Source organism: Burkholderia sp. Ac-20392, assembly GCF_017104585.1.
Lineage (GTDB): Bacteria > Pseudomonadota > Gammaproteobacteria > Burkholderiales > Burkholderiaceae > Burkholderia > Burkholderia lata.
The window spans coordinates 1-57,671 of record NZ_JAAGPB010000001.1 but is presented as its reverse complement, the minus strand read 5'-3'; the positions used below and the strand labels follow the sequence as shown (position 1 = coordinate 57,671).

44 protein-coding genes (1 of these 44 running past the window's edge) are annotated in these 57,671 nt (G+C 64.3%); 11 read left to right on the top strand and 33 right to left on the bottom strand.

Annotated elements, in window-relative coordinates:
- The 4 genes in view from G3N99_RS00220 to G3N99_RS00205 are tightly spaced (at most 52 nt apart) and all read left to right on the top strand, a layout consistent with a single transcriptional unit that may run on beyond the window.
- Window positions 1-1,287: the 3' portion of a DUF1329 domain-containing protein gene (locus G3N99_RS00220; RefSeq protein ID WP_241011332.1), read on the top strand. It extends 33 nt beyond the left edge of the window; the window shows 1,287 of its 1,320 coding nt (coding positions 34-1,320); its start codon lies beyond the left edge, outside the window; its stop codon occupies window positions 1,285-1,287.
- A gap of 52 nt (window positions 1,288-1,339) precedes the next feature.
- A complete protein-coding gene (locus tag G3N99_RS00215; RefSeq protein WP_254601428.1) occupies window positions 1,340-3,010 on the top strand; it encodes a DUF1302 family protein in 1,671 nt (556 codons plus the stop codon).
- A gap of 7 nt (window positions 3,011-3,017) precedes the next feature.
- Entirely contained in the window at window positions 3,018-5,417 is a 2,400-nt protein-coding gene (locus G3N99_RS00210) for an MMPL family transporter (protein ID WP_206121306.1), read from the top strand.
- A gap of 22 nt (window positions 5,418-5,439) precedes the next feature.
- On the top strand, window positions 5,440-6,408 hold the full coding sequence (locus tag G3N99_RS00205; RefSeq protein WP_241011330.1) for a YCF48-related protein: 969 nt from the start codon (window positions 5,440-5,442) through the stop codon (window positions 6,406-6,408).
- Between the two features lie 348 nt (window positions 6,409-6,756).
- Here the strand turns inward: G3N99_RS00205 and G3N99_RS00200 are convergent, their stop codons facing one another.
- The 24 genes from G3N99_RS00200 to G3N99_RS00085 form a co-directional block, all read right to left on the bottom strand.
- Entirely contained in the window at window positions 6,757-7,446 is a 690-nt protein-coding gene (locus G3N99_RS00200) for a response regulator transcription factor (RefSeq protein ID WP_174938095.1), read from the bottom strand.
- 591 nt (window positions 7,447-8,037) lie between these two features.
- Entirely contained in the window at window positions 8,038-9,657 is a 1,620-nt protein-coding gene (locus G3N99_RS00195) for a choline dehydrogenase (RefSeq protein WP_174932343.1), read from the bottom strand.
- Between the two features lie 221 nt (window positions 9,658-9,878).
- Window positions 9,879-10,829 carry an alpha/beta hydrolase gene (locus G3N99_RS00190; protein WP_206121279.1) on the bottom strand — a complete coding sequence of 317 codons (951 nt, stop codon included), beginning with the start codon at window positions 10,827-10,829 and terminating at the stop codon, window positions 9,879-9,881.
- Window positions 10,830-10,862: 33 nt separating this feature from the next.
- The gene (locus G3N99_RS00185) at window positions 10,863-12,353 is read right to left on the bottom strand and encodes an NAD(P)/FAD-dependent oxidoreductase (RefSeq protein ID WP_206121278.1); all 1,491 of its coding nucleotides are present in this window, start codon (window positions 12,351-12,353) and stop codon (window positions 10,863-10,865) included.
- A 296-nt stretch (window positions 12,354-12,649) separates the two neighbouring features.
- A complete protein-coding gene (locus G3N99_RS00180; RefSeq protein ID WP_206121277.1) occupies window positions 12,650-13,633 on the bottom strand; it encodes an alpha/beta hydrolase in 984 nt (327 codons plus the stop codon).
- A gap of 12 nt (window positions 13,634-13,645) precedes the next feature.
- Window positions 13,646-15,109, bottom strand: coding sequence for an NAD(P)/FAD-dependent oxidoreductase (locus G3N99_RS00175; protein WP_206121276.1), 1,464 nt, complete (start codon window positions 15,107-15,109; stop codon window positions 13,646-13,648).
- Between the two features lie 52 nt (window positions 15,110-15,161).
- A complete protein-coding gene (locus G3N99_RS00170) occupies window positions 15,162-16,328 on the bottom strand; it encodes an iron-containing alcohol dehydrogenase (protein ID WP_206121275.1) in 1,167 nt (388 codons plus the stop codon).
- 29 nt (window positions 16,329-16,357) lie between these two features.
- Window positions 16,358-17,851 carry an NAD-dependent succinate-semialdehyde dehydrogenase gene (locus G3N99_RS00165; RefSeq protein WP_241011339.1) on the bottom strand — a complete coding sequence of 498 codons (1,494 nt, stop codon included), beginning with the start codon at window positions 17,849-17,851 and terminating at the stop codon, window positions 16,358-16,360.
- Window positions 17,852-18,769: 918 nt separating this feature from the next.
- Window positions 18,770-19,525 (bottom strand): histidine utilization repressor, encoded by a 756-nt coding sequence (hutC, locus tag G3N99_RS00160; RefSeq protein ID WP_206121274.1) that lies wholly within the window; start codon window positions 19,523-19,525, stop codon window positions 18,770-18,772.
- Between the two features lie 56 nt (window positions 19,526-19,581).
- Complete coding sequence (gene hutH, locus G3N99_RS00155; RefSeq protein WP_206121273.1) at window positions 19,582-21,075, bottom strand: histidine ammonia-lyase; 1,494 nt, start codon at window positions 21,073-21,075, stop codon at window positions 19,582-19,584.
- A gap of 7 nt (window positions 21,076-21,082) precedes the next feature.
- Window positions 21,083-21,874: an ATP-binding cassette domain-containing protein gene (locus G3N99_RS00150; RefSeq protein ID WP_174932328.1), complete on the bottom strand. Its 792-nt coding sequence runs from the start codon at window positions 21,872-21,874 to the stop codon at window positions 21,083-21,085.
- Between the two features lie 27 nt (window positions 21,875-21,901).
- Window positions 21,902-22,645, bottom strand: coding sequence for an ABC transporter permease subunit (locus G3N99_RS00145; protein WP_174938076.1), 744 nt, complete (start codon window positions 22,643-22,645; stop codon window positions 21,902-21,904).
- A gap of 12 nt (window positions 22,646-22,657) precedes the next feature.
- Window positions 22,658-23,380: an ABC transporter permease subunit gene (locus tag G3N99_RS00140; RefSeq protein ID WP_206121272.1), complete on the bottom strand. Its 723-nt coding sequence runs from the start codon at window positions 23,378-23,380 to the stop codon at window positions 22,658-22,660.
- A gap of 92 nt (window positions 23,381-23,472) precedes the next feature.
- The gene (locus G3N99_RS00135; RefSeq protein WP_174932322.1) at window positions 23,473-24,333 is read right to left on the bottom strand and encodes a transporter substrate-binding domain-containing protein; all 861 of its coding nucleotides are present in this window, start codon (window positions 24,331-24,333) and stop codon (window positions 23,473-23,475) included.
- Between the two features lie 363 nt (window positions 24,334-24,696).
- Window positions 24,697-26,001 (bottom strand): replication-associated recombination protein A, encoded by a 1,305-nt coding sequence (locus tag G3N99_RS00130; protein WP_206121271.1) that lies wholly within the window; start codon window positions 25,999-26,001, stop codon window positions 24,697-24,699.
- Window positions 26,002-26,211: 210 nt separating this feature from the next.
- Window positions 26,212-27,528, bottom strand: coding sequence for a porin (locus G3N99_RS00125; RefSeq protein ID WP_241011328.1), 1,317 nt, complete (start codon window positions 27,526-27,528; stop codon window positions 26,212-26,214).
- A gap of 62 nt (window positions 27,529-27,590) precedes the next feature.
- A complete protein-coding gene (locus tag G3N99_RS00120; protein WP_174938070.1) occupies window positions 27,591-28,421 on the bottom strand; it encodes an aspartate/glutamate racemase family protein in 831 nt (276 codons plus the stop codon).
- A 51-nt stretch (window positions 28,422-28,472) separates the two neighbouring features.
- Window positions 28,473-29,444, bottom strand: a complete 972-nt coding sequence (locus G3N99_RS00115; protein WP_206121270.1) for a PDR/VanB family oxidoreductase — start codon at window positions 29,442-29,444, stop codon at window positions 28,473-28,475.
- A 231-nt stretch (window positions 29,445-29,675) separates the two neighbouring features.
- The gene (locus G3N99_RS00110) at window positions 29,676-30,920 is read right to left on the bottom strand and encodes an aromatic ring-hydroxylating dioxygenase subunit alpha (RefSeq protein WP_206121269.1); all 1,245 of its coding nucleotides are present in this window, start codon (window positions 30,918-30,920) and stop codon (window positions 29,676-29,678) included.
- A gap of 53 nt (window positions 30,921-30,973) precedes the next feature.
- Window positions 30,974-31,336, bottom strand: coding sequence for a hypothetical protein (locus G3N99_RS00105; RefSeq protein WP_174932312.1), 363 nt, complete (start codon window positions 31,334-31,336; stop codon window positions 30,974-30,976).
- Between the two features lie 160 nt (window positions 31,337-31,496).
- Window positions 31,497-31,952, bottom strand: coding sequence for a nuclear transport factor 2 family protein (locus tag G3N99_RS00100; protein ID WP_206121268.1), 456 nt, complete (start codon window positions 31,950-31,952; stop codon window positions 31,497-31,499).
- Window positions 31,953-32,320: 368 nt separating this feature from the next.
- Entirely contained in the window at window positions 32,321-33,232 is a 912-nt protein-coding gene (locus G3N99_RS00095) for an AraC family transcriptional regulator (RefSeq protein ID WP_174932308.1), read from the bottom strand.
- Window positions 33,233-33,282: 50 nt separating this feature from the next.
- A complete protein-coding gene (locus G3N99_RS00090; RefSeq protein WP_241011327.1) occupies window positions 33,283-33,861 on the bottom strand; it encodes a DUF2889 domain-containing protein in 579 nt (192 codons plus the stop codon).
- Complete coding sequence (locus G3N99_RS00085) at window positions 33,858-35,306, bottom strand: MmgE/PrpD family protein (RefSeq protein WP_206121265.1); 1,449 nt, start codon at window positions 35,304-35,306, stop codon at window positions 33,858-33,860. Before G3N99_RS00085 ends, G3N99_RS00090 begins: the two co-directional genes overlap by 4 nt.
- A gap of 593 nt (window positions 35,307-35,899) precedes the next feature.
- Between G3N99_RS00085 and G3N99_RS00080 the strand changes: the two genes are divergently transcribed.
- Entirely contained in the window at window positions 35,900-36,694 is a 795-nt protein-coding gene (locus G3N99_RS00080; protein WP_206121264.1) for an SDR family oxidoreductase, read from the top strand.
- A gap of 173 nt (window positions 36,695-36,867) precedes the next feature.
- Window positions 36,868-38,379, top strand: coding sequence for an aldehyde dehydrogenase (locus G3N99_RS00075; RefSeq protein ID WP_206121263.1), 1,512 nt, complete (start codon window positions 36,868-36,870; stop codon window positions 38,377-38,379).
- 230 nt (window positions 38,380-38,609) lie between these two features.
- On the opposite strand, the gene G3N99_RS00070 is transcribed toward G3N99_RS00075, so the two are convergent.
- Window positions 38,610-39,743: a TIGR03364 family FAD-dependent oxidoreductase gene (locus G3N99_RS00070; RefSeq protein ID WP_346778446.1), complete on the bottom strand. Its 1,134-nt coding sequence runs from the start codon at window positions 39,741-39,743 to the stop codon at window positions 38,610-38,612.
- 658 nt (window positions 39,744-40,401) lie between these two features.
- On the opposite strand from G3N99_RS00070, the gene G3N99_RS00065 reads away from it, so the two are divergent.
- Entirely contained in the window at window positions 40,402-41,571 is a 1,170-nt protein-coding gene (locus G3N99_RS00065; RefSeq protein ID WP_206121262.1) for a porin, read from the top strand.
- A gap of 162 nt (window positions 41,572-41,733) precedes the next feature.
- On the opposite strand, the gene G3N99_RS00060 is transcribed toward G3N99_RS00065, so the two are convergent.
- From G3N99_RS00060 to G3N99_RS00050, 3 genes are all read right to left on the bottom strand, one after another.
- Window positions 41,734-42,306 carry a hypothetical protein gene (locus G3N99_RS00060; protein WP_206121261.1) on the bottom strand — a complete coding sequence of 191 codons (573 nt, stop codon included), beginning with the start codon at window positions 42,304-42,306 and terminating at the stop codon, window positions 41,734-41,736.
- A gap of 554 nt (window positions 42,307-42,860) precedes the next feature.
- Window positions 42,861-43,742 carry an endo alpha-1,4 polygalactosaminidase gene (locus G3N99_RS00055; RefSeq protein WP_206121260.1) on the bottom strand — a complete coding sequence of 294 codons (882 nt, stop codon included), beginning with the start codon at window positions 43,740-43,742 and terminating at the stop codon, window positions 42,861-42,863.
- A 537-nt stretch (window positions 43,743-44,279) separates the two neighbouring features.
- On the bottom strand, window positions 44,280-44,528 hold the full coding sequence (locus G3N99_RS00050; protein WP_174937973.1) for a hypothetical protein: 249 nt from the start codon (window positions 44,526-44,528) through the stop codon (window positions 44,280-44,282).
- A 136-nt stretch (window positions 44,529-44,664) separates the two neighbouring features.
- Between G3N99_RS00050 and G3N99_RS00045 the strand changes: the two genes are divergently transcribed.
- A complete protein-coding gene (locus G3N99_RS00045; RefSeq protein WP_241011326.1) occupies window positions 44,665-45,468 on the top strand; it encodes a hypothetical protein in 804 nt (267 codons plus the stop codon).
- A 55-nt stretch (window positions 45,469-45,523) separates the two neighbouring features.
- Window positions 45,524-46,525: a fatty acid desaturase gene (locus G3N99_RS00040; RefSeq protein ID WP_206121259.1), complete on the top strand. Its 1,002-nt coding sequence runs from the start codon at window positions 45,524-45,526 to the stop codon at window positions 46,523-46,525.
- Between the two features lie 232 nt (window positions 46,526-46,757).
- On the opposite strand, the gene G3N99_RS00035 is transcribed toward G3N99_RS00040, so the two are convergent.
- Window positions 46,758-47,849 carry a chitinase gene (locus G3N99_RS00035; protein ID WP_174933699.1) on the bottom strand — a complete coding sequence of 364 codons (1,092 nt, stop codon included), beginning with the start codon at window positions 47,847-47,849 and terminating at the stop codon, window positions 46,758-46,760.
- 827 nt (window positions 47,850-48,676) lie between these two features.
- Here G3N99_RS00035 and G3N99_RS00030 point away from each other — a divergent pair.
- Complete coding sequence (locus tag G3N99_RS00030; protein ID WP_174932288.1) at window positions 48,677-50,080, top strand: GGDEF domain-containing protein; 1,404 nt, start codon at window positions 48,677-48,679, stop codon at window positions 50,078-50,080.
- 73 nt (window positions 50,081-50,153) lie between these two features.
- Here G3N99_RS00030 and G3N99_RS00025 read toward each other — a convergent pair whose 3' ends face one another.
- The 4 genes from G3N99_RS00025 to G3N99_RS00010 all read right to left on the bottom strand — a co-directional run bounded on the left by G3N99_RS00025 (window position 50,154) and on the right by G3N99_RS00010 (window position 56,506).
- Entirely contained in the window at window positions 50,154-50,864 is a 711-nt protein-coding gene (locus G3N99_RS00025; RefSeq protein ID WP_241011325.1) for a lytic polysaccharide monooxygenase, read from the bottom strand.
- A gap of 382 nt (window positions 50,865-51,246) precedes the next feature.
- On the bottom strand, window positions 51,247-51,861 hold the full coding sequence (locus tag G3N99_RS00020) for a hypothetical protein (RefSeq protein ID WP_174938006.1): 615 nt from the start codon (window positions 51,859-51,861) through the stop codon (window positions 51,247-51,249).
- Window positions 51,862-51,924: 63 nt separating this feature from the next.
- A complete protein-coding gene (locus tag G3N99_RS00015) occupies window positions 51,925-52,974 on the bottom strand; it encodes a patatin-like phospholipase family protein (RefSeq protein ID WP_174932284.1) in 1,050 nt (349 codons plus the stop codon).
- 76 nt (window positions 52,975-53,050) lie between these two features.
- On the bottom strand, window positions 53,051-56,506 hold the full coding sequence (locus tag G3N99_RS00010; RefSeq protein ID WP_206121258.1) for an adenylate/guanylate cyclase domain-containing protein: 3,456 nt from the start codon (window positions 56,504-56,506) through the stop codon (window positions 53,051-53,053).
- A 531-nt stretch (window positions 56,507-57,037) separates the two neighbouring features.
- Here G3N99_RS00010 and G3N99_RS00005 point away from each other — a divergent pair.
- Window positions 57,038-57,671: thiamine pyrophosphate-binding protein (locus tag G3N99_RS00005; RefSeq protein ID WP_277396300.1), on the top strand; the 634-nt coding region annotated here is incomplete at its 3' end.

Here is a 57,671-nt window from a genome sequence, read left to right as displayed (position 1 = left end):
GATTCGTCCCACACGCCGTCGGGCGCCGAAGTCGCCGGCACCGCGAGCGGCATTCCCGCATGGACACCGGTGGGCAACGTCGGCTCGGGCTGGAGTTACGGCAAGCGCCGCGCGGATTTCTTCAAATACAAGTCCGACAAGCCGCTTTATACGATCGACGCCAGCAATGTCGACAAGTACGCGGACAAGCTCAACCCCGGCCAGATTGCGCTGTTGAAGAACCTGAAGGGCTTCACGATGCCGGTGTATCCGTCCCGGCGCACGTGTGGCGTTCCCGATTTCGTCGCGGAAAACACGAAGAACAACGCGGGCTTCGCCAAGATGAACGCGGACGGGTCGGAGCTCTCCGATGCCCATCTCCCCGGCTACCCCTTCCCTTCGCCCAAGACCGGCGCGGAAGTGATGTGGAACGCGAAGCTGCACTACCGCGGCGCCGGCGTCGAGATGCGCGACATCATCACCGTCGTCTCCCCGCGCAAGGGCGCGTCCGACTGGATCAAGAACGTGTCCGATGCGTGGATCTACCAGCCGTGGGGCGACAAGGCCGGCACGACGTTCGCGAAGGTCAACCAGGTCGAAGGCAACGCCTACTACGCGTACAAGTCCCCGGCGGCCATTGCCGGCCAGGCCGCGATCTTTACGACCTACGCCGGCAAGCCGACCGAAGTCTTCTACTACTTCCCGGGCCAGCGCCGCACCCGCCGCATGCCGTCGTATGCGTACGATGCGCCCCAGATCGGCTTCGACAACCAGTACAACATGGATGAAGCACTGGTCTTCTCCGGACAGACGGACCGCTTCTCCTGGAAGCTGCTCGGCAAGAAGGAAATGATCGTTACCTATAACGACCTGGGCATGTATGACTTCTCCGACAAATTTGAAGACGCCTATGGCCCCGACTTCGTGAACCCGTCGAAGCGTCGCTACGAACTCCATCGCGTATGGGTCGTGGAAGCCACGGTCAAGCAGGGCATGCGCCATACCGCGCCCAAGCGCCTGTTCTACGTCGACGAAGACAGCTGGAACTACCTCGGCGCGGTGGACTACGACGCGCAGGGCAACATCTCGAAGGTGCGCGAGGGTTACGTCATTCCGGTGTACGAGACGGGGAGCTGCGACACGCTCGCATTCGCTCAATACAACCTCGTCGATGGCCGGTACCTCGTGGACGGTTCGATGCTCGCGGCCGGACGGGACGCGAAGTGGTCGGTCGATTCGTCGGCGGACCAACACTACAAGCCGAGCTTCTACAACGCCGATAACCTCCGTGCGTTGAGCGAGCGTTGACAGGGGCCGAAACAAAATGGCTACCACCTCCTCATTACAGCCCCGATCCAGCGTGGCTTTCGTGCGCGCCGCGATCGCGGCGCTTGTCGCCGTCGGGTGCGGCAGCGCGCACGCCTTCACGTTCACGATCGGGAACGTCGAAGGCAGTTTCGATTCGACGGTATCGGCAGGCGTCGGCATTCGCACTGCCTCGCCAAGTTCCAATCTCGTCTCGCCGACCTACAACCAGGCCACCGGTGCGCAGACCGGTGGCGGCCGACTCGGTCAATTGAGCGGCCTCTCCGATCAGGGCGACATCAACTACGGCAAGGGCGATCCGTTCACGAGCTATCTCAAGGGCAGCCACGAGCTGCTCCTGAAGATGCCGTCGCAGGGGCTCACGTTCATGGCACGTGGCACCTGGCAATACGACTACTCCGGCACCCACACGACAGGTGCGACCAGCGGGCAGAACCTTTTCTATAACCCGCCACCCAGCCTGAACGGCGGGCTCTCGTCCGACGCCGAGAAGAACATCCGCTTCAAGCCACGCTTGCTCGACCTGTGGGTCAGCAAGCAGTTCAACGTCGGCGACCAGATCGCGCGCATCCGCGTGGGTAACCAGGTCGTCAGCTGGGGCGAAAGCATCTGGGAAGTCGGCGGGGTCAATGCGACGAATGCGATCGACGTGAATCGCGCGTCCCAACCCGGCGCGCAGGTCAAGGAATTCATCCTGCCTGCACCGATACTGAGTGTCGCGTCCGGCGTGGGTCACGGCGTGAACGTCGAAGGGTACATCCAGAGCAACTGGAACCAGAATTACCTTCCCCCGGTTGGCAGCTATTGGTCGAATCAGATCGTCGGGCCCGGCAACAACGCGTATGGCGTCTCGACCGTCCATCCGAAGAACGGCGGGCAGTATGGTTTTTCCATTCGCTACCAGCCGGCGGGAACGGACCTGAATCTCGGCTTCTACACGATCGCGTACCACGACAAGTTCCCGCAAGTCTCGCTGAGTTCGACGGGCGGGACGATCTTCCGGTTTCCGGAAGACCGTCACATGATCGGTGTCAGCGCCAACTTCCCCGTTGGCGACTGGGCAATCGGTACCGAGCTCTCGTACCGTCCGCGAGATGCCGTTCCGCTGAATCCGGCCAGTGGATGCGTCGCGCAAGGCGGGAACTGCTGGGTCGACGAGAAGCGATTCCAGTGGCACCTGACGACCCTCTACTCGCTCCAGCCGGGCAATTCCGGCGCATTCCTCAAGCTGCTCGGCGCCCAGACCGCCACGCTGACGACCGAGACGGTGATCATTGCGTATCCCGGGCTTCACAAGAGCTACGGCGGGTCGCCGATTTCTCCGGGTGCGCTGCTGTGGGGGAACGAATTCAACGATCTGTTCGCGACCGGCGCACTCAACTCGCCGGGTAGTGCACAGGGCACGAAATACTCGGGCGGGATCGACGTCGATTTCAACTGGGTTTACGACGGCACGGTCATTCCCGGGTGGCAGGTCAATCCGGGGATCTACCTCCGGTACGGCCTCTTCGGCAATACGCCGAACGTGAACGCCCAGTTCATGCGCGGCGTGACGGCGATGAACCTGTATGTGAATTTCATACAGAACCCGGCGAACTGGCAGGTCGCCTTGAACTACACCCGCTTCATGGGCCCGACCAACCCGCTGGCCAACCCGCTACGTGATCGAGACTTCGTGGCAATCGTCGCATCCCGCAATTTCTGAGGTCAATATGAATCAAACGCCTGTTTCCGACGCAGCCCGGCCCAGCAAGCTGCTAAGAATTCTTCATTCGCTGGAAAATACGCTGTTCGGTCACAGGCGTCTCGTGCTGGGGCTTCTGGTTCTCTTCACGGTCGTCATGGCCTGCTTCGCCGTCAAGCTTCGCATGGACGCCGGGTTCGAGAAGCAGCTTCCGCTCGGCCACGAATACACGCAGACGTTCAACGAGTATCGCGGCGACCTGCTCGGCGCCAACCGCTTGATCGTCGTCGTCAAGGCCCGCAAGGGCAGCATCTGGACGCCGGACGCGTTGAAGCGCCTGTATGAGGTCACCCAGGCGGTCACGTTTCTGCCGAACGTGTCTCGCAGCAGTGTGCAATCGCTCTGGACTCCGAATTCATTCGTCAACGAGATCACCGAGGACGGATTCCGGGCCGACCCGCTCATCCCCGGCACCGTGACGCCCGATCAGCTCGACAGCAATACGGTCGGCGCCATTTCGCGCTCGACGGCCCAGGGCGGCTTCGTCGGCAGCCTCGTGTCGCGCGACCAGAGCAGTGCAATGGTCACGGCCGACCTCAACGAGCTCGACGCCAAAGGTGAGCGGGTCGACTATGTGGCATTCGATCAGGCGCTCGAAGCGCAGTTGCGATCGAAGTTCGAGGATTCGAACTACGAGATCCAGATCATCGGTTTCGCGAAACAGATTGGCGATATCGCAAACGGCGCATCGTCGGTCCTGAAGTTCTGCGCGATCGCCCTGCTCCTGACCGCGCTGGCCGTCTACTGGTACTGCCGCTCCATTCGCCTGACGATCCTGCCGCTGACCTGTTCGCTCGTCTCGCTCGTCTGGCAGTTCGGCACGCTGCATCTCCTCGGCTACGGGCTCGACCCGTTGGGCGTGCTGGTTCCGTTCCTGGTATTCGCGATCGGCGTGTCGCACGGCGTCCAGCAGATCAATTTCATCGTTCGCGAGATCTCCCACGGGAAATCCGTGGAGCAAGCCGCGCGATCCAGCTTCAGCGGGCTGCTGATTCCCGGCACGCTCGCCCTGGTGACCGCTTTCGTCTCCTTCGTCACGCTGATCCTGATCCCGATCCCGATGGTTCGCGAGCTCGCGATCACCGCTTCGCTCGGCGTGGCGTACAAGATCGTCACGAACCTGGTGATGCTCCCGCTGGCAGCGTCGATGCTCAAGGTCGACGGCAATTATGCAAAGAATGCAGAGCTGCATGCCGCGCGTCGTGGCCGCGTGCTCCGGGTTCTCGCAAAAGTCGCCGTTCCTCGCAATGCCGCGATCATCCTGCTGGCGGCCGTCGTGGTGTTCTGCGTGGCGGCCTGGGAAAGCCGCGATCGCGTCGTCGGCACGCTGCAGGCAGGCGCGCCCGAGCTTCGCGCCGACGCCCGCTTCAACAAGGATTCGGTTTCGATTGCATCGAGCTACGACGTCGGCCTGGACTGGATTTCCGTCGTCTTCGAAGCGCCTCCCCAGTCTTGCAACAACGTGGAAGTCGGCGCTTATCAGGATCGCTTCGTCTGGTCGATGCGTGCCGTCCCCGGCGTCTTGTCGGTCGTTTCGTTCTCGTCGTTGCTGCGGCAATACAACGAGGGGTACAACGAAGGCAATCCCAAGATGTCGGCGATCCCCATCGACCCCGACAACTATTCGTCGCTGGCCGGCGAGGTGGCCCGCACGCCCGGCGTGATGCGCAAGGACTGCAGCATGACCGCGGTGAACATCTATCTGGCCGACCACAAGGCGACCACGATCACCCAGGTGATCAACGCCGCGAAGCATTTCCGCGATACGAACAAGCTGCCGGGCGTGAAGATCCGGCTCGCCTCCGGAAACGCCGGCGTGCTGGCCGCGGTCAACGACGAAATCGAGCGCAGCGAATTGCCGATGATGCTGTACGTCTATACGACCATCGTCCTGCTCGTCCTCGTCACGTACCGTGACCTGCGCGCGGTCCTCGCATGCTGTCTGCCGCTGACGATCGGCACCTTCATCGGCTACTGGTTCATGAAGGAGCTGCAGATCGGCCTGACCGTCGCCACGCTGCCCGTGATGGTGCTGGCGGTGGGTATCGGCGTCGACTATGCGTTCTATATCTACAACCGCCTGCAGCTGCATCTCGCGAACGGCGTCGGCATCGTCAAGGCGCTCGAACAATCGATCCTCGAGATCGGGACGGCCACCATCTTTACGGCCATCACGCTCGCGATCGGCGTCGCCACCTGGTCGTTCTCCGAGCTCAAGTTCCAGGCGGACATGGGCAAGCTCCTGGCGTTCATGTTCATCGTCAACATGGTCATGGCCATGACGGTTCTGCCCGCCTTCGCCGTCTGGCTCGAGCGCATCTTCCCGCGCCGCCGGCCCGCACGCGCTCCCGGCCTGCTCGCCCATTGAAGAAGAAGAGGATTCCATGACCATGAATCGCAAGGTTCTCTCCCTGTCGGCCAGTATCGTCGTCATTGGCGCGCTGCTGGGCGGCATGCAAAGCGCGGTATCCGCAGCGGAACTCAAGCCCGTTCCGGCCGTCCAGTCCAGCATCGCAACGCAGTCCGCGGTGCTGGATGCAACGTGGGCAGGCCCGCGGGTAGTGAGTGTCGGTGCGAACGGCATCATCCTGCTGTCCGACAACCGCGGCGCGACGTACCGTCAGGCCAAGGCCGTGCCCGTGAGCTCGACGCTGACGTCCGTCAGTTTCATCGACGCCCGGACAGGGTGGGCCGTCGGCCACTGGGGCGCGATCCTGAAGACGACCGACGGCGGCGAGACGTGGGAGATTCAACGTCTCGCGACGACCGAGGATCGCCCGCTGTTCGGCGTTCACTTCATCGATGCCGACCACGGCGTGGCCGTCGGGCTCTGGTCGCTGATCCTCGTCACCGATGACGGCGGCAAGACCTGGACAAAGAAAGAAGCCGTTCTCCCGAACGGCAAGAAGTCGGACCTGAATCTGTTCGGTCTTTTTTCGAACAGCAACGGCGAGATCTTTGCGACGGCCGAGAAGGGACAACTCTTTATCTCCAGGGATAAGGGCAACACCTGGGAGAGCGTGGAGACCGGTTACAAGGGGTCGTTCTGGTGCGGCGTGGCGCTGCCCAACGGCGTGCTGCTGGTCGGCGGGCTGCGCGGCACGTTGATGCGAAGCGAGGACAACGGCCATACCTGGTCACGCGCGACGCTCGACACCAAGAATTCCATTACCGCGCTTGCGGCCCGAGGCTCCACGGTATTGGCAGTGGGTGTCGACGGGCTGCAGGCGCAAAGCGCCGATGATGGAAAGACGTTCCAGCGCCTGCACACCCAGACCGGGACGACGTACACCGCGGCGCTCCCGTCGCCTGGCGACAAGTGGCTGATCTTTTCTCGCGACGGGGTCGTCGCGCAGTAACTGTCGGATGTCTGATTCTCGCAGCGGGCCGTGTTCTTGAAATACGGCTCGCTGTGTCGAAGCCTGCCGCCCCGGGATGGATGGTGCGGCCAAACAGCGATCGAGTTCTCCTACCCTCGAGGCCAAGGGTAACGCGATGAAGCCGCGGCGTACGGCCGCGCCGCCCGCCCGCATCCCACATGAGGCCCCAGGCCAGGAGATGAGGTCAGTGATCTGCACAACCGCCGCAACGGCTCCGAGCGGACGATCTCCTGGTGGCACACCACTCTCTGCGGCACGCACGTAACCGCCGCATGCACACTCGACGAACAGCGGATTCGGACCACGAGCGAGCGACGCCCGCCCCCGTCAGCCGGATTTCTGCAGGCGATAGCCGACGCCGTGCACACTTTCCAGGATGTCCGACACCCCTTCCGCCATCAGCTTTTTCCGTAGCCGGGTCATGTGGCTGTCGACGGTGCGTGTGGATGCGCTTACGTCGGCCATGCACGCATCGAGCAATTCGATACGCGTAAATGCCCGATTCGGCAGCCTGGCCATATGAGCCAGCAGGCGGAATTCGACGAGGGTCACGGCAACCGGCGTTTCACCGGAGGACGTCCGTACGCACACCCTGTAGCTTTCCGTATCGACTTCGAGCGCGCCAACCCGGAGACGACGCTCAGGCGCGAGCGCACCGGAGCGGCGAAGCATCGTGAGCAATCGCGCGACGACCACGTCCGGGTTGAACGGCCTGACGATGTAGTCGTCGGCGCCGGCGTGCAGGGCGCGCAACCGCTCCCCGTCCAGATCACACGCCGACATGACGACGATGGGGGTATCGCTTTGTCGTCGAAGCTTGACCAGCGTTTCCAGGGTATCCGCACGCAGTTCACGGACGTCGAGAATGATCAGATCCGGCTTCAGGTTCAGTTGCGTGGCAAGCATGGCCTGCGAAGCGTTGGTCTGAAAGGTTCGAAACCCGTTGCGAGTCAGGCAGGTATCGAGTGTTGACGACATTTCCGGTGCGTCATCCGCGATGAGTATGAGCGAGTGCATGTTTGAATTTCCGAGTCGTCGCCTTTCGTGCGCGTGAACACCTTCCGGACGGCGTTCGACGCCGGATGGGGTCCAGCTTCACTGACACGAACCGGCACGACTCGACGAGTTGAAAGCGGCGTTCGGCATGACGCATGCCGAAGCCATCGGGATAGAGGCTGGGGAAGAATATTTCCTGCACCCGGACGAGGCCGGACGCCGAGCAAGGTCGATCGGCTGATGGGTTCGTTGGTTCGTAGGTTGCGGCGACGCATCGCCGCGAAGCAAGCACCGGTCTTGCTCCGGCGGTTGGCACACAGAGGTCGCCACCCGGCATCCGGGCTTCGGGTGGCGACATCACGTTCCTCGTGCTCGCCTTGCTCTTCCAGGAACAAGGATGCTTTTATGATCGGCGGTTGGTTGCGTCACCCGACCTCGCCGCTCAAGCGCTCGACGCCAGAAAGCTCGCGATGCCCCAGCAGCGTCCAGCCTTGCCTCAACCGGCCAGACGTCACTGCATGCGCCATGCTCGCAACGTCCGAGTCCGGTTGAGGCCTTCGTGCCGGCGCAGGTCGGCACGAGAGCGGGCCGGTCAAACCACCATTCCGGTTTTCACGCCGACATCGCAGCCGGGAATCGCGAGATGCTCCGAATCAGATCCGAGGCTTTCTCCCCGATCATGATCGTCGGCGCATTCGTGTTTGCGCCCACCAGCGTCGGCATGATGGAGGCGTCAACCACACGCAGGCCTTCCGTTCCCCGTACGCGCAACTCGGCGTCGACGACGGCGAGCGCGTCGTTCCCCATCCGACACGTTCCTACCGGGTGGTACACGGTGTCGGTCCGCTCGCGCAGCAACGCACGAATGTCGTCATCCGATCGCGACCGGGACGCGAACAGGTCCTCCGTCACGAACTCGGACATGGCCGGCGCCGCCATCAACCGCCGGGTCAGCTTGTAGCCCTCGACCAGGACCTCGAGATCATCCGCATGCTCGAGAAACGCCGGGTCGATCAACGGCGCGTCCAGCGGATCGGCGCTTCGCAGCTTGACCGATCCACGGCTTTTCGGCCTCAGCAAGCACACGTGACAGGAAATGCCATGCCCGAGCTGCACCTTCCTGCCGTGATCGCTGACGGGCCCCACGACAAAGTGCATCTGAACGTCCGGTCGCTCCAGATCGGGACGCGTCTTCAGGAAGGCGCCGCCTTCAGCGAAGTTGGTTGTCATCGTGCCGTCCCGCGACGCCCGGTATTGCCTGATGTCGCGCAACGTCTTGATCCCGCCGCGTACCGATACCCCCAGCGCGTCCAGGCTGTTCGTCTTGTAGCTGACAACGAAGTCCGGGTGATCCTGCAGGTTTTCTCCCACGCCCGGGAGATCGGCGACGACCTTGATCCCGTGACGCTCGAGTTCGTCCTTCGGCCCGACGCCGGACAACATCAGCAACTGGGGCGACTGAAACGCGCCGGCGGAAAGGATCACCTCCTTCTTCGCCCAGATCGTCTCGACATTCCCGCCGCGCGTGACCTCGACGCCAACGGCCCGTTTGCCGTCGAACACGATGCGCCTGACCTGCGCGCCCGTCTCCACCGTCAGGTTGCCGCGCGTCTTCATGTGCGGGAAAAGATAGGCCCGCGCCGCACTCCAGCGCTCGCCATTCTTCTGGGTCACCTGGTAGATGCCGACGCCTTCCTGCTCCGCACCGTTGAAATCGTCCGTGATGGGCAAGCCGCACTGACGTGCGGCGTCCAGCCAACGGCCCTGAAACGGATTACCGGTCCTCAGGTCGCTGACCCACAGCGGGCCGCCGCGCCCGTGCCATTCATTGCCGAGGCGCTCGTTGTGCTCGCTTCGCTTGAAATAGGGAAAGACGTCGTTCCAGGCCCAGCCTTCGTTGCCGAGCGCGGCCCAATCGTCGTAGTCGGCATGATGGCCACGCGTGTACACCATCGCATTGATCGCCGACGAGCCGCCCAACGCCTTGCCACGCGGCTGGTAGCCGCGTCGCCCCTGCAGCCCCTTTTGAGGCACCGTCTCGAACGCCCAGTTGTTCAGCCGGGACGGGACCATCAGCACCAGGGCGGCCGGCACGTTGATGGGCCATCCATCGCCGGTGCCGCCGGCTTCGAAGAGGCACAGCGTCACATGGGGATCTTCGGTCAAACGCGAAGCCAGCACGCTGCCTGCCGAGCCGCCGCCTACAACAAGATAATCGAATGAGTTCTTCACGGTCTGTGTCCTGGATAGATGCCTGAGCGCTTCACAAGCAACTACCTGATGCATCGATTCCGCCACTCGCGTCGCGGCCTCACCGAGCCGTTGCGCAATCGGCTTCATTCCGTCATGCATCAGCACTGCGTGGCCGCACCGGCAACGTTGGAGGTCATCCATCGAACCGCATGCGGCCACGAAATGGCGAAAAGCGAAATCAAGTCGCTACCGCCAACGTATCAATGGTGCTGCGCGCTGCCGAGTACCTTCCGAAAGCTCGCGATGCCCTTGTCGATCCACGCCTGGGCGCCCGGGGAGATCGCCCCCATGTCGAAGAACCCGTGAATCATGCCGTCGCACCGGATCGTGTCGACCTTGACGCCGCTTGCGTGAAGCAAGCGGCCATAGGCTTCGCCCTCGTCGCGCAGCGGATCGAATTCGGCGGTCAGGATGACGGCAGGCGGCAACCCGGCAAGGTCCTTCGCACGGATCGGCGCCAGTCGCGGATCCTCCCTGTCGGTACCGTCGAGCACGTAATGTCGCTCGAACCAGGCGATCGTCTCGAGGTCGAGAAAGTAGCCTTCGCCGTTTTCCTTGAAGGAAGGAAAGCCGGCGCGATCCTGCGCGACCGCGGGGTAGATCAGGAACTGCGCGGACAGCGAAATGCCGTCGGCGTGCAGTTGCTGGGTCACGACCGCCGCAAGATTGCCGCCGGCGCTGTCACCGGCCACCGCCACGACGTCGCTTCCGCCCAGCTCACCCGCGTTCGCGATCACCCATCGGGTCGCGGCAATCGCGTCGTCCGCCGCGGCCGGATACGGATGCTCGGGCGCCAGCCGGTAATCCACCGAGACGACGACCGCGTTCGCGCCACGCGCCAGCTCCCGGCAAATTTTGTCGTGCGTGTCCAGATCGCCAATGACGAACCCGCCGCCGTGGAGATAGACGACCGTCGGCAGATGACGATCCTGGGTCGGACGATAGAGCCGCGCCCGCAACGATCCGGCCGCGCCAGGAACGGTCAGGTCTTCCACGCCGTGAATGTCGATCACGGCCTCTGGCGCGCGAACGGCGCGTGCCAGGTGCTGCATCAATCCGCGTGCCTCTTCCGGGGCTGACTGCGGCAGCGGTTTCGCGCCGGACCCGGCAAAGGATTCGAGAAAACCAGCGAGGTGCAAATCGAGTGCCATAACTATCACCTTTAATCGAACGTTGCTCGGAGATCAGCGGTACACGAGGACTTCGGCATCCGGGCTCAATTCCGGGATGGTCTGGCGCTCCTCCTCGTACTCGAAGTGGTGCTGCCACGGCATGCGATCGCCACGCGAGTGCATCTGGTGTTGCGACCGCATCACGTACCCGGCGTTGAAGTTGTTCGGGTCCGTCCACGGCAGCCGCTGCATGTCGGCGTCCTCGGCGCGCAGGCGCGGTTCCACCGTCTTCGCCCCTACCTTGTCCATATGTGCCAGGACGCGGCAGGTGAATTCGCAGACGAGATCGGCGCGCAGCGTCCAGCTCGACCGGTAGTAGCCGTAGATGAACGCCATGTTCGGGATACCCTCGATCATCATTCCGCGATACGAGACCCGCTTGGTCATGTCGACCGGATCACCGTCGACGTGAAAGGCGATCTGGCCGAAAGCGCTCATGTCGAAGCCGGTCGCCGTCACGACGATGTCCGCCTGCAGGTGCTCGCCCGACGCCAACGTGATGCCGTTTTCGTCGAACGATTCGATGGTGTCCGTCACGACGGAGGCTTTCCCGTCCCGGATCGCCGTGAAGAGGTCGCCCTCGGGCACCGCCGCCACGCGCTGCTGCCACGGGCGATAGCTGGGGTTGAAGTGCTTGTCGACGTCGAACCCTTCCGGCAGCTGTTGCCGGGTCTCGTTGATCAGCCAGTCGCGAACGGCGTCCGGGTTCGCCGCGGACAGGTTGATCAGGTCGAATGTCTGCTTCAGATGCGCACGCCGCAGAATCTCGGACCGCCACTCTTCGGGCAGGCTCAGTTCGCGAAGCGTCGCGTCCAGTTGGTGAGTCCAGGGAACCGCCGTGAAGAACGTCGGCGACCGTTGCAGCATCGTCACATGCGCCGCAGTGCCGGCCATCGCCGGAATCAGCGTCGCAGCGGTCGCGCCCGAGCCGATCACGACCACCCGCTTGCCGGCATAGTCGAGGTCTTTCGGCCAGTGCTGCGGATGAATGACCGTTCCCTTGTAGCGATCGAACCCGCTCCACTTCGGCGTAAAGCCCTGGCGATGGTCGTAGTACCCGGCCCCCAGCCACAGGAAGTCGGTGGTGAGCGAGAAGTGTTCGCCCGTATCGTTGCGCGACACCTCGACCGTCCAGCGCTTCTGCTCGCTCGACCAGCTCACCGTTTGGACACGATGCCCGTAGCGGATCTTCGAGCCGAGGTCATATTCCTTGACGACATCGCCCAGATAGCTTTGGATCTCCTCCGCCGTGGCGATCGAGCGGCCCTGCCACGGGCGGAAGCCGAACGCATACGTGTACAGGTCGCTGTCGGAGCGCGCGCCGGGGTAGCGATGGGTCCACCACGTACCGCCCAATCCATCCATCGCTTCCAGGATCGCGAACGAGCGGTCCGGCAGGTTCATGCGGAGATGGCAGGCGGCATCGATCCCCGAGATCCCCGCCCCGATGATTAGTACCTCTACGTGCTCAGGCGAACACGAATCTGCTTGATTCTTAGTCATGAGATCCCTCCGATGACCAGTTATTGAAAATATCCGTAACGCCGCACGACTAGATCATCCGACTTGGTCATGTGACTACGAAGGAAAAAGACGCCTGCACGTGTATGCCAGCGACAACGCTTCAAACCAGCACGAGACAACCCCCTACGCACCCAACCGGTCACTCCGAACATGATCAATTGACCAAGTTCCACGGTTCCCAGTCTATGCAGTCGAGGGATAATTTGAATCAGGAGTTTCCATTACACGATCGGTCGCGAAGGTTGCATGCGTCGGCCCGCGCGACGATCGAAGCGTCACGCGTCGAAACCGTCCTGTTCGGCAAGCCGTCGAACAAAGGAAGCAGCGCGATCCAGCAGGTATCTCGCCGCCGGGATAGCACGGGCTGCGGTGACGATGCCGTGATGGTGCCCAGGCAGATGGTGATGCTCGACCTTGCTCCCGGCGCGGGCCGCGCATGACGCGTAGGCGATGCCTTCGTCACATAGCGGGTCCAGCCCCACCGTGGCAATGAACATCGGCGGTTGCCGCCGCCCTTCCGCATGCAGCAGCGGGGACAGGCGTGGAAGATCAAACGGCGTGCCGGCCGGCACGTAGTGCTCCCGGAACCAGAGCATCGACTCGGCGACGAGCGGAAATCCGCCCTGAATGCGCTGATATGACGGGCGTGACGCCGTCAGGTCGGTCACGGGATAAAACAGGACCTGCCCGATGATTGCGGGCCCCACCGCCGAGGCCGCATTGGCGATGAGGGTCGCCATATTGCCGCCGGCGCTGTCGCCCGCCAGGATCACCCGGGATGCATTGATGGCGAGCGCGGAAGCGTTGGCCATCAGGTAGTCCAATGCCTGCTCGCAATCTTCGAGCGGGACCGGCCACCGGTGCTCCGGCGATAGCCGGTATTCCACCGAAGCAACGGCACACCCGCCATGCCGTGCGAGATGACGGCAGATGCCGTCATGCGTGTCCACGCTGCCGATCACCCACCCGCCGCCGTGAATGAAGACGACAAGCGGGTTGCCGTCGGCGCCCGCCCCGGCGGGCGGGCGATAGAGCCGTACCCGGATGCTGCCGTTCGCGACGGGAACGTCGATGTCTTCGTGGACAACGGCCTCGTCACCCGTGAGGCCGTTCAATTCGCAGGCACGCACGAAGTTCACGCGCGACTGGTCGACGGAAAAGCTGCCGTAGTGTCGTCCGCCCAGTTCGCGGAACGCCCGGACGGCGTCACGGGCATCGTCGGCCACCTCCGTCAGCGGCAACCAGTGCACTGATGTCATGTGCCTCTCCGCTCAGATCGCCGCGAACACGCTTTGATCCCATTGCGTCGCCGCGCGGTACTCGTCCACCGTGCCCGGCCAGTTGTTGATCACCTTGCCTTGCGCGTTCTTGTACCAGCTCGAGCAACCCGCCGAAAACGCCGAGCCGGCCATCGCCGATTGCAGCTTGTCGTTGTATGCGTCAAACACGGCCCGGTCGACGCTGACCGCCTTCACACCGGCCGAGGCCATGCCGCCGATCGCGTCGATGATGTAGTTCTGCTGGATCTCGAGCATCGACACGATGGAGTTGTGGTTCAGGTTGGTATTCGGCCCGTACAACATGAACATGTTCGGAAAGCCCGGCACGGTCATGCCCAGATAGGCTTCCGGGCCGTCTGCCCACGCCTGGGCCAACGTGCGGTCCGTCCCGCGAACCTGCAGGCTGCCCTGGAATGCCTGGCTCTCGAATCCGGTTCCGAACACGACCACGTCGAACGGGAGCAGACGGCCGTCCCGGGTCACGATGCCCTCATCGACGAACGACTCCACCCCCGCCGTCTCCAGCGCGACGTTGTCGCGCATGAGCGCCGGATAGTAGTCGTCCGATCGCAGAATCCGTTTGCACGCGTATTCATAGTCCGGTGTCAGCTGCTCGCGCAGTGCCGGGTCGGGCACCTGGCGATGAAGGTGTGCCAACGCGAGACTCTTGCCTTCCAGCTGTGCGGTGGAACCCATCCGTGTCCGCTCGAACCCGGACTCGCGGAACGCGTGCAGCGATTTCCTGCTTTCTTCGAACAGATGGGGCTCGCGCTCGTAGGTATCGAGCTGATCCGTCGAGAAGACGATCTGGTTGCGCGGCATGATCCAGTTCGCGCTGCGCTGGAATACCGTCAGGTGATCGACCTTCGGCGCGATGAGCGGCACATACTGCACGGCGCTGGCGGCGTTGCCGATGCTTGCCACCCGCTTGCCGCTCAAGTCCACGTCGTGCCGCCACTCGGCGGAGTGGAAATACTCGCCGTTGAAATCCGCCAGGCCGCGCACCGCCGGGATCAGCGGACGGTTCAGCTGCCCCCAGGCCGGCACGAAGAATCGGGAGGTCATCCGGGACCCGTCGTTCAGCTCGAACCGCCAGAGGCTTGCACCGGCATCCCATTCTGCACTGCGAATCTCGGTGTCGAATCGCAGGTGCTCTGCCAGGTCGAACCGCGTGGCAAGCGATTTCAAATAGTGCAGCAGCTCATTCCGGCCGGCATACATGGCGCTCACGCGCAAATGCGGATGGAAGCTGTAGCAGTACAGGTGCGATTCGGTATCGCATGCCGCGCCGGGATACGAATTGTCCAGCCAGACGCCACCGAGATCGGGACGCTTCTCCAGCACGACGAAGTCGTCGATGCCCGCGATCTTCATGCGAGCGGCCATGCCGAGGCCTCCGAAGCCTGCACCCAGGATAACGATCTCGTGGTGCTCAATCCTTTCTACATTGTTCACGGTGCACTCTCTACATTAACGTTACGGCGACTACGAATTTGCCTGCCTCGGGTCAATAGGCCTGCTCATACAGGCGCAATGCGTCCGACTCCGTGACAACGACCGGATTGTTCAACAGCAGGCGCTGCTGCTTCATCGCATCGGCTGCCAGGGTCGGCAGGCTCGCCTGCGTGACACCCACGTCGCGCAGGCGTCGCGGTGCGCCGGATCGGTTCATCAGGTCTTCCAGGAATGCGATGAACGCCGCCGTGCGCGCCTTGGCGTCGCCCTTTCCACCCGCGCCGACGACATCCGCCAGTTCCGAATAGTGCGAAGCGGCCGCTTCGGCGTTGAATCGCAGCACGGGGGCAAGCATCAATGCGTTGGACAAGCCGTGCGGGATATGGAAATGCCCCCCCAACGGATACGCGAGCGCATGGACCGCGGCCACCGGAGCATTGGCGAAGGCCTGCCCCGCCAGCGTGGCGCCCAGCAGCATGGCCTCTCGTGCGTGCCGATCGTGGCCGTTTTCGCAAGCCGGGATCAGGTTGCTCACCAGCAAGCGAAGCGCCTCGCGCGCGAGCGCGTCGGAAACGGGATTCTTCTTGTGCTTGCTGGTATAGGCCTCGATGGCGTGGACCATCGCGTCGATGCCCGTCGCAGCGGTATGGCTGCGCGGCAGACCGACCGTCAGCTCGGCGTCCAGGATCACTTTGTCGGCATACAGCTGACGGGAGACGATGCCCATCTTGGTTGTTTCGTTAACCGAAACGATGGAAATGTTGGTGACTTCCGACCCGGTGCCGGCCGTCGTAGGAATCTGCACCAATGGCAGGCGCGCGCCCCGCACGTTGCCGATTCCGTACATTTCCGCGAGCGATTGCTGCGAGACGGTGAGCACGGCGGCCAGTTTTGCAATGTCCATCGACGAGCCGCCGCCCAGGCCGATGACGATGTCCGCCTCTGCACTGCGCGCGAACTCGACGCAGCGCGAGACCACGCTCTCCGGCGGGTCGGCCACGACCTCGTCAAAAACCGCCACACGGAATCCCTCGGCCGCCAACGACGCTTTCGCCGGTTCCAGCACACCGGTGTTGTGCAGCCCCGCGTCGGTCACGATCAGGACATGACGGCGCTCCGTCCATGCCGCCATCACCTGACCCAGGCGGCGCACACAACCCCATTCCTGGAGAATGGACGGAACAGTTTCGAAGAGCATCGATTGCGGGGACATTTCCATTGACGTTTCCTTGATGCAGACTTTGGCAGTTAGACCTGGGTGCACATGTACTTGATTTCCAGGTATTCCTCGATTCCGTAACGGGAACCCTCGCGGCCCAGGCCCGATTGCTTGACCCCGCCGAACGGTGCGACCTCGTTGGAAATCACGCCGGTATTCAGGCCGACCATCCCGTACTCGAGTGCCTCGCCCACACGCCAGATGCGGCTGTTGTCACGCGTATAGAGATAGGCGGCGAGCCCGTATTCGGTGTCGTTGGCCATCGCGATCGCTTCCGCTTCATCCTCGAAGCGGAACACCGGGCCGACGGGCCCGAAAAGCTCCTCGCGTGCGAGCCGCATGGCCGGCGTCGCATCGGCAATCACGGTCGGCTCGAAAAACGTGCCCCCGAGCTGATGACCTTTTCCGCCGGTGACGATGCGTGCGCCCTTGCTTACCGCGTCGTCGATCAGCTGATTCAGGTGGTCGCAGGCGGACTTCTGGATCAGCGGCCCCTGCTGCACGCCCGGCTCGATGCCGTTCCCTACCTTGAGCGCCTGGACTCGCCGGGTGAGCGCCTCGACGAAGCGGTCATGAATGCCTGCCTGGACCAGAAAGCGATTGGCGCACACACAGGTCTGACCGCTATTCCGGTACTTCGACGCCATCGCCCCTTCAATCGCTGCGTCGAGATCCGCGTCGTCGAACACGATGAAAGGCGCGTTGCCGCCGAGCTCGAGAGAAAGCCGCTTGATCGTTCCGGACGATTGGCTCATGAGCACACGGCCGACTTCAGTCGAGCCGGTAAACGAAAGCTTGCGCACCACCGGGCTCGCCGTCAGAACCGCGCCGATCTCGCGCGACGGGCCACACACCACTTGAAGGACACCCGCCGGAATGCCCGCGCGCTCGGCCAGGACGGCAAGCGCAAGCGCCGTGAGCGGCGTCAGGTCGGCGGGGCGCACGATGATGGAACAGCCCGCGGCCAGCGCCGGCGCGACCTTGCGCGTGATCATCGCGGCCGGGAAATTCCACGGCGTGATCGCGGCACACACGCCGATCGGCTGACGGATGACGAGGATGCGCTTGTCGCCTTGCGGGTGAGGCATGACGTCGCCGTAGACACGCTTCGCTTCTTCGGCGAACCACTCCACGAAAGAAGCCGCATATGTGATTTCGCCGCGGGCCTCCGCCAGCGGCTTGCCCTGCTCCGACGTCATGATCAACGCGAGGTCGTCGGCATTCGCCAGGATCAGGTCGAACCACGCGCGCAACAGCTTTGCGCGCTCGTGGCTGGTCTGCTTCTGCCAGCCTTGCTGTGCAAGCGCCGACGATTCGATGGCCTGCTCCACCTCCGCGGCGCCGAGGCTGGCCACGCGGGCGAGGATGTCACCCGTGGCCGGGTTCGTGACGGGAAACGAGCGACCCTCCGTGCCTTCCTGCCATCCCGACGCCAGCCAGGCGCGCGTCTCCAGCAACGCGCCGTCTCGCAGCCGGGCGCGTAGCGCCGAGGGGTCAATCGCTTCGTTCTTCCTGCTGTGCATTTCATCCACGAGCACTGTCTCCAGAAATTCTTGTTTTTCAACCGGGGCGCTTTCAGCCGACAGGCGAAAACTGCTCAGGCGTCAATACGCGGACGCCTGCTCCATCCCCCGGGATTTCGCCTGACTTCAGGTGGCCGGCGTGCGCCCATTTCCGCGCCGCCGCGAAGCTTTCGCAAAATCTTGCCCACCGTGGGAACGTCCGCGCCCGAGCGATGACGTCCAATTGGGGATGAAACAGACATGTAGATCACTTGACATGGTCATTTGACCATAAACCATTTTTCGCGGCAACTCAGTAGTTGCACGGGCTGTCGGTGACGCGCGGGAGATGGTCATGCGAGGTGGTGACCGCCAGACAAGGGGATCGCTCGGGGCCTGCGCTGGCAACGCGAACCCGAAGGATGGGCTCGGCGGCGTACTGCCTGAAGGAGACGCTGCCTGTTTTGAAAGGCAGGTGGTCATCTGCCCGACTAGTGCCACGGTCCGATGAACCGGGTAAGTCAGCGCATGGAATGGATGCCCCGGTTGCCGTGTGAGCGCCGAACCAACGGTTCAAGAGATGGCAGCGTGTGGCATGGCACCCGCCGCGATCGGGTGCCAGAGTGTGCTGGCGAGACCTCGAGCGCCACGGCAAGCAGGGGTCGCGGCGATGAATACACCCGAGGCCGATGATGGTGCGCACGACGCGTTCGATCGGGTTTGCACGCGAAAGCGCGCTCTGTCACGCCCCTTGCGGATGGCAAAGTTGCGAAAGCATGACGCTGCGCGAACCCATCGGATCGGCGATCCCGGTCAACTGGCCCGCGCAAGCGGCCTGAACGCCCGCCGCTGGTGGTTTGCGCAGCAGCAAGCCGGCAGCGTGACTCGACGATCGCCACCACGACAGTGACAACCAACAGCGGTGGCGGACACCGCTGCTTACACCCGCCCAGCCAAATGAAACCGTGACGCCGGATGCCACAGCTGCACCGACGTCGCAATCTGCCCGCCGACCCACGTGCGCCGTCGCAGCAGCAGGCAGGGCTCGCCGATTTCCATCACGAGGTGCCGGCGCACCTGCGCATCGGGCTTCTGTGCGTAGATGCGGAATTCCGCACGCTGGATCGGCGCGAGCCGCACCATGTAGTGATTCGGCGTCTCGACCGTGAAATCCTGGTCGAGGTAGGCGGGAAACAGCGCCGGATTGACGTAGCGATCCTCGAACTGGATCGGCTCGCCTTCCTCGCAATGCACGATGCGCGAATGAAACACCGGCCCCGCACGAAGCCCGAGCGCTTCGATCGCTTCGGGATCGTCGCTGCTTTCGATCATCAGCACGCGGGCACTGTGTCGATGGCCGCGCTCGGCGATCTCGTCCGCGATGTTGCGGATCTCGAGCACCGTCGATTCGTAATGACGGCGCTCGACGAAGGTGCCTGCCCCCTGGATGCGGGTCAGCACACGCTCGGCAGTGAGCTCGCGCAGCGCACGCGACACCGTCATCCGCGCCACGCCGAACTCCTTGACCAGTTCGGCCTCGGTCGGAATCGCGCCACCGGGCTTCCAGTCCCCGTTCGCGATCCGCTCGACCACGTAGCGCTTGATCTGCTGATAGGCCGGCAGCGCACGCGCCGGCACGTCATCGCCCGGTACGCCCCCCGGCCGGGCAGCCGTGTATCGTTCCGCTTCGTTCATGCGCCCTCGATCAAATGAAGGTTGGATGACCTGCCGACCGTCTCAGCACCCATGCTTCACGCCAGCGACGGCGGTACGCCCGCGACGATGCCGGCCGCCGTCGCGATGTCGTCCGCGAGCGGCCGGTCGTCGTGATACGCCGGCACGCGTTCGCGCACGTAACGCCACAGCGCGTCGGTCGGCGCCGCCCGTGACGCGCCACTCTCCTGCAAATCGTACGCCTGCGCGGCGGCCAGCAACTCGATCGCGAGCACACGCGTGGTGTTTTCGATGATGTCGAGCGCCTTCAGCGCAGCCGGCGTCGCATGGCACAGGTGATCCTCCTGCAAGCCCGACGTGATGCCGCCGTCGAGGCTCGCGGGCGCGGCGAGCCGCTGGTTCTGCGCAACCAGCGCGACCGCGGTGTACTGCGCGATCATGAACCCGGAACACGTGCCGCCCGGCGCCGCGAGAAATGCCGGCAGCCCGCTCACGAGCGGATTGACGAGACGGTCGAGCCGCCGCTCGGCAATCGCCGCGACCTGCGCCATCGCGGCCGCGAGGCTGTCCATCGCGAGCGCAATGCCCGCACCGACCGCATGCGCCTGCGAATGGACGGCCGGCGCGTCACGCGTGCCCGCGACGATCGGATTGTCGGTGACGGACGCGAGTTCGCGATCGACGACCTCCGCGGTGACCGCCAGCACGTCGCGCGCCGCGCCGTGCACGTGCGGAATCGTGCGCAGGCTGAGCGGGTCCTGCGTATGCCGCCCGTTCGCCGCGGCGAGCATTGCGCTGTCGGCAAGCATCGCGCGCAAGCGCGCACCGACATGCCCGATGCCGGACGAAATGCGCAGCGCCAGCGATGTCGGATCGAACGCAGCGAGTTGGCCGCCGAGATTCTCGAAGCTCGTCGCCGCGACCCAGTCGGCCCAGTCGAGCAGCCGCTCCGCACGCGCAAGCGCGAGCGCGGCGAGCCCCGTCACACATGGCGTGCCGTTGACCAGGCTCAGTCCCTCCTTGGCACCGAGCGCCAGCGGCTCGCGGCCGATGCGGCGCAACGCTTCGTCGCCACGCACGCGTTCGCCGCGATGACGCGCGTAGCCATGCCCGATACAGACGAGCGCGACGTGCGCCATGTGGGTCAGGTAGCCCACCGAACCGTGCGCCGGCACTTCCGGCAGGCAATCCTGTTCGAGAAGCGCGACCAGTTGGTCGACGATGTCGGCACGCACGCCGGAATGCCCATGCGCGTAGTTGTTGATCGCGGCCGCGATGATCGCGCGGGTTTCCGCCGCACCGAGCGGCGCGCCGACGCCGACCGCGTGGCTCATCAGGATGTTGCGCGACAGCGTGCCCTGTTGCTCCGGCGACACGATCACGTCGCACAACGCGCCGACGCCCGTGTTGACGCCATACGCGCGAATGCCGCGCGCGACGATTGCGTCGACGAGTTCACGCGCCGCGACGACACGCCCGCGCGCCTCGTCGGTCAACGCGAGCGGCGCGCCGGCCGCCACCGCCGCAATCTGCCGCCAGTCGAGCGGCCGTGCCGAACGGAATACCGTCATGGCAGCCTCAATTCGCGGCACGGTCATGATGGCTCGACACGAACTGGCGAAAGCGTTCGGAGCATTGGCCGCCGAACAGTTCGGCAGGCGTCCCGTCCGCATCGACCTCGCCCTGATGCAGGAACATCACGCGATTCGACACATGCCGCGCGAAGCCCATTTCGTGCGTGACGACCAGCATCGTGCGCCCTTCCTCCGCGAGCGAGCGCATCACGCGCAGCACCTCGCCGACCAGCTCCGGATCGAGTGCCGACGTCGGTTCGTCGAACAGCATCACCTTCGGATGCATCGCGAGCGCTCGCGCGATCGCGACGCGCTGCTGCTGCCCGCCCGACAGGTGCGCCGGATAGTAGCCGCGCTTGTCCGCGAGGCCGACGCGCGCGAGCAGCGCCTCGGCCTCCTCGACCGCTTCCGCGCGACTGCGTTTCTGCACGCGCAGCGGGCCTTCGACGAGATTGTCGAGCACGGTCATGTGCGACCACAGGTTGAAGTTCTGGAACACCATCCCGAGCTGCGAGCGGATGCGGTCGACCTGGCGCCGGTCGCCCGGGTGCAGCTTGCCGTCGCGCGCACGCTTCATCTTCAGCTCCTCGCCGGCGAGCGCGACCGAGCCGTCGTCCGGCGTTTCGAGCAGGTTCAGGCAGCGCAGGAAGGTACTCTTGCCCGATCCGCTCGCACCGAGGATCGAGATGACGTCGCCTTCGTGCGCATCGAGCGAGATGCCCTTCAGTACGTGGTGATCGCCGAACGACTTGTGGATGTTCCTGACCGACAGGGCGACGGGAGCAGCAGTGTTCATCGAATTCTCCTGGAAGGAAGGACGCGGTCAGGATGCGACACGCCGTGCATTGCGTGCGGCGGCGGTCGCGCCGGACGGCTTCGGCGCACGCAGATGGCCCGACAGCCGCCATTCGAGCGCGCCGAGCAGGCGTACGACGATAAAGTTCAGGCCCAGGTAGATGAGGGCCGCACACACGAACACCTCGGTCGTCCGGTAGGTTTGCTGGATGATCTGCTGCGCGACGCCCGTCACCTCCCACACGGTCACGAGGCTGGCGAGCGCGGTCGACTTGACCAGCAGCACGGCTTCAGTCGAATACGCGGGCAGGCACTGGCGCAGCGCGATCGGGCCGATCACGCGGCGCAGCAGTGCGAAGCCCGACAGGCCGATCGAATAGCCCGCCTCGATCTGCCCGACCGGCACGGCCATCAGCCCGCCGCGCAGGATCTCGGCCGTGTAGCCGGCGGTGCAAAGCGCGAGCGACAGCACGGCGCACACGTACGGCTCGCGCAGCAGCGGCCACATGAAGCTTTCCCGGATCACGCCGAACTGGCCGAGCCCGTAGTACACGAGAAACATCTGGATCAGCAGTGGCGAGCCGCGAAACACGAGGATGTACGCACGCGCAAAGCGGTTCGGCAGCCAGCGCGGCGATACGCGCATCGTGACGATCACGAGCGACAGCAGGCCGCCGAGCACGAGCGATGCGAAGAACAGGCCGAGCGTGGTCGGTACCGCCGCGAGCAGCTGGCGCAGCGTGTCGAACAGGAAGTCGAAATCGAGTGACATGTGCGCGCTCCGTCAGTTGCGTGCGAAGTTGCGGCGGAACGACCGGCCGACGATTGCTTCAGCCCGGTTGAACACGCGGTTCGACAACCCGGTCATGACCAGGTAGAGCACGCCGCCCGCGACGAAGAACACGAAATACTGATGGGTCGAATTCGCGGCGATCTGGCTCGTGCGCAGCAGCTCCGCGAGCCCTGTGACCGAGATCAGCGCCGAATCCTTCAGGCTCAGCTGCCACACGTTGCCGATGCCGGGCAACGCGAAGCGCAGGACCTGCGGAATCAGGATGCGGCGCAGGACCATGCTGCGCGGCATGCCGATCGAGCGCGCCGCTTCGAGTTCGCCCTTCGACACCGCGAGCACGGCCGCGCGATACACCTCGGCCTGGTACGCACCGGAAATCATCCCCACTGCGAGCGCACCGATCACGAACGGCGGCACGCCGATGAAGCCGTCAGCGCCGAACCACTGGCCGACGGCCGTGACGAGCGTCGAGCCGCCGAAATAGAACAGGTAGATGACGAGCAGCTCGGGCACGCCGCGAAACACCGTCGTATACAGGTCGCCGAGCAGGCGGGCGCTGCGGTAGCGCGACAGCTTCGCGGCCGCGATGCCCGCACCGATCACGGCGCCGACCGCAAGCGCGGCCAGCGTCAGCGCAACCGTCATCAGCGCGGCGAGCAGCAGCACGCCGCCCCAGCCTTCGGTTCCGAAGCCCAGCATTTCAAGGATCGCCATGCGTGCCTCCCGGCAAGCGTTGATAGGATCGGCAGGATGCGCGCCGCCGCGCGCGGCTCAGGCCGCTTGCGCGGCGGCGGCCGGACGTGCGCTTACGGGGTGACGTCGGTCTTGAACCACTTGTCGGCGAGCTTCTTCACGGTACCGTCCGCGAGCGCGGCGCCGATCGCCGTATCGAACTTCGTCTTCAGGTCGGCATCCTGCTTGCGGAATGCCAGCCCTTCGCCCGGGCCCCAGATCGGCCCGCCGAGCTTCGGGCCCGCGAGCACGATTGATGCGTTGTCTTTCTTCGCATTGTTCGCCGCGTAGTAAGTGACATCGTCGAACGATGCGTCGATGCGGCCGGCGACGAGGTCGAGATCGCGCTCGGGCGACGTCTTGTACACGCGAATCGACGCGATGTCCTTGAAGCTGTCGTTGATGAACTTCGTGTAGACGGTGCCCGACTGGATGCCGATCGTCTTGCCCTTCAGCTGCTTGCGCAGCCCGTCGACGGTTGGCTTGTCGGCATTCGCGTCACCCGACAGCTTGACGATCGGTGCGCCCGGCGCCGCCTTCGGCAGGATCTTCGTGTCGGTGACGGCAAACGTCGCGGGCGTGGCCGCATAAGGCCGCGAGAACAGCAGGATCTTCTCGCGCTCCGGCGTGATCGAGATCGCATCCATCAGGACATCGAACTTGCCGGCCTGCAGCCCCGGAATCATCCCGTCCCAGTCCTGCGCGACCATGTTGCACTGCACCTTGATGCGCTCGCACACGTTGGCGAGCAGTTCGGGCTCGAAGCCGCCGAGCTTGCCGCCCGGCAGCGTGAGGTTCCACGGCGCGTAGCCGCCTTCGAGCGCCACCGTCACGGTCTTCCACTCCTTCGCCTGCACCGGTGCGGAAAGCGTGGCCGCTACCGCCGCCATGATGCCGATCGTCCTGACTGCCCACTTGATGCGCTTGCCGTTCACGAGATTCTCCTTGCGTTGAAGTTCGTCATCCCTTCGGTCATGCAAGCGGCCTCAGGAATTTGTCTATACAAGCATGCAAGAAGAAAAACCGAGCGACAAGCGTTGGTCAATAAAAACCGGGTAAACGCGGGAAATCCCCTAATTTCAGGGCTCTGACGTGCCTCGTGGTGGTGATTCATGGCACGAACATGGTGCATTCCGTACGATCTTTCGATCAGGATGACTAGACAAATTCATGATTCGACTGTTTCGCTAAACACACTAAAATCGTCGGTCGAATCCTGAAGTCATGCCTGCAGGCGCCTCGCTCGCAAAAGCGTCCCGGAGAAATCGGGCATTCGCGGCGGCGGCGTGCGTCGCCAGTCAGCTCCGCTTGCCCGCATCCCGGTCAAGCCTGCGCAACCCGTCGAGCCGCTCCGCGATCCTCGCCTCGACGCCGCGCGGCGCAGGCTCGTACCAATGCGGTTCCCGCATGCCGTCCGGCAGGTAACTTTCGCCTGCCGCGTAGCCGTCACGCTCGTCGTGCGGATTCCGGTACGCGTGCCCGAGCGCTTGCGTCAATTCGGCACGCACGTCGCGCAAATGCGCCGGCACGTCGCGAGGCCGATCCTGCCGCACGAAGGCCCGCGCCTGCATCAGCGCCATCCCGCCGGCATTGCTTTTTGCCGCGCACGCGAGATACAGCACGGCCTGCGCGAGCGCGAGATCGCCTTCCGGTGCGCCGAGCCGGTCGCTGGTCTTGGCCGCATCGTCGGCGATCCGCAATCCGGTCGGGTCGGCAAGCCCGATGTCGTCGTACGCGATCGCAACGATCCGGCGTGCGAGGTAGCGGCGGTCGGTGCCGCCGTCCAGCATCCGGCACAGCCAGTACAGCGCGGCGTCCGGGTTCGAGCCGCGCACCGACTTGTGCAGCGCCGAAATCTGATCGTAGAAATGCTCGCCGCCCTTGTCGAAGCGACGCGCGCCGGTTGTCGTCGCGCGCTCGACGAAGCTGCCGTCGATCGTCGTCACGCCCGCCGACGCTGATGCTGTCCGCACCTGTTCGAGCAGGTTCAGGAAGCGTCGCGCATCACCGTCCGCATGGTCGATCAGCTTGCCGAGCGCATCGTCGTCGAACGAAAGCGTGCCGAGTGCGGTCATGTGCGCACGCACAAACAGCGCGCGCAACGCGTCGTCGTCCAGCGGCTTCAGCACGTACACCCGTGCGCGTGAAAGCAATGCGCGATTGACTTCGAAACTCGGGTTTTCGGTCGTCGCGCCGATGAAGACGACGGCGCCGGACGTGACGGACGGCAGCAGCGCGGCCTGCTGCGTTTCGTTGAAGCGGTGGATTTCGTCGACGAACACGATCGTGCGGCGCCCCGCTTCGTCGAACACCTGCTGCGCACGAGCCGTGACGGCGCGAATGTCCTTGACGCCGCCGAGCACCGCGGACAACGCGGCGAACGCGCAGTCGAACGCCTGCGCGGTCAGCCGCGCCAACGTCGTCTTGCCGACGCCGGGCGGCCCCCAGAAAATCATCGAATGCGGCTTGCCCGATTCGAACGCCCGGCGCAGCGGCATGCCCGCGCCGAGCAGATGCGCCTGCCCGATCACGTCGTCAAGCGACGTCGGGCGCAGCGCATCCGCCAGCGGACGGTGCGGTTCAGCGGAAAACAGGTCGGACATGGGCATTGGTGGGCACGCGCATCCGGCGGCACGGGTTGCTACCGGACGCGCGGATTATGACAGCGATGCGGCGATGGCGTCGGGAAGCGACACGCCGTGGCCGGGCGGTACGCCCCGACATGCGGGCAAGTCAAAGCCGGTAACGGGTCGCGGGTGACCGCCCGACGCAGCGCCACACGTTGCATCGCGTCGCAAGCACACCGTGTTCAACTAGAAACGCTTGTTGATCCCGACAATCGCGCCGACAGTCGTGCCCGGTACGCCGTACAGCGCATTATCAATCGACAGGCCGAGGCGCTCATGACCGTGATTGTTCGCCGCCCCGATCTCGGCATACAGCGACGTCGATTTCGACAGGAAGTATCGCGCGGTCAGCGCCCCGACGAGGCCATGGTTGGCCGAATCATGCGGATCCCGGACATACCACAAGCCAGAGTTGATATTCAGCTGCGGGAGCACGTAGCAGTCGAACCCCACGTTCCATATGTTGTTGCCGCCCCCGCTCGCGACACCGTTGGCGACGGTCGTCGGGACCTTGTAGCTGGTGAACGAGCCCTTCGCCGTGAACGCGCCGAAGTTGTAGAGCACGCCGATCATGCGCCCGGAGAACGGCTGCTGGAACGTCGTCAATCCGGCGTTGCTCTTTCCTTCGCTGGAGTCATACATCGCCGCATTGACGACCAGCCCGCTGTACTGGTATCGAACGGCGACCGAATACTGCTGCCCCGCGCGGAAATCGCCGGGCATCCCGCCGGGCGCGTACATCATGCTCGTGGAGAAGCCGGCGAACTGCGGGCTCGTATAGGTGACGGCGTTCGGATTGAACGTGCCGGAGAACGTCTGGTCGGCGTACACCGAAAACGCGGTGCCGAACTGTCCCGCATTGCGCGGGTCCGATTCGTAAATCGCGAGAACGAAAGGCGAATACTGTACGCCGGCCTTCAACTGGCCGAATGCGCCGTCGAGCGCGAGCCATGCCTGGCGACCGAAGAAATTGCCGTTGCTGTTGTCGAAACCGCCATTGACGAGGCTGACGCCGCTCTCCAGCTTGAACGTCATCTTCATCCCGCCGCCCAGGTCCTCCTTCCCCTGCAAACCGAACGCGGACGGCTCGAGCCCCGCGTTGATCAGACTGAACTGCTTGCCCGCGTTGCCCTGGGCCGTCGAACCCATCGTCTTGTTCGTGAACAGAAGACCGACATCCAGCGTTCCGTAGAGGGTGACGCTGCTCTGTGCGCATGCACAGGCAGGCAGCATTGCAATGCCGAACGCGAACAGCTTTTGCGTCGACGAAAGGTGACGATCTCCGAACCATGTAATCATTTTGATATCCGAAATAAATCGGTTATGTAAGGTGAAGCCGAATCGATGTACATCCCGTCCTGCTTCCTGCCGCCTGCCATCGTCCTGCTGGTCAGGCACGGGCCACGCACCGGCAGCCCGATTTCCGTCGCACGGCCGCGGGCCGGCGTTTACGGGGCCGGCCGCGGTGGCCCGCCCGCGCTTTGCGCTCAGGTAGCGGCACATGGCCTGTCGCGGCAGTCATCCGCGACGTCGTCTCCGCGACTTCGACCAGTGCCGCCGCTGCGTCATGCCAGCAGCTTCTTCCCCATCGCCTGAAGCTCCTCGAGAATGTGCGGCGGCGTCGTTCGATAGGCGCCAGCAACCGCTTCCGACTTGGTCAGGCCGATGCTCCGCCTCAGGTCGACCATCGACTCCGCGAGCTTCACCATGGCCGCGGGGCCGACGATCACGGGCACGCCCGTCCCTCGCACCTCGGTGTAGCCGGCCAGCGCAAGCAGCGCTCCACCGGGATTGCAACCGCACAGCACGGTATCGGCACCGTCCCGCACGCATGCCTGCGCGGCTTCGTCGAACATCTCGATCCATCGATCCGGTTTGCCGTTCGCGGCATCGACGATGGCGGGCCAGCACGACGGATCGAGCGCCCGCACCGGCTGGTTCCGGATGGCCCGGTGCTCCCAGCCATGCAGCCGGATGTGCGCTTCGAACGGCTCGATGAAGGCGGGTGCGATCGTCACCCACGCAAACTTCTTGCCGACCAGCTGCGCCATTAGCATCGTCGACTCCGCGCCGCCCAGCACCGGCATCCTGACCGCCTGCCGGCATTCCTGCGAGTACGCATCGATGATGCAGACGCCGGCCAGCGCGGCATCGAAGCCCTCCTTCTCCGCATCGACGATCCTGTTCACCACCTGAACCTTCGTGACGGCGCGCGGGTAAAGCAGGTTATTCGCGAACGACCGCGGCGCGTCCTCCATATAGCGCAGCGTGATCTCGGTGTCCGGCCGCGCAATCTGCTGCGCGAACTTCAGCATCGCGCCATAGGTCTCGCGCACGCCGCCGAAGTCCGCGTCGTTCGAACGGTTTTCTGCCTGCCATACAATCCTGATTCCCATACGTGTCTCCTCCATGGATCAACCTGCCGGGCGATCGGCGATCGCCCGGGCCTACAGATCGAGCACCAGCCGTGCCGATTTCGAACGCGAGCAGCACGGCATCAATCGATCGTTGTCCGCCCGCTCCGCGGGCGTGAGGCACATGTCGCGATGGTCCGGCTCGCCGGCCAGTACGCGCGTCTCGCACGTACGGCATACGCCCTGCCCGCACGACGTCTCGATCTCGATCCCCACCCTCGCGAGCGCCTGGACGATCGATTCGTCCTCTTCGACCATCACCACCTGCCCTGAACTCGCCACCTCGACCTCGAAGCGTTCGCTGTCGGCCGCCGGACTTTCCCCGGCCGCAAAGAACTCGTAGTGCAACTGCGCTTCCGGCCAGCCGGCCGCGCGGGCGGCGCCCAGCACGGCGTCCATGAACCCGGTCGGTCCGCACACGTACAGGTGCGTTCCGCTCTCGGGCCGTGCGAGCCGGGCGGCGATATCGAATGTCGGGGTATCCGGCTGATCGTCGAAATGGAACTGCACGTGACGCGCATACGTTGCGCGGGAAATGCGATCGAGAAATGCGGTGCGTGCACGCGAACGCGCGCAGTAGTGCATCTCGAACGGCGCGCCGATCGCCGCCAGCCGCTCCGCCATGCAGAGAATCGGCGTCACGCCGATGCCGCCGGCCATCAACAGGCTGCGCGTCGCATCGTGCGCGAGCGGGAAATGGTTTTTCGGAACACTGATCGCGAGCTCGTCGCCGACCTGCACCCGATCGTGCATGCCCGCCGATCCGCCGCGCGAGTTCGGGTCGCGCAGTATCGAGATCTGATAGCGATGCCCTTCTTCGGGCGCGTTGCACAGCGAATACTGTCGCGTCGGCCCGCCCGGTACCGCCACGTCGATATGCGAGCCGGCCGAAAACGCCGGCATCGGCCGGCCGTCCGTCCTGACCAGCTCGAAACTGCAAATGCCGACGGCTTCCTCACGTTTCGCCGCCACGCGGACTGTCAGCCCGCCCACCCCACTCGTCATGCCTCCTCCTGGAACGGCGAGCGCGAGCGCGCGCCCGTCCGGCGCGGCCAGTGACCGCTGCCTTCGGGGCCGAGCCGGCCCGCCACTTCGCCCTGATTTTTCTTGCCCGATTGACGATGCGATCCGGCAACCGGTCGGCCGACGAGGCGACGCTACGCGCTCGCCGGCCGCCTCGCCGCCCGCCCGATCCGTTGCCGTTGGCGCGATCGACGAGGTCGGCCGCTGCGCCGGTCAGTCGAGCGCGGCCTTCGCCGTCGGCGCCGCCGACCACTTGACGACCTGCTCGATCCCGTGACGGCACAGGACCTCGCTCTCGTTGAAGTAGATGACCGGCTTCGCGCCGGACGCCATGCCGACCTGCATGCTTTCGATGTTGCCCAGGTCCTCGAGCATCGAATCGGTGATGTGGGACGTGAAATGCTCGAGCTGCAGGCGCTCGCGGACCGTCGTCGCCTTCTTGTAGTAGAAGCGCGCCTCCCAGACGGTCGTCGACGCCGACGTCGGCCAGAACTCGTGCGTCCAGAACTGATTGGCCGAGATCTGCAGGTGCCAGTTCGGGAAGAACCAGTTGACGTCGCTCGCCCAGTGCTCGTGCTTCGTCGGGTTCACGCCCTTGTGCTCGACGACCGAGTTGACCTGCCCCGCCTTGCGGGTGCCCGTCACCGAATGGTCGGCCGAGAACAGCCATTGCGCGACCTTCGATTTCGCGAACGGCTGCGCGATCGGGTTGAGCCACCACGACATCGAGCGATGCGGGCCGTGAAGCCGGACGCTGATCGGCCTGCCGAACGGGTTCTGTTGCCCGATGTAGAACGGCGCCAGCGTCTTCGGGTGGATCGATGCCACGTGATAGGCCTCGCTGAAATTCTCGGCGACGGCCTTCCAGTTCGCGTTGAATTCTCCGCGCAGCACGATCGGGTGATCCGGGTTCTGGTACTCGATGCCGGTGAGCGCGTCGGCAATCGGCCCGAGGAATTCCGCGAGGCTGAGTTCGGGTTCCGGCGCGAGGTTGACGAAGATCCAGCCCTCCCAGATCTCCATAGCGACCGGTGTCAGCCCGCATTTCTTCTTGTCGAGGCCGAAGAACCCGGATTCGTCAGGCACGTGCGCCAGCTGCCCGGCATTGTCGTATCCCCAGCTGTGGTATCGGCACACGAAGCGCTTCGCATTGCCGGACGCGCGGTGCTCGACGATGTTCGCGCGGTGAGCGCAGACGTTGTGAAATGCGCGAATCGTGCCGTCTTCCGAGCGCGCGACGATGACCGATGCGTTCAGCACCGCAAGCTGCTTCACGAAGAAATCGCCCGGCTTCGGGATGCGCTCGACGCGCCCGACCATCAGCCACGCGCGACGAAAGATCCGCTCGCGTTCGATTTCGTACTGTGCAGCATCGGTATAAATCGACGTGGGCACGGCGCCGGTTTCCAGGCCGACCGATTCGGTGAAATTTCCGTTGAAATCCATCGGATTATTCATTTGCACTCCTCCATTTTTTATGCAACGCAATTCCCGTCGATGACGGCCTGGAATCATCCGTGAGGCTGGAAGCCCGTCACGATCTGCAGCGCATGTTGCGGCGGTGCATGCTTGATACCGGGCGCCTGGTGCATCTCGACCGCAACGGATGCGTGGCACAGTGAAAGCAGCAGGCGAAACAGATTCCCGGCCGGCTCAGGCATGTCGTCAAGCGGGAACTGCTCCAGGTAGACGGTCGCCTCCTCCGCCCGCGCGAACATCGCGTCGTAGAACCTCACGATCTCGTCGTACGGCATCGCCGCACGGCGGATCCATCGTTCATGCGACGTCGGTGTGCTCCATGCGGCCAGGAACGGCTCGAGATCCTCGAAACCTTTCGGCAATTGGCCCGAACCGGATGCTGCATCGTGATTCATCACACTCCTCCTTGTTCTGTCTTAGCTGATTCAAGAATGACTGCTGTCCGGCATCGGTGATCGACGCCGGCGCTTCACAACGGATTCCTAAATATTTAATGAGTTCATGACCCGCCCCGGCAACGCCGACCGACGCCGGCGTTGCCGTCGAATCAGCGCATCACCCGCCGATGTTTTCCTTGAAAACCGGGCTGACCGTGTCGAAGCTCGCGAACTTCAGGTAGGTCGTCTTCCACTCGCCGGCGATTCTCGCGAACCGGAACGCGTACGTCCCGGAGAGCAGTTGCAGCACGCCGTCCTCGGTTTGCCGGTAATAGATCACGTCGGTTTTCGCCGCCGCGCGGTCGCCGTCGATATCGATCAGCGGATTGGTGATGTGGTGGTGGCACTTCGGCACTTCCCGCCACACCTTGTGGACGAGTTGCCGGATCCCGTCGATGCCGGTGGTCTGTCCGCGCGGCAGTTCGTACACGCCGTCGTCGGCCCAGATGCTCATGAAGGTGGCTTCGTCCTTCTTGTCGATGCCGTGGCAGTACTTCGACATCAACGTCCTGATCTCGTGGCCGTCGACGAGTCGACCGATCTTCGCCTCGAGGCTCATATCCTTGCTTGCCATTACGCTGTCTCCTGATCTGTACTTTTGTGTGTCGCTCAGGCTTCGGCATGCATGCCGAAGCCGGTCAGCCGGCGTCCGATGCCCGACTGCCGCCGGCTTGCCTGATCGGACACACCATGATGTTATTTTTTGCCGGGCTCGCGGGCATTGCTCGATAGTCCGCTTCTATTTTCCGATCGTACGAATTTCCGGCCTGTCCGCATCGGGAGGCGCCCCCAGGTTGCCCGGGGACAGTCGCGACTCGCCCGCGGCCTGCGCGCTGCGCGCCGCGTGCCACCTGACGGGTTGAGTGGTGAATGGCGCCGGCAGAATCCGTCGCGACGCGTGCCGTCGCGCCTTCGACGGCCATGCATCGCCGCATTCGTGCCCTATGGCTGCCGGCGATATTGCGTCGGCGAACAGCACATCGTTCGCTTGAATGCCGTGCAAAAGGCGCTCTCCGATTCGTAGCCGAGGGAGAACGCAATCGACGCAATGGTGTCGTCGCCGCTGCGCAGCCGATTCGCCGCCGTCAGCATGCGCCAGCGCGTGAGGTAATGGATCGTCGTGGCGCCCACCAGATCCTTGAAGCGCTGCGCGAAGATCGTCCGCGACAGCCCGGCGACGCGCGCCAGTTCCTCCAGCGTCCAGTGGTGTGCCGGATTCGAGTGAATCGCGCCGATGGCCGCACCGATGCGCCGGTCGGACAGCGCCATGAACCATCCGTCCGCCGCGCCGGCAGGCGATGTCATCAGGTGAAGCCGCAGCACCTGCACGAGCATCAGGTGCATCAGGTGATTCGACACCAGTGCGCCGCCAGGTTGCGGATCGCGCAGCTCGGACGTCAGCTGGTCGAGCGACCAGCGCAGCACCTCCGCCTGGCTGGACATCCGGGGCGTACTGATGAGCGGCGGCAGTGCGTCGAACGGCATCGCGGCATACCGGTCGGAAAACCCGAAGAACCCGCTGATCAGCAGGACTTCGCCCCCGCCGTTATGAACGGCGATGCCTTCGCGCGCGACCGCCTCCATCACGGCGGTCGAGTCTTGCGGTTCGAGTGCGAGGTCGGTGGACAGCACGATCCGGCGCCCGCGGTTCAGCAGGAAGCAATCCCCTTTCTCGAAGCGGATGGGCGCCTCCACGCCGTCGATGATCGCCCAGCAGCCGCCTTGCAGCACGGCGGCGAACTTGATGCCCTCGTATTCGGGAAACGCGAACGACCACGCGCCGGCGGCATCGAGCCCGGCGTGGAACTGGCTACCGGGCTTCAGCAGGGAAAGAATGTCCGATAGCGGGTCCATGGGGAATGCTGTCCGCTGCATCGAGTCAGCCCATCCATCGCACGACGGTTTCAATCCCGCACCGGCCGGTGAAATGCCGGCCAGCGTTGCATCACGAGTTCCCGCGACGCACCGTACGCATAGCAACTGTCGATCTTGAGCGGCTTGCCGCCGGCATCGGTCGCATCCAGCAACGCTTGCGAGCGCAACGGATTGACGGCCTGAATGGCCGCCGTCGCGAGCGGCATCAGGAGTTCCCGCAGATGCGTGCACGTGTCGCCGGGCGGCAGGCGCTTGCGTACTTCGCCGCTCCAGCCCGCACCGATCCGCAACCCGACGAGCGCCTGCAGCGATTCGCCGCCGCCCGGACACTCGCGGTACGGATACGCGCGAATGAACGTGCTGACCGCTCGCACGATCATGTCGAGATCGAATACGACCCGCAAGCCGATATCGTGGATCGGCTCGTTCGCCCGCACCACGCGCAGGCCGCTCGGCGGAGTGAAGTCGTTCGGCTTGCGATCCGTGACCTGCCCTTCGACTTCGAACAGGCCGTCGCTGCGCCGGAACGCCTCGAACGCGATGTGCCTCGCATGGAGCGGCTCGCGGGTCACGCCCAGCGTCGATGGGGGAGTCGACTCGATGCTCATGATTGCCTCCATTGCCGGCCCGCCTCGTGCGACGCCCGGGCGAATGCGTGCGCCAGCGCGCGACTGCCCTGGGCGTCGTCCCACAGCAGCGCGGCCAGTTGCGTGCCGGTGGCCGCCGATGCCGGGGCCCGCGACGCCGGGCCATCGCCCTTCGCGAGGATCTGCTCGACGGTCAGCGGCCGTGCGGGTGTGCCGACGCTGTCGATCACGATCGCCGAGCGTGCCGCGCCGTCCTCGAAGCGAATCGCCGCGCCGGTGGCGAATCGCGTCGGGTAATACTGCGTCAGCGCTTCGCTGAGTTCGAAGCGCACGAGCCCCGCGATTCGCCGGATCTGCGGATCGTCGAGAAACGCGTCGTCGTAGACGTCGTAGCGATACGGGCCGTAAGCGAGCGTCGCGCCCACGATGTACGGGCAGCTGTATTGCGCGGCCATCGTCGACGTCGGCCGCGCGAGCATGTGCTGATCGGCGATCAGTTGCGGGCCGCTGATGACGATCTCGCGAAGGCCGGCGGTCGGTACGCTGAAGTTGTCGGTCAAATCGCCAAGCGCGTCGATGGTCGAATGGAACAGGCGGCAACACGCGTACGGCTTGAAACTGATCTCGTGGATCTGCAACTGCGCCGACGGCGCGACCGCTTGCAGCGGGCCCCCGAACAGCGCGGCCAGCCCGTAGACGCCTTCGACCGCGAGCCGCGGCGCCGTGACGGCATCCATCTGCGCGAACGCCGCGGCCAGTACGCCGTTACGGGCCGCAAAACCCGCATGAACCCGCTTCACCTCGCCGCCGGATGCTTCCGCGGAAAACTGCATCGATCCGCTGGCCTGCGACAACGCGTGGCCCCATGCGCGAATCAGCGACTCATCGGTCACCGGCTCGCCGCGTTGAAAGGCATATAGCGCCGCACACGCGGTGGCGGCGCCGAATGCACCGAAGATCGCCGTAGGATGGAAGCCGCGATGCACGGTCTCGAGGCCGCCCGCCGCGACGCCGACCAGCGCCATCGCCTCGTAGCCCGCTGCCACAGCACGGAACAACTGTGCCTGCGACGCGTCGATGTCCGCCGCCACGGCGAGTGCCGCGGGAATGACGGCCGCGCCCGGATGGCTCAGCGTGGCGTTATGCGTATCGTCGAGTTCGTAGCTGTGCGATGCCGTGCCATGCACCAATGCGGCAATGGAGGCTTCCGCCGTCCATTCGCAACCCGGCACGGGGCTCGCGCCGGTGTTCGCAAAGCGGCGCGTCCATTCCGTGATCTGGCCGGTCCACGGCCGGGTCACACCCCATTGCGACACGATGAAATTGTCGAGGAACAGCCGGCGCAACGCTTCCGTGTCGGCGTCGGTCAGGTGCCCGTTCGCAACGTGCGCGACATGGGCGGCGATCGTTGCGGTGACGTCGGTTGATACGGGTGCCGACGCAACGGCGCCGCTCTCGAACTTCATTGCCTGTCTCCTGCCGTGACGTGCCGGTCGATCGATTCACGCCGCGGCTCGAGTGCGTTGCCCGATGCGCGAATGAATGCGGGTGGCGCGCCACGCAAATGTATTGTGGCCGGCGACGTGAAATCCCGCGCCGGATATGCAGCGAACTGCGCGTTGTCAGGATGATTCGTGCGTCGCGGCAAAGTCAATTCGAGCGGCGCGAGCATTCCGTACTTTGAAAACTTGACCGCGTCGATCCGGCAACGCGACGTGCGCGATGGAGGGCGCACTCGATCGCGCGATCCGGACGCCGGCATTCATGTGCCAACCGTACGCGATGCCGATTTGTACGATCTAGCAATAAAAGCGGACGCAGCCGCATGCCGGGTTCGGCATCCGTCACTTACGATGCCATGCGGCGCAATTGTCCGGCGAAGCGACAGCCGCCCCGGAATCCAGTCGACGGGTTCCCGATCGAGACCGGACCGAGATCCGCGTTCGACGCATTCAGACACGACATTCGGAACGAACGATCGCCGAAACCGGGCGAATTCATCACGTCCGTCGCTTGCTTCGCGTCAGCGCCAACGCAATAAAAACCCCCAGGAGACATCATGCAGATAACGTTGACCGGCAAGGTTGCCGTCGTGACCGGCGCAGCCCAGGGCATCGGCCGCGCCATTGCGAAGCAGTTCGCGGCATGCGGTGCCGACGTGGTCGTGAACGACATCGACGAGCAACGGATCGCAACGGCGGTCGCGGCCATCAAAGCCGAGATTCCCGGTGCGAAGGTGCGCGGCGCGGCCGCCGATCTGTCGACTGCTGCCGGCTGCGACCGGCTCGTCACGCAAGTGCCCGACTGCGACATCCTCGTCAACAACGCGGCCATTTTCGAAACCGCCGATTTCTTCGACATTCCGGACGCCACCTGGCAACGGTATTTCGACGTCAACCTGATGTCCGGCATCCGCCTGTCGCGCGCCTACCTGCCGGCGATGGGCAAACGCGACTGGGGCCGCGTCGTGTTCATCAGTTCCGAGTGCGGGATCAGCACGCCGCCCGACATGCTGCACTACACGATGACCAAGACCGCACTGCTCGGCATCTCGCGCGGCCTCGCGAAGCGCATGGCCGGCACGGGCGTCACGGTGAACGCGGTGCTGCCGGGGCCGACGTTGAGCGAAGGCGTCCAGACCTTCCTGGAAGCGGAGATCCGTCGCACCGGCAAGACCATCGAGGCGCAAGGCGCGGAGCTGGTCAACGCGCTGCGCCCGTCCTCGATCACGCGACGCTTCCAGTCGGTCGATGAAGTGGCCAACCTCGTGCTCTACACCTGCTCTCCGCTCGCGTCGGCCACCACCGGTGCAGCACTGCGCGCGGATGGCGGCGTGGCCGACACGCCCATCTGAGCACGCAACCGCCCCGCGGGCTCGGCACCGGTCGCGACACGCGAACCGGCATCGAACCGAGCCGCGGTGCAACGTATCGACGCTGCGACAGCGGCTGAACCAGATGTCTTCGTTCGAGCCGATGCCACGCAGCAGATGTTCCCGAACGACGTACGACTCATCCGGAGTATCGAATGTTGAATGAATCGCTCGCCACGACAGATCACGCGCTGATCAGGCGCCATGAACATCTGTACATCGACGGTGCGTGGGTAAAGCCGATCGACGGCGAACTGGCCGAGAGCATCGATCCGGCTACCGGCCGGCCCTGGGCAATCGCGCCGATGGGCGGGCCGCAGGACATCGATCGGGCGGTGGAAGCCGCACGCACTGCCTTCCACGGCACGTGGCGCAGCACGCCCGGGCATGTCCGCGCGGCACTGCTGCGCCGCCTGGCGGAATTGTTCAGCGCGGCGATCCCCGAGCTCGCGGTCATCGAGTCGCGCGACAACGGCAATCTCGTCCGCGAACATCGCGTGAGCCTCACCGCACAGGTGCAGTGGTACCAGTGGTTCGCATCGCTCGCGGACAAGGCGCAAGGCGCGACCATCCCGATCGACGACAGCGTCCATGCATTTACGACGCGCGTCCCGATCGGCGTCGTGGGCGCGATCATTCCGTGGAATGCGCCGCTGCTCGCCACCTGTCTCAAGGTCGGAGCGGCGCTGGCGGCTGGTTGCACCGTCGTCGTGAAGCCCGCCGAGCAGACCCCGGTGTCGGCGCTCGAACTCGCACGGCTGGTTCACGAAGCGGGCTTTCCGCCGGGCGTGTTCAACGTCGTACCCGGCTACGGGCGTACCGCCGGCGCGCATCTGGTCAGGCATCCCGACGTCAACAAAATCTCGTTCACGGGCGCCAGCCAGACGGCGAAGCACATGGTGCGCGACGGCGCCGACAACCTGAAGCGCTTCACGTTCGAACTCGGCGGCAAGGCGCCGCATATCCTCTTCGCGGATGCCGATCTCGACAACGCGATCAACGCCGCCACCGCGTCGGCCTGGCGACTCACCGGCCAGAGCTGCGCGCTCGGCTCGCGCGTGCTGGTCGAGCGGCCGATCTACGATCGCGTCGTCGACGCGTTCCGAACCCGTGCGAAAGCGGTGCGCGTCGGCATGCCGTCGGTCGACTCGAATCACATGGGCCCGCAGTCGCATGACGTGCAGTTGGCCAAGACGCTGTCCTACGTCGAAGCCGGCAAGCAGGACGGCGCCGAGCTGGTGGCCGGCGGCCGGCGGATCACGACGCCGGAGCTTGCCGCCGGTTATTTCGTCGAGCCGACGGTGTTTGCAGGCGTGACCAACCAGATGCGGATCGCCCGCGAGGAAATCTTCGGGCCGATTGCGTCGCTGATTCCGTTCGACGGCGAGGACGAGGCCATTGCGATCGCGAACGATACGCCCTACGGGCTGACCGCGGGCCTCTGGACGCGCGACGTCGGACGGGCGCATCGCGTATCGAACCGCATCGACGCCGGCATGGTCTGGGTCAACACCTACTCGTTCCTGCGCTGGTCGACGCCTTACGGCGGTTTCAAGGCCAGCGGCTGGGGGCGTGAGAACGGGATCGACGCGCTTGAACCGTACCTGGAAACGCGGACCACCGTGATCAGCACGACGGGGCAGTTTCCGAACCTGTACGAGGATTGAGCAGGTTCATACGATGAAGGTATGCCCCGGCGCCGAGCGGCCGGGGCTGTCGCACCAACATCGCGCCGGCCCCGGCGCCGTACCGCCGAGGATCGGCATGCAGAAAAGCAGGCATGTCAGGGACGTGCGTCATCGATAAACCCGCCCCGCCCGACGCGGGCAGCTCCATCGATCATCAACCGCGCGCGTCCCGCGAACCCGGCGACTGGGTGACGCGCATGCCCGCGCCATCACCAAGCGGCAAACACGTCCTGCGCGATCCCGAAGCCCGTGCTCATCCCGGCGCCGCTCGTCACGACGACCACGCGCGTGCCGTCATCCGGCGCCTCGATCACGCAATCGGCATCGGCTGCCGACGGATAGCTGCCGGTCCAGCGTTCGACGATGTCCAGTTCCGGCATATCGAGCGTCTCGTGCAGCAGACGCAGGATCTGCGCATCGATCTCCTGCGTTGCAAACGGCAGCGGTGCGGCGCCGTATTCATGCGAATCGCCCACCACGAGACTACCGTCGGCGCTCTGCACCGCGATCAGGTGGATGCCGTAACCGAGGCACACGGGCTCCTCTGCCTTCAGGCGCGTACGCAATGCGTCGGCGGCCGGCAGCGCCGCGAAACCCGAGTAACGCAACAGGCTCAGGTCGCTCATCACCGCGGCGTGCAGCGCCAGCGGGCGGCGCGGCCGCACGCGCAGCATCTGCAACTGGCACAGCCGCACCTCGTGCCGCGCGAACCAGTCGCCATACAGGTGACGGCTGTCCGCATTGCCGCAGACGATCACGCGCTCCGCGTGCAACACGCCGCGCGACGTACGCACGGTCGGCGTGCGCACCTCGTGCACCATCTCGCCGTAGCGAAACCGCACGCCGAAGCGTTCCGCCAGCCAGGACGCCAGCAACCCGATGGCGGTACGCGGCTCGATCCGCAGTTCATGCGGGCTGTGCAGCACGCCTTGCGCGCCGTCCAGGCGCAACTCCGGCGCCACGGCCGCCGCTTCGCCGGGCGTCATGACCCGGCAGCCGTCGGCCATACCGGTCTGCATGAAGGCATCGATCAGGTGCATCGCCTCGGGGCGACGCGCAATCAGGTGCAGGCCCTGGTGCAGCACGTCGATGCCGGCTTGCGGCGCGACGTCCGCCCAGACCTCGCGGCTCGCCCGCGCACGCCGCCAGCTATGTTCGGCGTGCTGCCCGGTGACGGTGACGAAGCCGAAATTGCGGATCGATGCGCCCACGCATGTGGCATCGCGTTCGATCACGCAAACGCGCAGCCCCTTGAGTGCCGCCGTATAGGCGTGGGCGAGGCCGACGATGCCGGCGCCGACGACGATCACGTCATAAGAATCTGCCGCTGCGATGGCGTTCACGATTGCACGTTCCTTCTGTCGAGATGACGCGCGCCGCCGCCTTCGGCGGCGGGCGTATCGGTTGCTGCTAGTTGCGTCCCATGGACGTATTCCCGGGTTCGAGGCGAACGGGCCCGTTCACTCGCGGGACTGGCGCCCGATTCCGCACTATCGCGACGCGAGATGACATCCAGATGAAAAGCCGCAAAAAAGCATGAATTGCCATATTTTGCCATCGAATGACATGGCGGAAGTTCACGTCGAACCGTCGGTCTGATGCACGCGCGCACGCTGCAATCACGTTGATCCATTCCACCGCCGGTATATGGATGACCGACCGAAAAAGCAGTGACCGTATTGCTCGAACACGATTCGCTCGTCCATCGGAACAGCAATCCACGCGACGTGCCCCTCTGCCTTGCCACGCATCCGCAACGGATCTCCGTCGCCCGTAACGCGACGTGGCAATTTCAGCCAATTCATGCTCTTTTGTGGTTTTTCATGGACATGTCACCGAGGGCCGCAACACTGCCGTGTCTCCGGAAGCCGCGTCGTCGGGCATCCGGCCGACGGACACAACGAAGGGTCGAATGGATCGCCGCGAGCGCTCGGATCGACCATTCAATCGATTCACAGTCCTTAATTAATCAAGCACCGCTTTCGCATGAAAAATTCAACGATGAAGAAGTTCGCACTGTCCGCTCTCTCGCTGTCGCTGCTGGGTGTCGCCGGCGTGGCGCACGCACAGTCGAACGTCGCGCTGTACGGCGTAATCGACACGTCGATCACGTACGTTCACGGCAACAGCGGCACCGGCAATAATCTGTGGCAAATGGGCAGCGGCAACCTGTCGGGCAGCCGCTGGGGCATGAAGGGCAGCGAGGATCTGGGCGGCGGCCTGAAGACCGTGTTCCAGCTCGAAAGCGGTTTCAATTCCGGCACCGGCCGCCTCGGCCAGGGCGGTCGCATGTTCGGCCGCCAGGCGTTCGTCGGCCTGCAGAGCAGCCAGTACGGCACCGTCACGCTGGGCCGCCAGTACGACCCGATCGTCGACCTGGTTCAGGGCGTCACCGGCGACAACTATTTCGGCGGCATCTTCGCAACGCCGGGCGACGTCGACAACAACGACAACAGCCTGCGCGTGAGCAACACGGTCAAGTACACGTCGCCGGTGCTGTCCGGCCTGCAGGTCGAGGCGATGTACGGCTTCGGCGGCGTCGCCGGCTCGACGGGCTCGGGCCTGACGTACGCCATCGCAGCCGCGTACAACAACGGCCCGCTGGGCATCGCCGGCGGCTACTTCTACACCAACAACGTGAACGGCGCCGCACGCGCCACGGGCTGGAGCGGTTCATCCGACGCGATCTTCGACGGCCCGATCAACAGCGGCTACCTGAGCGCGAAGAGCATCGGCATCGCGCAGGTCGCGGGGCAGTATGCGATCGGCCCGGTCACGCTGGGCGTCGGCTACAGCAACGCGCAGTACCGGCGCGACGGCGATTCGCTCGCCGGCTTCGCCAACACGCAGAAGTACAACACCGGCCGCGCGTTCGTCACGTACCAGGCATCGGCGCCGCTGCTGCTCGGCATCGGCTATGCGTACACGAAGGCGAGCGGCAACGTCGACGCGAAGTATCACCAGGTGTCGGTGGGCGCCGACTATTCGCTGTCGAAGCGTACCGACCTCTATCTGATCGGCGCGTACCAGCATGCGAGCGGCCAGCAGCAGGTCGTGAATGCGAGCGGGCAGCTGGTCACACAGGATGCGCAGGCATCGATCGGTTCGTACGGCTACGCCGGCACGAAGTCGCAGGAGATCGTCGCGCTGGGGCTGCGTCACAAGTTCTGATCGAGACGCCGGACGGTCCTGGGTGCCGGCGTGCACCGGGGCCGCCCGGCGGCCTCGCGCGCGACCTTGCTTCCCCTTGAGGCCGCGCTTCGCAAGGCTCTGCCCGGCGATCACTGTCGCCGTGGTTTCCTCGCCGACCTCGTCACGGCAAATACACGCACGTCACGACGCAATGACCGACGGCAGGTCGCCTGCCAGCAGTTGCTGCGGCACCTGGCTGAACGCGTAGCGCCCGGCACCCGGCTGCAGGTCGAACACCCAGACGATGTCGAAGCGCTCGCCCGGCCACTTCGACGGCACCGGTCCGTTCGACAACGGCAGATGGGCGGCGATCGCGGGGATGTCCTCGTGCTGCCAGCAGATCAGCACGACGCCCTGGCTGCGCTGCGCCGCCGTCGCGACGTCGGCCTCCTGCCCTTTCGTATAGGTCGTGTCGAGCTCGAGCGGTATGCGCTGGCTCAGCGGCGTGACCGTTTCGGTCGGCCGCCTGCTCTTTGCATGCGGCGCGACGGCCGCCGCGAACAACACGCCGGGCTTCGCGAGCGCCGCGCTCTGCAGCGGGCCTCGCGCGGGATCGAACAACGCAACCAGCGCGCCGGCGCGTTGCCAGCCGAGCGGAATCAGGCTCTCCTTGTCCTGCTCCCCGTTCGCGTTCACGCCGTACGGCTTGCCGTTGTCGTCCGGCTTTTCCGCGTGACGAATGATCATGATTTTTTTGGCAATGGGCGCAGTCACCGTGATCGTCTCCTTTCGTGGACAGGTTCACGCAGATGAAAAAGGCCACGCCGGTAGCGGCGTGGCGACCCGAGTCACTGTGATAGCAATGGATCGATGCGAACGCAAGCGAATTCCATGCACGAGCCCGCACCGTACGAAACCGACATCCGTTGCAAGGGATTCGCAATCCATCGTCCCGCGGCACACCGCGCGCTACCCGCGCGTCGTGATCGAGCGACTCTCGCGTCAGCCGGCTCCGCGCGATCGGTTCGAGCACGTCGCGATGCCCGTGTCGTCATCACTGTCGAAGCGATCGCACCCGGCGAGGCACGCTACGATCCGGCAGCCGTCGTCCGACAGGCATGCCAGCCAATCCACCTTGACGCCAATCATCGAGTGAGTGCGAGCGCGCGAAATAGCCCCCGACTCGCCCAACAGAAATCAGCGTCGCGTGCTGCCCGTTCCGCGGCTACCCCGCGACGCTCGATCGCGATGCAGCTGTCAGGACCGGCACGTGCGCGGCAAACCCGCACGCTTCGCCGTGAAGACGCCCGTCCTCCACGCCCCGCCGCTCACTCGAACCGGCAAGCCGCGCGCGGCAGCGCCGAGAGCGTGTCGCTCGACAGTTTCAGAATGCCGTCGAAATTGGCCTGATTGTCCGCCGGGCAGAAATCCGCGAGCTTCATGCCGTCCGGACGCGTGTATTCGACATTGAACACGGCCTTGTTCAGCGCGATGAAGCTCGCGTAGTCGCCGCACTCGTGGAATCGGTTGCATTGTTCATTGAGCGCCCAGTCGGCCACTTTCGCCATCGCTGTCGCGATACCCGAGCCGTTCTTGAGGCCCATCGACATCCCGCGATCATGCGCGGCAGCGATCAGCGCCGTGTTGTATCGCAGCTGATCGTCACGCGTCAGCGGAAAGCCCGTTTCCTGGCGATAGCTGTCGTCGAGGTCCGGCTCGATGCCGTCGCAGCCCTTCTTCTTAGCCTGGTCGAGGCGCGCCAGCATCAGCGGCATCAGGATCGCGGTCTGGCGAATGTCCAGCCAGCGTTCGTGATCCTCGTATCCTTCGACGGGGTTGCCGAGCACGCTGTCCGGAAACCTGGCGGCGTCTCCTCGGTTATCTTCCCGCCCGCCCACCTCCATGTAGCAGACGACATAAACACCCTTCGCCTTCAGGCGCTGGATCGTGCCGGCATCGGTCTGCTCCATGTCGACGTCGAACATCTTGCGCGGGTTGCTCACGCCGTCCAGCACCTTCTCGTTGATCCGGTTGCCGTCGATCTGCCATTGCCAGCTCGTGCCGGGTACGAGCGGCTTCCACGCGGTGGCCTGCGCCGCACGTGCCGAGGCGGCCGCGAACGCGCTGCCGGGCACGGACGAATCCGAGTCGCCGCCGCACGCCGCCAGCAGCAGCATCAGCACGAATGAAGCGAACGATCTTGCGGACATGGCGAATCCTTTGCCTGTTGGCGGCTTATGAGGATGCGAGGGTGCGAGGAAGACGCGTGCAGCGGAATGCGGGCGATGTCGCTACCGATGCTGCAGTGGTACGGGAATGCGCGAGGTACGTGCGGATGGTAGGCGGGAACACCACGCCCATCTGTTCCGATTTGTCGATTTTTGTCGGCATCGCGGACGGCGGCAGGCCGTCAACCTCGCGATGATCAGGAGCAGTCGAAGCGCGTCGGCGGCCGGCAGAATCGGGAACTCTATATTTGCGTCATTAATTCATCAAAACGAAAAATAAAATAAATTTGACTCCAAAATCAAAACTGGAACCGATCTCATGAAAAACCGATTTTCAACAATTCGATCACTGGACCGAATTGTTCAATCCCGGACGGCAATTCGCGGCGCCGCCTTCATTTCCTCAACGCCATTTCATGCAATGCGGGGAAACCAGCCCAAATGCCCGCCACGCAAGCGCCTCCCACCCATTCGCCCCCTGACTTAATTATCATTTTCCACAACCATCACCCTCATCATTCAAATGAAATTAACAATAGTCATGTCGATTAAATTTGTTTGACAATCAAACGTAATGCTAATTAAAGTCGTCGCCGACGATGCGCAGGTCGCCACTCGACTGGCGCAGCCATCAACCAACACCAGGGCAAGCAACGCGATGAATTCAATTGGCAGCAACATGGCAGGCAGGAATAGCGTCAAGCCCAGCGGCAGCGGCCACCGGCAATTGCGGGTACGTCGCGGAACGGTGTCGGACACATCGAGCATTTGCGCGCTGTTCGAACGGGAATATGGCGACTCGTCACACCCCTGTCTCGATGCGGGCTACGTGAGGAGCGCCGTATCGAACAAGTCGGAACTTTGGTTTGTCGCCGAAGAGGAGACGCAAGCCGCGATCGGTTGCATGAGCGTCTGCTACAACGCGCAGAATCGCTCGTGGGAATACGGCCGCGCGATGATTTCCCGGCACCATCGTCACCTGGGCGTACTGTCGGCGCTGATGCAATCCGCGATCGACACGATGCCGGCCGCGGACCATGACCTGGCATTCGCGATTGCCCGCACCGATATCGCGCTGCGTGCGTTGCAGCGTCATGTCGATGGCGTCGTGGTCGGACACGACGGGTCGCCCGACAGCGCGCATGGCGTGCGTGAACATCACGTCATCGCGATCGAAAAATTCCGTGCGCCGCGCTTCAGGCACTACTTGCCGCTCTCCCCGATATTCCGCGAATCCGAGGTTCTGCGCAGCGCGATCTTCGAACCGCTCGGTCTGGCTGGTACGCCGGAACCCTACCCCGATATCTGTTTCTGGGGGCATGGGGACGATTACTCGGATGGCTTCACGTTTCGCGTCGACGAGCGGGCCGATGCGATTTATCTCTGCCAGCATGTCGGCGGCCCGTTCATGACCGAGCGCGATGTCGCGGCCGATCTGCTTCGTTTCCTGAAACGGCGCAGCACGACGACCTATGTCGGCGCGATCGTGCTCGCCGACAAGCTGACCCTGGTCAAGGCGATGCTCGAAGCCGGATTCCGCATCACCGCCTATTTGCCGGCGTGGCACTGGAGCCGCGGCGCGCGCTACGACTGCCTGCTGCTCGCCCGGCGGGATAACGGCTTCGCGAGCAAGAACGGACTCGACGAACACATCGACATGCTCGATGCCGCGTACCGCGAGATCGGCCAACGCATCCTGTCCGCCTGACCTCTGCGCCGGCAATATGCCGCGCCCCACTCCAATCACTCACTCGAGGTAGCACATGACCAAAGACGAATGGCGCTCGATCAAGGCGACATTGCCGAACGGGCCCACCGGAAACGTCACGCTCGCGCTGTGGCTCGCCGATATCGCATTGCTTGCCGCTGCGTGGCTGCTTTGGCTCGCCGGCGGGCTCGGACGTCTCGCGGCACTCGTCGTCGCCATGCTCGCGCTGATTCACCTCTATCTGATCATGCACGAGGCACTGCACAACGCCGCATCGCGTTCGCACGGTTGCAACGAGGCCATCGGGCATCTCTGCGGATGGATCATCGGGTTGCCGTACCTGCCGCGGCGCAAAACGCATCTGGGCCATCACGCGTGGACCGCGCACCCGTCACGGGATCCGGAGAATCGCAAGATGATCCAGAAGTTCTCCGTGATGACGGAACGCGGCGCGCGTACGCTCGAATTCATCTGGCGGCACTGGATCCCGATGATGGCGTTCAACCATTTCCTCAGCCACTGGATTACGCCGTTCCTGCAACGCGATACGCCTGCAAACCGCGCGAAATCTAATACCGAGATCGCATTCAGCGCGATCTACCTGGCCGGCTATGCGGCCGTCGGCGCGCTCGCGTATCGCGCGGGCGTGCTCGGCAGCCTCATCGCGTTCTCGGCGATCCTGTGGATCGTGTTGCTGATGGCCGTCGAACTGCTCAATCTTCCGCATCACGCCGAGATCCCGCTGCTGGCCGACGACGCGGCACGCCCGCCGCTCTGGGAGCAGGACGTGGTGTCGCACAGCTGCGCCAACGTTCCCCTCTGGTCACGCTGGGTGATCCTGAATTTCAATCTTCACGTCGCCCATCATGCGTATCCCTGGTTGCCGTGGTACGACCTGCCTCGCGCACAACGGCTTCTCGATGCCGTGTCGACCGTCGAGGCGCCGCGCCAGACCCACGAGTGGGCCTTCGCCGTGACCAAGCGACGCCGGCCGCTGCTCGAACTGATGGGGCATTTCTTCGACAAGCGTGGCGCGTCGTCCGGGGGCGGACGCTGACCCTCCGCCCCGACGATCCCGTCCGGCGAGTGTCGGCGGCCCGGCCGTCGACACTCGAGCGCACTATCCGGAGGGCTCACCGGTTGACCTCGATGATTTGAGCGGCAGTTGCCGCTCAACGGAGGCACTCTGCCATTTCACCGGTTGCCGGTCGCGGAAATCGGAGACCACGGGACACTGCATCGCAATGATGCGGACGGCCCGCGTGGTCTCCTCCCTGGCCCATCGTCGTTCATTTGCCGGGCGCCAGGCCGTTGGCAAACCGGTTCGTATAGCCGAGCGTACCGACGCCGCCGATGGAGTTGCACGTCGACGATGCGGCGCCGGGCGGACAATCGACGTCACGGTCGAACGACCAGAAGTGGACACCCACGAGACCATTCTGTTTCACGAACTGCGCCACTGTGTCGGCGTCCGACGGCGTGAAGGTTTCGCCGGCCACATCGTTGCCGCCGATCATCGGCGTCAGCTCGATCTGGCTGTACGGGACACCCCAGTGATCGTGCAGGTTCATTGCCGCCTGGATCGCCGACTGCCCCATCTGGCAGGTGCCATTCGCAACCACACAGTTCCCCGCACTGGCCGACCCGTAGTCCATCGTCATCAGGTCGATGGTGTAGTTCTTCAGGCCGTAGGCCTGGATCGCCTGCATGACCCAGTCGCCATACACGTTGAAACTGTCGGGTGCGTTTGCGCCCCAGGAGCTGGCCGTAGTCGCGCCTTGCTGGGAGGGCGCCAGTGTGGCCAGCGTGAAGCTGAAGCGCAGGCCGGGATAATTCTGCTGGGCGACTGCCACGCGCTGGACGAGATCGTTGATCACCTGTTGGGTCTGCCCGCCCTCGATATCGAAATCGATCCCGATCAGGTTGCTCGACGCATAACGATTGATGAAGGCCGCCATGCCCGCATCCGTCCCGCACGTGAACATGCCGGCCGCGCCGCCGGTGGAAATCACGTAATTCACGTTGGCCGCGGTGAAAAGCGGCACATTGGCGGCCGCCATCGCGCCGCCGTCGACGCCCGCCCAGTTCTCGCTGCCGCATTCGCCGGTCGCGAATGCGAGCGTCAGCGTACGTACACCGGTTGGCAGCACCGACAGCACCGGGCTCAACTGACCCGTGACGTTCGTCGAGATGACGTTCGTGTTCCAGTTCATCGAAATCGTCGCGTCCTTGTACGGGCTATAGACGAATGCCGGCGCCGTGCCGGTACTCGTTCCGGCCGCCACGGCGGCGCCGGTGCCGAAAAACGACCCTGCCAGCAAAAGCGCCAGCGCGCCCCTCAAGGTCGAGCGCTTCATGATTCCGGTTCGCTTGTTCTTCATTTTCATGCCCTCATCGTGTTGTACGCATGACCGGCACCTGTCTTTCACGCAGACCGTGCCGGAGAATATTTCAGGAAGACGCGCTCCGCCCGCACGGACGTAACGGAAACCCGCCACGCGCCATGGACGGCGAGCGCCTGCATTATTGATACGGAGTACCGATCAAATACCGCAATCGAATCAATCCTGGCGTCCCCCGGTGACCAGGTCCTGGCCTTTCAGCGCCGTGTAACTGCCTGCGGCGCCGCATCTGGTTCGTGGCGCCCCCTTTCGATTGACAAAGCTCCGCCCAGGTCGAATTCAGAAGAAATCAACCTTACAAATTGCCATTCGATGAAAAATTTCTATACTGATCCTGCTTTTTATATCAACGACGGAAAACGCTACGACTTCGGTCAATGCTGATGAAGCATGTCATCCCCCACTTTCGTTCGGGACCGGATGTCCTTAACAACGCGATGCACGCGGTATCGTGAAGTTGTCGCACCGGCCCGCGATGGCGGGTCTGCCGCAAGGGCCAATGTAGTAAAGCTTCACTCCGGCGCCCTCGCTTCGCTTTGTTATACTACATAATCATCAGGCATCAACCCTGGAATCGATTATTTCGACCAATATCGAAATCCGAAATATTCACGCGTTCGCATTGCCATATTGCAATTGTCGCCATTCGATAATTCAAACAGATATCTCGCAGCCATTGGGCCGATTGTTCAAATCGGCGAAATTAAGACGACATGCATTTGCCTCATCGTTTTGACGGCCGATCCGTCATGACGTGACGTTGCCGTTCTTGCCCTTGATGCATCCACCGAACCCGGAGGCCGAACATGACCGTCAATGCCGCCACCCAAGCGTCGACCCGCACCGCCCAACTGGTCACCCGGGTGTACGCGAGGCTCCTGCTGGTCGGCTTCGCACTGGTGCCTGCGTATCTGATCGCCTACCTGTACTTCTTCCAGGACCCGTCGCTGAAATTCGAGAATCACGCCTTTCACGAACTGGCCATTGCGGCCGCCACGCTCGAAGGCGCGTTCGTCACGTATGTCTGCTGGCGCTGCTATCGCCTGTCGGGCGAGCCGTTGCTACGCTGGCTTACGCTGGGCTTTCTGGGCTTTTCGCTCGTCTATGCGTTGCACGGCGCGTTCACCGGCATGGCGCATCACAATATCTGGCTGTTCCTGCTGTACGGGCCGGCGTCGCGCCTGACCATGTCGATCCTGCTCCTGGTCGGGCAGCTCACCTACAGTCGCCAAGCCGACAGCGCGGCCACCCGCGCCGATCCCCGCATCTGGTTACCCTGGCTCGCCCTGTTCGGGCTCGTCGACGTTGCGGTCGCCGTGATCGCCTTCTCTCCCGTGGCCGGCAACCTGTGGGTACGCCTGTCGATGGAGGGCGGCGCACTGTTGCTCTCGGTCGTAAACGTCGTCGCGCTGGTCGTGCGCCGCATCCGCTCGCCGCTGATGACGATCTACGGCATCTCGGTCACGTCGTTCGCGCTCTCGTCGCTCGCCTTCATCCTCGGGCGGCCGTGGAATCACATGTGGTGGCTGGCGCATGCGATTTTCGCGGCCGGCTTCTTCCTGCTCAGTTTCGGCGTGGTGCAGGCCTTTCAAACGACCCGTTCGTTTTCGAAGATCTACAGCCAGGCAGAACTGTTTGCCCGGTTGCGGGAGGCGATGGCCAGGACGGAGCGCGCGCTGCAGGCGCTGCAACGGACCAACGAAAAACTCGAGCATCTGGCGGCCACGGACCCGCTCACGGGCGCGACCAACCGGCGGCAATTCATCGAAAGCGTGGAAGCGGAAATCAGCCGCGCCAAGCGCAATGGCGCGCCGTTCTCGTTGCTCGCGCTCGATCTCGACCACTTCAAGGCGATCAACGACAGTTACGGGCATCAGGCGGGCGACCAGGTGTTGCAACGCTTCGTCGACAAATGCGTCGATGCGATCCGGCCGTACGATGGCGTCGCGCGGGTGGGCGGAGAGGAATTCATGGTGCTGCTGCCGCAAGCCGAGCTGGACACCGCCCAGTCGATCGGCGAACGCATCCGCGCCGCGATCGCGGGCGCGCCGTTCGAAGCAGGCATCGGCGAACCGATCACGGTCACCGTGAGCGTCGGCGCCTCCGAATTCGGTCGGGACGGCGAGACGATCGACGCGATCCTGCGCAAGGCGGACGAACGCCTGTACCGCGCGAAGCATCTCGGTCGCAACCAGGTGGTCGCCGGGTAACCGGTTGCCGTGTCAGGCGTGCTTCGATCCATGACGCCCCGGCCAGCGCCGGGTGCGTCATGTCGCGGCCGTATCAGAACGGGCTGCGTGTCGTATCGCCATTGGTGAACGTCGCGTCGACGACCTGATAGAACGCCATCGCCGTATCCGCAACTTCCCAGACCGCCAGGATGACGTGGTAACCGCTACGCATCGGCAACCGGCATTGGTGAATGGTCGGCTGCTGCGGCACCAGGTTCGCGTTCGGATCCCAGTAGGGCTGGCCGGGATTCTGGATCGTGCAGAACGGCGTGGGCTCGAACTGCGCGCGCGTCAGCTTTTCCGACGGGTTCCAGTCGGCCCGTGTAATGAAGTAGTTCCAGCGACGCGTCTTGTGCACGGCGCTGAATTCCCATTTGAAATTCTGCAACGCGCCCGGCCGTAGCGGGATCTTCTGCCAGCGGCTCGGCGACTGCTCGTTCAGCACGGGCAGCGGGCCATTCGTGCTGGCGCCGGCGATTTCGCCGTCCGCCGGCGGTGCGGCATTCTTCGCGTCGGCCGGCGCGAACGGATCGGACAGGCCGCTTTGCGTCGCGGGGAAGAACTTGCCGTTCTCCATCGCGTTCGCGTGCCACGCGTCGACAGGGCAATTCGGATTCTGGCCTTGCGTGCACAGCACGATGCGCGAAGGCGGTTCGGTCAAACGGCCGTGCGCGTGAGCACCGGCCGCCGCGACCAGCAGCGCCACGCCGGCCAACGAGCGTGGCAACACGGAAGCAGCCACTCTGCGGATGATCTTGTTCATGAGCCCTCATGCGATTGATGTCGGAATGGATATGCGCACATCGAGCCTGCCGCAAGATCCCGGGCAGAGATTCCTGTCGACGCGTCGTCGCGCACACGGATCGGCAAAAGCGGCGGTCAAATGAAACCGCGGCAAGCGATGATTGATCGCCGCGTTTTCTGACAAATCACTTTCACCGAATCGAACCTTATCGACAAAAATCGGAAAAATAAACGTCCCGTATTGATCGTTTTTTAATTCGAATCAAACACTTGAATCATTTTTCATTTCAACCGGCTTTGGCTCGACTTCAATGACGACATTGAATGAACCGCCCGTTCATCGAGAAGACCGTTCCCGATCGTTCGGCAGACAGCCTGGCGCATCGGACTGTCTGTCGCCGTTATTCCTGAATCGGCAACCCCAACCGCCAGCTCAGATTCCGGCGCGCACTCGATTCGCAACGCATGTAGAAAAAATCGGTCAGATAGATGCGCGGACGAACGAGCAGCCAGCGAAGAATCGACCGTTCATGAAGGTCGTATGCCCGGTCGTCGAGATCGGGGCGCTCTGCCCGGAGCAGGCGGCCGTCTTCGCGAAATCGACTGCGAGACGCGCCCAGCACGGCCAGGTCGATGTCGCACACGAAACGGGTATCCAGTTCCGCCGCGATTCCGACGTGGGTCGTCGCAAGAATCATCGCGCAGATCCGGTCGCACGCGCCGATGCGCCCTGCCGCCAGGTGCCGGAACCAGTCGGCGCTGCGCTGCTCGTTGTTCTTCGCGCCCGGGACGTAGATCACGTCGTGGAACCAGAGCGCGAGTTCGACCGCATCCGGATCGGGCATCGCGCCGCGCGCGAGGTCGACATGACGCAGGCAGCGTTTCACGTGTGCGAGCGTGTGGTAATGCCGCATCGGCTCCGCATAGCCTTCCGCCAGCAAGCGATAGACCTCCTCGGCATGGATCCCGCCGCTGCCCGACCACAACGCGACGAACCGCGCCTGCGTCTGGTTCATGTTCGCTCCTTGGCCCGTGGCGGCCGCACATGCTCGCCCCACGCCGACGCTACCGCCATGCGCTCAGAGAAATTCCCTGCGAATGTCGATGCTCGACCGCTGCCCGATGTTTCCGTAGTGATGCGCGAGCCATGCATCGGCTTCGCGTCGTCCGTGGTCATGCAGCTCGCTCAAGAATCCCCAGTCCGCGTTGTACTTGCTCGATACGCTCAACGCGCTCAACGCGTCGTCGGCGCGAATGGAATGGATCAGCATTTCCTTCATCTCGCCGCGCTTGATCGTGCCTTGCTGGATCAGGTCGGTGACGAACGCGATCGCGCGCATCTCGCGCATCAGCGACGAGTTGAAACTGATCTCGCTGATGCGGTTCAGGATTTCCGCGGCCGTGATCGGCACCCCGCGGCGCACGAGCGGATTGATGTGCACGATCACGACGTCGCGCGTCGCGCAATTGTAGATAAGCGGATAGATGGCCGGATTGCCCATGTAGCCGCCGTCCCAGAAGTACTCACCGTCGATCGCGACCGCCTGGAACAATGTCGGCACGCATGCCGATGCCAGCACCGCGTCGGCACACACATCCTCGCCCGTGAAGATGCGTATCTTCCCCGTCTCGACGTTGGTGGCGCAGAGATACAACCGGATCGGGCAATGCTTGCGCAGCGCGTCGAAGTCGACCTGGCTTTCGAGCACTTCGCGCAGCGGATTCAGGTTGTTCGGATTGAACTGATACGGCGAGAAGACGCGCAGCATCATGTCGGTGAATGCATAGAGCGGCGAATGATCGAGCCCGAAGCTGTGCGTCCCCTTCAGCCACGGCACCCAGCGCAACGGGTTGTAGCGCTCCGCCGATCGCGCGACCGCCTGCCAGAAGTCGTGCAGCGCCTCCCGTGCACCGTCCTCGCCCCCTTTCAGCAGCCCGCACGCGAGCACGGCAGCATTCATCGCGCCCGCGCTGGTGGCACAGACACCCTCGATGTCGAGCCTGCCGTCTTCGAGCAGACGATCGAGCACGCCCCAGGTGAATGCACCGTGCATCCCGCCACCCTGCAGCGCCAGCGTGATCGGTTTGCGCGGACCATCGTGGCGGCGTCTCGTGTGCGTGGTTGTCATGCCCGTCTCCTCGAGCAGCGGCAGTTCGCGGACGGCACGTGGTCACACGATGCGTCGTCGACCGCCGCAGGTCCATTCATCCTGCGTCCGCGCCCAATGCGTCCAGCAGCGCTCTTGCCTCTTGCAGGTCGCTTGTATCGAAACCTTCCGTGAAGCATCCATATACGTCGGACAGCACTTGCCTGGCCTCTTCGGCCCGTCCCTGTCGCTGCAATAGCCGGGCGAGGTCCGACGCGGCCCGCAGTTCCAGCGCCCTGGCACCCTGCCGGCGTGCGCGCGCGATCGCTCTGTGAAAGCAGTCGATGGCTTCGTCGTCGCGTTCAGGCGCCGTGCCAGCGTTGCCGGCCCGGCCGGCCAGACAGGTTCCCGTGAGCCGGTACAGCTCGGCCTCGTAGCAATGCTCGCCGGATTTTTCGACGATCGCCATGGCCTCGTCCAGCATGCCCAGTGCGGCCTTCTCGTCATCCGCGCGCCAGTAGCTGTCGGCGAGCAACGCGAGGGAATAAGGACGTTGATCCTCGCCGCCGGCAGCCCGCTGCGCATCGAGGCCCAGCCGCATCTGTGCAATGCCGTCCTGGAGGTTTCCCTGCACGCTCGTCGCCCAGCCTCGCAGCAGCGTCCCCCACGCGAGCCAGTACGGCAATCCGTGCTCGGTCGACACGGCAATGACCGCTTCCGCCCGCTCGGCGGCCAGCATCGGCTCCCGCCGCAGTTGATGCAGATGCGCCGTGTAGGTCAGGCTGAACGCGAGAGACGGCCCATGAGCCAGCTTCTGTGCGAGCGCAAGCGCTTCGACACTGCGTTTGAGCGCCTGGTCGGGATACCCCTGAATCCACAACGTCAGCATGAGGAAACAGAGTGCCCGGATGCCGGGATCCACCCCGTGTGCGAACGCGTGTGCCTGATGCTGATCCGGATCGTAGAGCGCAAGCGCCTGTTCCGCGTGGGTGCGGGTAGCGCCGAAATCGCCCAGAAAAAACAGGCACGAACCCAGCGCGCTATGCGCCTCGATGAGCAGGCCCGGATCGTTCGCCTCCCGCGCCGTCCTGAGCATCTGCATGCCCAGTTCCAGGCCGAGCGCATGCTCGCCACGCACCCCGTGATGGATCCGCAATCCCAATTGCGTCGCGAAGCGTTGCGATGCCTCTCCGGTGCGCTCGCACAATTCGAGTGCGCGCCGATAGGCCTCGCCCACCTCGTTCGCGCCATACCCGCGCACGTCCATCAGGACGGGCCCGAGGGAAAGCAGCAGTGCCAACTCCGAATGCGCGCGCACCGGTGTGTCGGGCAAGCCCTTCAACAACGCCAGCGCTGCGCCGAGATGATTCATCGCATCGTGATGGGCCGCATGGCGCAACGCCTGCTGCGCCGCTCGATGCAGGTATTCGACCGCCTTGGGGACGTTTCCGCTCTGACTGTAGTGGTGCGCAAGCTCGCTGCAGTAATCTGCGATGCGTGTCGGGAACAGCACCTCGATCGCCTGCGCGGTGCGCTCGTGCAGTGCGGTACGCCGCTCCGTGAGCAACGAGCGCCCTGCCACCTCCTGGGTCAGCGCGTGCTTGAACGAGTAATTGACTTCCGGAAAGGCGGGACACTCGTAGATGAACTCCGCCGCCTCCAGATGCGCGAGGAGACGCCGCAGCTCGTCGTCCCGCGCCGTCTCCTCGCCGCAAATCCGTCGGATCAGGCTGAACGGAAACTCGTGGCCGATCACCGCGAGCGCCTGCAGCAATTCCTTTTCGTCGATCGGAAGCCGGTCGATACGAGCCGCGAGCACGCCCTGCACGGTGGTGGGAATGTGCAGCGTGGCCGGCGTCTCCACGATGCGATAGCGCCCGGCCTCGCCGAGCAGCGAGCGCTCCTCGACGAGCGTCTGGACCACCTCCTCCATGAAGAACGGGTTGCCCTCCGTCTTCTCCAGGATGAGCTGCTTCAGCGGCACGAGCGTGCGATCCTCGCCGAGCAGCGCCGCGAGCAGTCCTTGCGCATCGGCGGGACCTAGCGGTTCGAGCCGCAGCGTGCTCCCATGCGCCGCACGCACCCACGCGGGCTGATACTCGGGACGGTAGTTCACCAGCAGCAGGATGCGTGCATCCGGCACGTGGTCGATCAGGTAGGTGAGGAAGGCTTCCGTCTCACGGTCCAGCCATTGCAGATCCTCGAACAGCAGATGGACCGGCTGATTCCGGCTCTCTCGCGCGAGCAGCTGCCTGATCGCGTCGAAGGTCCGCTCGCGCCGGATCTGCGGATCCATCTCGACGAGTACCGGCCCGCCTTCGCCAATGCCAAGCAGATAGAGGACGTACGGCACGAGGTCCTCGAAACTGCGCTCGAGCGTGAGCGCCTTGCCGATCACCTTTTCCCGGCAGCGCCGCTCGTCGTCCTGTGTCGTGATCTGAAAATAATTCTTCAGGAGTTCAATCAACGGCAAATTGGAATACGCCTTGCCGTGCGATACGGAAAACGTCTCCAGCACCAGCGCGCCACACCGCGATCGCTCCTTGAACTCGTGGAACAGGCGAGACTTGCCGACGCCGGCGTCCCCCGCCACGCCGACCACGCGCCCCTGTCCGGCGCTCACGGTCTCGCGCGCCCGGTTCAGGTGTTCCATTTCCGTTTCACGGCCGACGAAGCGCGCGAGACCGCGATGCGCCGCCAGCTGCAGGCGCGTGCGCAACGCCCCCAGGCCGAGCACCTCGTAGACGCGCAGCGGCGCGGGAATACCCTTGAGCTGCGTCGCCCCCAGCGCCTTGAACTCGAAATAGCCTTCGGCCAGCTTGTGGGTGGACTCGCTGACGAGAATCGACGTCGGCGCCGCGATGCCCTCGATCCGCGACGCGATATGGATCGTATGGCCGAGCGGATCGTAATCGGTGTGCAGGTCGTCGGTGCGGATCGAACGAACGACGACCTCGCCGGTGTGAACGCCGACGCGAATCTGCAGAGGAATGCCTTCCTGCAGACGAATGCGATCGCCATGCTGCCGCATCGCTTGCTGCATGCGCAATGCAGCGAAGAGCGCGCGCTGTGCGTGGTCTTCGTGGGCAATCGGTGCGCCGAACAGCGCAAGGATGCCGTCGCCGAGCGATTTGGCGACGTACCCTTCGTAGTAATGGACCGCTTCCATCATCAGCTCGACCACGGGCACGATCAGGCGATGCGCCACTTCGGGATCGAGATCGTGGATCAGCGCGGTCGACCCGGCCATGTCGGCGAACAGCGCGGTGACGGTCTTGCGCTCACCGGCGGGTTCGCCGCGCGCGGCCATGGCCGCGTGTTCGGCACGGATGCGCTCGGCAAGATGATCGGGCGTGTAATGAACGGGCGTGGGCGGCGGCTCCCGAACCGATGCTAGGGACGGCGGCGATGCCGCCGTGGGCGCGGCAAGCGATGCCCCGCAGTTGCTGCAGAAGCGGGCCGCCGGCGCGACGTCGTGTCCGCAGTGCGGACACGTGCGGGACAGCACGGCCTGGCATTCCTGGCAGAACCTCGCACCGGGAGGATTCTCGGAACCGCATAGGGCGCAGCGCATAAAACCCTCTTCCAGCCAAGGGTCGACATCAAAATATTATGCGCCACTCGCCGCGGTTATTCAGGTTGACTATGCGATTTCGCATGCCGACCGGCGTCGCGTGCGCGGCGAATCCGGGCGCGCCATCGTCGGCAGAATCTCCCCGCAAGATGCCGGTTGCGCCGGTTGCGCCGCGTGCCCGCTCATCCGCCTGCCTGCCATTCGTGAGCCAGCCGCTCGCGATGCGCCAGGCGTGCAACCACCCGCGCCAATCGGCGCGTACGTCGCCGATTTACGCCCCATTCCCGCAAGACAGGTCGATGCCGTCATGCAACGCCGGGCTGTCCTTGCGACGCGCGTTGCAACCCGCTCTTCCGTGAAAACCCGCGGTCCGCTGCCGGCACCGCGAATCGACGCCGCCATGCACGGCACTCATGCCGCGCATGAAAACTAATCGATTGTTGGCACCCCGGATCGACGCCGACAATCCGCACCATGCCCCCTCGTTTGCGGTTCGGGCCACTCACCCTCCCAATCGGCACACCACGATCCATGAACCAGCCAGCCACCGTTTCCTCCATCGCCGGGGCCCGCAAGGCCACGGCGGCGCCCTGCCATGCCCGCCCCCGCACCTGCGGCGAAGCGCTCGTCGACCTGCTCGAACGCCACGGTGTCGAATGCGTGTTCGGCATTCCCGGCGTGCATACCGTCGAGCTCTATCGCGGCCTCGCCGCATCGTCGATCCGCCACGTGACGCCGCGCCACGAACAGGGGGCCGGCTTCATGGCCGACGGCTATGCACGCGTCACGGGCCGGCCAGGCGTGTGCTTCATCATCACCGGGCCGGGGATGACCAATATCGCGACCGCGATGGCACAGGCCTACGCGGATTCGATCCCGATGCTGGTGATCTCGAGCGTCAACGCGCGACGCGAACTCGGCAGCGGCGACGGCCGCCTGCACGAGCTGCCGTCCCAGCGCGACGTGTTCGCGGGGCTCACCGCGTTCTCGCACACGCTGCTCGACGCGGCTGACCTGCCGCAGGTCCTCGCGCGTGCATTCGCGGTCTTCGCCAGCGCGCGGCCGCGGCCCGTGCATATCGAGATTCCGCTCGACGTGATCGTGATGCCGGCGCCCGCGCTGTCGGACCTCCCGCCCGCGCTGCCTGCGCGGCCCGCGCCCGTTA

Coding starts and splice junctions, on each gene's coding strand:
- G3N99_RS00110 (WP_206121269.1), bottom strand. CDS start 30,920: ATGAATAATCCGATGGATTTCAACGGAAATTTCACCGAATCGGTCGGC.
- G3N99_RS00130 (WP_206121271.1), bottom strand. CDS start 26,001: ATGTCCGACCTGTTTTCCGCTGAACCGCACCGTCCGCTGGCGGATGCG.
- G3N99_RS00035 (WP_174933699.1), bottom strand. CDS start 47,849: ATGAAGAACAAGCGAACCGGAATCATGAAGCGCTCGACCTTGAGGGGC.
- G3N99_RS00210 (WP_206121306.1), top strand. CDS start 3,018: ATGAATCAAACGCCTGTTTCCGACGCAGCCCGGCCCAGCAAGCTGCTA.
- G3N99_RS00015 (WP_174932284.1), bottom strand. CDS start 52,974: ATGACAACCACGCACACGAGACGCCGCCACGATGGTCCGCGCAAACCG.
- hutC (WP_206121274.1), bottom strand. CDS start 19,525: ATGAACGAAGCGGAACGATACACGGCTGCCCGGCCGGGGGGCGTACCG.
- G3N99_RS00055 (WP_206121260.1), bottom strand. CDS start 43,742: ATGTCCGCAAGATCGTTCGCTTCATTCGTGCTGATGCTGCTGCTGGCG.
- hutH (WP_206121273.1), bottom strand. CDS start 21,075: ATGACGGTATTCCGTTCGGCACGGCCGCTCGACTGGCGGCAGATTGCG.
- G3N99_RS00200 (WP_174938095.1), bottom strand. CDS start 7,446: ATGCACTCGCTCATACTCATCGCGGATGACGCACCGGAAATGTCGTCA.
- G3N99_RS00100 (WP_206121268.1), bottom strand. CDS start 31,952: ATGGCAAGCAAGGATATGAGCCTCGAGGCGAAGATCGGTCGACTCGTC.
- G3N99_RS00080 (WP_206121264.1), top strand. CDS start 35,900: ATGCAGATAACGTTGACCGGCAAGGTTGCCGTCGTGACCGGCGCAGCC.
- G3N99_RS00115 (WP_206121270.1), bottom strand. CDS start 29,444: ATGACGAGTGGGGTGGGCGGGCTGACAGTCCGCGTGGCGGCGAAACGT.
- G3N99_RS00040 (WP_206121259.1), top strand. CDS start 45,524: ATGACCAAAGACGAATGGCGCTCGATCAAGGCGACATTGCCGAACGGG.
- G3N99_RS00105 (WP_174932312.1), bottom strand. CDS start 31,336: ATGAATCACGATGCAGCATCCGGTTCGGGCCAATTGCCGAAAGGTTTC.
- G3N99_RS00095 (WP_174932308.1), bottom strand. CDS start 33,232: ATGGACCCGCTATCGGACATTCTTTCCCTGCTGAAGCCCGGTAGCCAG.
- G3N99_RS00185 (WP_206121278.1), bottom strand. CDS start 12,353: ATGACTAAGAATCAAGCAGATTCGTGTTCGCCTGAGCACGTAGAGGTA.
- G3N99_RS00045 (WP_241011326.1), top strand. CDS start 44,665: ATGAGCGTCTGCTACAACGCGCAGAATCGCTCGTGGGAATACGGCCGC.
- G3N99_RS00030 (WP_174932288.1), top strand. CDS start 48,677: ATGACCGTCAATGCCGCCACCCAAGCGTCGACCCGCACCGCCCAACTG.
- G3N99_RS00140 (WP_206121272.1), bottom strand. CDS start 23,380: ATGGCGATCCTTGAAATGCTGGGCTTCGGAACCGAAGGCTGGGGCGGC.
- G3N99_RS00150 (WP_174932328.1), bottom strand. CDS start 21,874: ATGAACACTGCTGCTCCCGTCGCCCTGTCGGTCAGGAACATCCACAAG.
- G3N99_RS00065 (WP_206121262.1), top strand. CDS start 40,402: ATGAAGAAGTTCGCACTGTCCGCTCTCTCGCTGTCGCTGCTGGGTGTC.
- G3N99_RS00145 (WP_174938076.1), bottom strand. CDS start 22,645: ATGTCACTCGATTTCGACTTCCTGTTCGACACGCTGCGCCAGCTGCTC.
- G3N99_RS00050 (WP_174937973.1), bottom strand. CDS start 44,528: ATGCTCGATGTGTCCGACACCGTTCCGCGACGTACCCGCAATTGCCGG.
- G3N99_RS00165 (WP_241011339.1), bottom strand. CDS start 17,851: ATGCACAGCAGGAAGAACGAAGCGATTGACCCCTCGGCGCTACGCGCC.
- G3N99_RS00190 (WP_206121279.1), bottom strand. CDS start 10,829: ATGGCACTCGATTTGCACCTCGCTGGTTTTCTCGAATCCTTTGCCGGG.
- G3N99_RS00090 (WP_241011327.1), bottom strand. CDS start 33,861: ATGAGCATCGAGTCGACTCCCCCATCGACGCTGGGCGTGACCCGCGAG.
- G3N99_RS00010 (WP_206121258.1), bottom strand. CDS start 56,506: ATGCGCTGCGCCCTATGCGGTTCCGAGAATCCTCCCGGTGCGAGGTTC.
- G3N99_RS00075 (WP_206121263.1), top strand. CDS start 36,868: ATGTTGAATGAATCGCTCGCCACGACAGATCACGCGCTGATCAGGCGC.
- G3N99_RS00125 (WP_241011328.1), bottom strand. CDS start 27,528: ATGTGCCGCTACCTGAGCGCAAAGCGCGGGCGGGCCACCGCGGCCGGC.
- G3N99_RS00085 (WP_206121265.1), bottom strand. CDS start 35,306: ATGAAGTTCGAGAGCGGCGCCGTTGCGTCGGCACCCGTATCAACCGAC.
- G3N99_RS00170 (WP_206121275.1), bottom strand. CDS start 16,328: ATGGAAATGTCCCCGCAATCGATGCTCTTCGAAACTGTTCCGTCCATT.
- G3N99_RS00205 (WP_241011330.1), top strand. CDS start 5,440: ATGAATCGCAAGGTTCTCTCCCTGTCGGCCAGTATCGTCGTCATTGGC.
- G3N99_RS00180 (WP_206121277.1), bottom strand. CDS start 13,633: ATGACATCAGTGCACTGGTTGCCGCTGACGGAGGTGGCCGACGATGCC.
- G3N99_RS00120 (WP_174938070.1), bottom strand. CDS start 28,421: ATGGGAATCAGGATTGTATGGCAGGCAGAAAACCGTTCGAACGACGCG.
- G3N99_RS00025 (WP_241011325.1), bottom strand. CDS start 50,864: ATGAACAAGATCATCCGCAGAGTGGCTGCTTCCGTGTTGCCACGCTCG.
- G3N99_RS00020 (WP_174938006.1), bottom strand. CDS start 51,861: ATGAACCAGACGCAGGCGCGGTTCGTCGCGTTGTGGTCGGGCAGCGGC.